The sequence below is a fragment of the Aeromonas sp. R1-1 genome, from assembly GCF_040908495.1.
GTDB lineage: Bacteria > Pseudomonadota > Gammaproteobacteria > Enterobacterales > Aeromonadaceae > Aeromonas > Aeromonas veronii.
The window spans coordinates 1-55,167 of the sequence record NZ_JBFODV010000054.1; the positions used below are offsets into that span (position 1 = coordinate 1).

Here is a 55,167-nt window from a genome sequence, read left to right on the forward strand (position 1 = left end):
GAAATGGTGCGTGAAGCGGTGGATATTTACAACGCGGAGCGGCCGCATCATGCGTTGAAATACAGAACCCCCGATGCGGTACATAGGGGGTTCTGGGTAGAGAAATGCTAGTTGAAAATGTGTAAACCTATTTCAGGACTAGACACGGGCTTCTTTTGCCTATCTCTTTGCTCGCCTTGGCTATCTGCCATCAACCTGCCAAAATGACGCACTTTTCCAAAGTCGTCAGGTAGTTGAACATGATCCGCAAACCAAGCTGGAGAGAGTCCCTCGCCGTCTATCTCGAATTTCGGGTGTTTATTCTCTTTGCCATGGGTTTTTCATCGGGTCTGCCGTTGCTACTGGTGTTCGGTACCCTCTCATTCTGGTTGCGCGAGGCCGATGTCAGCCTGACCGATATCGGCTATATGAGCTGGGTGGCGCTCGCCTATGGCTTTAAATGGCTGTGGTCGCCGCTGGTGGATCGCATGCAGCTGCCGTTGCTCTCCGCGCTGCTGGGGCGTCGCCGTAGCTGGATGTTCTTCTCCCAGCTGCTGATTGCCGCCGCGCTGGTCGGCATGGCGTTCTGTGATCCCAAGACCGAGCTGGCCCAGCTGGCGATGTTTGCCCTGCTGGTGGCCTTTGCCTCGGCCACGCAGGATATCGTCATCGACGCCTATCGCATCGAATCCGCTCCCGAGCGGCTACAGGCGGCGATGGCTGCCTCCTACATGACCGGTTACCGGCTGGCGATGATCATGGCGGGCGCCGGTGCGCTGGCGCTGGCGGCGTGGTTTGGCAGCAACAGCGGCTATGACTATCGTGGCTGGCAGATTACCTATCTGGTGATGGCGGGTCTGATGTCACTCGGGGTTATCACCACGCTGTTTTGCCACGAGCCGGATATCGATCTGGCCGAGCAGGGCAAACAACAGGCCGAACGCAAGGAGCAGCTCCTGGAAAAAGGGTGGCCAGCTCTGCTGGCGAGTGCGGGGGCCTGGGGCTATGAGGCCGTCTGGTGTCCGTTTGCCGACTTCTTTCGTCGCTATGGCAGCTCGGCGCTGCTGATCTTGGCTCTGATCGCCTGCTATCGGGTTGCCGATGTGGTGATGGGGGTGATGTCCAACAGCTTCTATGTGGATATGCAGTTCAGCAAAACTGAGGTTGCCACCATTACCAAGGTGTTTGGCGTCATCATGACGCTGGTGGGGGCTGCGCTGGGGGGCGTGCTGGTGATGCGCTTCGGTACGCTGCGCATCCTGTTCTTGGGGGCGCTGCTCACCGCCAGCACCAACCTGTTGTTTGCCCTGCTCAATCAGGTCGGTCACAACCTGGAACTGCTGACGCTGATCATCTCGCTGGATAACCTCAGCGCCGGTATCGCTACTGCGGCCTTCGTGACCTATCTCTCCAGCCTGACCAATGTGGCATTTTCGGCTACTCAGTACGCCCTGTTCAGCTCGGTAATGTTGCTGCTACCCAAGTTGCTGGCCGGTTTTTCCGGACAGGTTGTGGAGCAGATTGGCTACAGTGCCTTCTTTGTCGGAACCAGTTTATTGGGCTTGCCCGTGTTGTTGTTGATTGTGCTTGTCGCCAGAAAAGGGAGTGAGTTGCTCTCAACGGCTGACAAATAGCAAGCGTTTGCGTAGAATCGGGGGTGATTAGATTCACACTTCCGGATAAAGTTCCCGAGAAGTTGTTTCACCCCCAATTTTATTTGATTAGAATCCCTCTCGCTCCTTGTGGGCAGGCTACGGAAAACCTCAACTAACGCACAAGAGACCAATAAAATGGCCAAATTTACCAAGACTCTGATCGCTGCCGGTCTGCTGGCTGCTGCCGCTACCCCGGCCTTCGCTGCTGACTACAGCGGGGATATCCACAAGAATGACTACAAGTGGTTCCAGTTCAACGTAATGCACACTATCGATCAGATGCCTTATAAAAAATCTGAGGGTGGTTACAACGACACGTATTTTGAGATGGAGTTTGGTGGTCGTTCCGGTATTTTTGACCTGTATGGTTATGTCGATGTTTTCGATATCTTTGATTCAAAACACAGTGATAAACATGACCAAGAGAACCTCTTCATCAAGTTTGCGCCTCGCATGTCCATTGATGCTCTGACTGGTAAAGACCTTTCAGTTGGCCCTATCAAAGAACTGTATGTTGCATCTCTCTTTAACGCAGGCGGGAGCCACGGTTCTTTTGAATCTTTTGTAGGTTTGGGTACTGATGTCGAAGTGCCTTGGTTTGGTAAAATGGGCATGAACCTTTACAAGCGCCATGTCAACGAAAGTGGTAGCATCTACAAGAGCGATAACCATACCGACCCGAAAAATGGTACAAAATTTGATACATCAGGTGAAGGTTGGAATGGCTATCAGTTCTCTATTACTTGGTTTAAGCCTTTCTATACCTTCTCCAATGGTAGTTTCGTAGCGTATCAGGGTTACCTCGATCATTTGTTTGATGCCGAGGGTACCTCCACAGATGGAACTAATACCTTCCATGGTATCTACTGGCACTCCGAGCGTTATGCAGTCGGTTACGGCCTGAAATATTTCAACGATACTTATGGTATTCAGAATGGTGCTTATGGCCTGCAAACAACAGGCTTTGGTCACTATTTCTCCGCGACCTACAAGTTCTAATAAAACTTGGGGTACAAAAAACCGGAGCATCTGCTCCGGTTTTTTTATGGCCGCGATTTAGATAGCGTGGCGCGAGTCATCAAGTGCGCCACGGCTGAGTGGATAAATCAGTCGCGGAAGTTCTGGAACTGCATCGGTTGACCCAGTTCGGCGCCACGGACCAGTGCCATGGTCTCTTGCAGATCGTCACGCTTCTTGCCGGTGACACGTACTTCATCACCCTGGATGGCGACCTGTACCTTGATTTTGGAGTCCTTGATCAGCTTGACCAGCTTCTTGGCGATCTCTTTCTCGATCCCCTGCTTGAATTTGACGGTCAGGTGGAAACGCTTGCCGGAGTGAACCGAGTCACCCACTTCCATGGAGCTGTTTTCGATGTTGCGCTTGAGCAGGGCGCCGCGCAGGATTTCGACCATCTGCTTGAGCTGGAAATCGGCATCGGCTTCCAGTTTTACCTCTTCCTTGTTCAACTCGAAGCTGGCTTCTACCCCACGAAAATCGAAACGGGTGGCCAGTTCACGATTGGCGTTGTCGACAGCGTTCAACACCTCGTTCATTTTGACTTCAGAGACAATATCGAATGACGGCATAGCCGGAGCTCCTCATGTTGCGTTATCGGGGGGCAAATCTACCAGAAAACGGGCAAATTTGCTGATTTTGATGGGGTTGCTCTGCTAGAATCCCCTGCGCACAGGACGGGTGGACCCGTTAGTGTCCACCAGCGACATCTTCACTTATCCCCGGTAACAGGTTGAGAGGATTGCAACCCTTACCCTGACAGAGTCACACCATGCCAAGCGGATTAAAAAATTCCCGACAGCCCGTTATTCCACCCGTTACTCCGAAGTGGTCACTGTTGGGTTGTGGCGCCCTCGGCGGCGTTTTTGCCTCCCTGCTGACCCAGAGTGGTCAATCAACCCGTGTCTTGTTGCGCGAACATCATAAGTCCACGCTCCATCCGGGGATCGATTTCACCTCGCTGGAGGGGCATGTCCAGCTGCTCAATATCGAGCGCGGATTTGTCAGCAAACCCGGCAAGATCCAGCGTCTGCTGGTGATGACCAAGGCCAGTCAGGTGATTGCCGCACTGACGCCGCTGGTGGGTAAGCTGGATGCCGGCGTGCCGATCGTCTTGCTGCACAACGGGATGGGCATTGCCGAGCAGGTGGTCGAGATGTTCCCGCACAATCCGGTGATTGCCGGTGTCACCAGCCATGGCGCCATGCAGTGCGGCCATTTCGTGTTCCGTCATACTGGCAAGGGGGAAACCTGGCTTGGCCCGATCAACGACGCAGCCAAGGCCCACGCCGCGCTCGCGGATGAGCTGGCGCTGGCACTGGGCCAGGCTGGCTGGGATGAGCAGATATTGACGCGCCAGTGGCAAAAGCTGGCTATCAACTGTGCCATCAATCCCCTGACGGCTCTCTACAAGCTGAAAAATGGCGAGCTGGCTGGTCCCCGTTTTGCCGATGCCCTGCAGCAAATCTGCGTGGAAGTGGCGGATGTGATGTGTGCCGAAGGGATTGCAACCACAGCCGAAGAGTTGCAGCGTCGGGTGATGACAGTGGTGGAGCTGACCGCTGACAATTACTCCTCCATGCATCAGGATATGGAGCTGGGACGCGAGACCGAGATTGAGGCCATCACCGGCTTCCTGTTGGCCAAGGCTGCCCGGCATAGCATTGCCGTACCGGTCAATCAGGGTCTCTATCAGGCGATCAAAGAGAAGAGCCAGGCCGTCTGATCTTTTACATGGCAGAGCAAGCCGCAAGGAAGCGAACATGAGTGTACTGGTGCTGGTGGCCCCCGGGTCGGAAGAGATAGAGACGGTTGCGATTGTCGATACCCTGGTGCGCGCCAGCATCGAGGTGGTGCTGGCCTCTTGTTGTCCAACCGGATCTCGGCAGGTGAAGGCATCGCGTGGGGTACAGCTGGTGGCTGATTGTCATATCGACGAGCTGACCCGTCGGGACTTTGAAGCCATCGTGGTACCCGGTGGTCTGCCCGGCAGCGAAGTGATCCGCGATACCCCGCTGGCCATCGATCTGCTCAAAGAGCAGGCCGCTCTTGGTCGCTGGCGTGCTGCCATCTGCGCCGCCCCTGTGGTGGTGTTGCAACATCACGGCCTGCTGGATGGTGCCATCGTCACCTGTCATCCCGGCTTTCAGCCCCGACTACCGACATCACTGCTGTCACATGAGCGGGTAGTCAGAGATGAGGCTCATCGTCTTATCACCAGTCAGGGGCCGGGCAGCGCCATTGAGCTTGCCCTTGAACTGGTTCGGGTGCTGCGCGGGGATGAGGTGGCTACCGCCGTGGCTGGCCCTATGGTGCTGCCTTGAGCGCACTCTGCTGCAGAATCAAGCTGGTCATGCTTTGAAAAATGGGCCCCGGTCATCTTGATCGGGGCCCGTTTGTTATCTGCCGTTGTCGGTCACGCCATCTTGTCCTGCTCAGTAGTCGTACTGTTTGCACTTCTTCTTGCGAAACTCTTCACGCCAGCGTGACAACTCTTGCTCTGTGCCGAGTGTGTCCCCTTTCTTGATGGCCTGTTCCAGTATCTCAATCCGGTCGTACAGCCAGCGGCACTCTGCCGTCGGGTTGTTCTTGCCGATGCCGGTCAACGGCAGCAAACAGAGTCCCAGCCAAAGATATTTCATCCCGAACGCTCCTTGTCATTGTGGTAGTAAAGGTCTCCTTGGAGTCTACTATTTTAGCCGCAACGAGAGAGATAGAGCTGCGGTTATCCTTGGGGTAAGATGATGCCATGTCTGTTTATTTATACAGTGGTATGCGCAAGATCATCCATATCGACATGGACTGCTTTTTTGCCGCGGTGGAGATGCGGGACAATCCGGCGTTGCGGGAGGTGCCGCTCGCCATCGGTGGGGCCTCCGTGCGGCGCGGCGTCATCTCGACCTGCAACTATGTGGCGCGCCGGTTCGGGGTGCGCTCCGCCATGCCGAGCGCGCTGGCGAAAAAACTCTGCCCGCCGTTGGTACTGATCCCTGGGCGAATGGCGGTGTACAAGGATATCTCCCGTCAGCTCAGGGCCATTTTCCTGCGCTATACCGATCAGGTTGAACCGCTGTCGCTGGACGAGGCTTACCTCGACGTGACCCACAGTCGCTGTTGTGGCGGTAGCGCCACCCTGATGGCGCAAGAGATCCGGCAAGCCATCGTCACCGAACTGGGATTGACCGCTTCGGCCGGAGTGGCCCCCAACAAGTTTCTCGCCAAGCTCGCCTCGGAGCAGCGCAAACCCGATGGTCTGTTTGTCATTCGTCCCGACGAAGTGGCCGAATTTGTCTGCCAGTTGCCCCTCGGCAAACTGCCTGGGGTGGGGCGCAAGACCGCCGAGCGGCTGGAGGCTCAGGGGCTCTACACCTGTGAGGATGCGCGGGCCTTGTCGGCACAAGAACTGTGCAGCCGTTTTGGCAAGCTGGGGGAGATGTTGACGACCCGGATCTGGGGGCTGGATGAACAGCCGGTGCAGGCGCACCGGATCCGCAAAACCATCGGGGTGGAGACCACCCTGGCGAGCGATGTTTGTGACGAAGCCGCCTGCCTGACGGTATTGCAGCAACTGCTGCCGGAGCTGGAGCGGCGATTTCAGCTGGCGTGTCCTGCCGAGCAGGTGATGGGGCAGGGGATTAAACTCAAGTTTGCCGATTTCCACCAGACCACCGTCTATCGCAGTCAGGGGGGCTATCAGCCAGCCTTGTTCGTTCCCCTGCTCAAAGAGGGGCTACAGCGGGCGCAAGGGCGTTCGGTTCGCCTGCTGGGCTTGGTGGTGGGTTTGCCAAAAGAGGGTGAAGTTAATCAACTCTCGCTGGATTTGCTGTGAGAGAGTTAAGTTTTTGTTTATAAAGTCGATAATCTATCCATATCTGTATGACGTAGGAATATTGGCATGAGCGCTCTTTCTGTCCAGGGTCGGATTACCCTGATCGCCGGTTGCTGTCTGTTGGTGACAGCCGCCGCTCTGGTTGCCTCTTCGATTTACAACGCGAACAAGATGCAACAGCAGGTGCGGCAAGCCACCATGCACGAGGCGCAGCAGTCTGCCGAGAACTGGATGAAGGCGATGGGCTCGGAGCAGGCGGCCAAGGTGACCAGCTATCTCGATGAGGCCTATTTCCGCGCCAGTTTGCTGGCGGAGAGCGTGTTGTTCCAGCGCAAGAATGCGGCCGAGAACTTTCTCCATTCGGAGGCGCTGCGCAGCGCCGTCAATCAGCAACTGCACGATGCCGTTGCCTCATCGACCAATCTGCTTGGTGTCTATGCGGTGTTCGAGCCTGACCAGCTGGATGGGGAAGACAGCAACTATCAGGGCTCAACGGCGCTGGGTTCCAACGACAAGGGGCGTTTTTCCAGTTACTGGGCCTATGACAACGGCAAGATAGAACCGGAAGTGCAGAATGAGGATGTACTGGCCGATGAAAGCCCGACCGAGGCTGGTGGAATCGAAAACGAGTGGTATCGCTGCAGTATTCGCACCCGTGCCCTCTGCCTGCTGGAGCCCTATCTGGACGATGTGGGCGATAAACAGATATTGATGACCTCGGTGACGGTCCCGCTGCTGGAGCAGGAGACCTTGCTGGGGATGGTCGGGGTCGATATCTCGCTGGCCACTTTGCAGAGTCTGGTCAGTACCATGGACAAGGAGCTCTATGAGGGCAAGGGCAGAATCTTGCTGGTCAGTCACGAGGGGCGCGTGGCGGGAGCCGATGAGTTCGATGTGACCATGGGACGCGGGCTGGATCAGAAGTATCAGGGGCTGGCCAGCGAGCTGAAAGGCTGGCTCAGTCAGGGTCAGGAGCTGACTCGCTGGAGCAGCGATGGCACCCTGTTGCAGACCTTTGTCCCGGTATCCATGCGTGGCACCGACCGTAAATGGGGCATCTACATTGAATTGCCACGGGCAGTAGTACTGGCCTCGGCCCAGGAACTGCAAGATGAGCTGGCCAGTGAGGCCAATCGCAGCGTGGTCTCGCAGCTGTCGATCGGAGTGTTGATCTCGCTGGTTGCCCTGAGTTTTATCTGGTTGATGGCGCGCCAGATTGTGGCACCCATCCGCGCCGTAGTTGCCCGTCTCAAGGATATCGCCAGCGGCGAGGGGGATTTGACCCAGCGTATCGAGATCCTGCGGCAAGACGAGATCGGCGAGCTGGCCAAGTGGTTCAACAGCTTCCTCAACAAGTTGCAATCCACCATCAGTCAGGTGATTGATACCGTCTCCGGTACGCGTAACAGTGCCGAGCGAGCCGCGCAGGTGGCCGAGCGCACCAGCAGCGGCATGCAGGCCCAGTATCAGGAGATCGATCTGGTGGCGACGGCATTTGAGGAGCTGAGCGCCACGGCGTTGCAGGTCTCCGGTAATGCCGGCTCGGCGGTGGCGGCTGCCAACACCACTGACGCTGCAGCGCAAGAGGGCAAATATGTCGTTGCTGACACCCAGGAGGCGATGCGCAAGCTAATGACCATCATCAACGATGCCCAGCCGGTGGTGGAGCGACTCTCCGCCAACAGCGACAACATCAATGACATCCTCATCGTGATCCAGGGGATTGCCGAGCAGACCAACTTGCTGGCGCTGAATGCAGCTATTGAAGCGGCGCGGGCCGGTGAGCAGGGCCGTGGCTTTGCCGTGGTGGCTGATGAGGTGCGCAATCTGGCGGGTCGCACCCAGAATGCCATCGTCGAGATCCAGACCCTGATCAGCCAACTGCAATCCGGTACCGGCGCCGTGGTCAAGGCGATCCGCGATGGTCATGAACAGGCTGACGAGACGCTTGCCAAGGTGGATCTCTCGGTGCAGGTGCTGGAGCAGATTATCCAGTCGGTCTCCACCATCCATCAGATGAACGAGCAGATTGCCCGGGCGGCGCAGGAGCAGAGCCGGGTGGCGGACGAGATCAACCGTAACGTCAGCAACATTCGCGATGTGAGCCACACCATTCGGGCCGAGGCGGCGACCTCCGCCGAAAATGGTCGCGAGCTCTCTGCGCTGGCGGACAAGCAGCAGCAGCTGGTGGGGCAGTTCAAGGTATAGAAGGGATGAAAAAAGGCGCCATCCAGCTGGAGGCGCCAAACACATTCAGATGACAGACTGGGTCAAACCGGTGAGATTTGAGCCCCTCTTCCCGCAGAGGAAGAAACACAACACCACAATCGCAGTCGAAAGACTCACTAAAAACACATGTAAACCAACACGTAGTAGAAAATGTGAGCCATATGACGACTGATTGCTGGGCGAATTATGTTTATTCACTGGTCGACCCGCAACCGACAAATTATAATGCGCCCCATTAGAAAAACTCATCGTCGGCTGGTGTCATGTCTCGTCGTTTACCCCCGCTCAATGCCCTCAAGGCCTTTGAAGCTGCGGCTCGTCACTTAAGCTTTACCCGCGCAGCAGAAGAGTTGTTTGTGACTCAGGCTGCCATCAGTCACCAGATCAAGGCGCTGGAGGAGTATCTTGGCATCAAGCTGTTCCGCCGCAAAAACCGCTCCTTGTTGCTGACCGAAGAGGGGCAGGGCTATTTCCTGGATATCAAAGACATCTTTGCCTCCATCTCTGAGGCGACCGACAAGCTGCTGGCCCGCAGTGCCAAGGGGGCGTTGACTGTCAGTTTGCAGCCGAGTTTCGCCATCCAGTGGCTGGTGCCGCGGTTGGTCAAGTTCAGCGAGCGCCACCCCGATATCGACGTGCGGATCAAGGCGGTCGATCTCGACGAAGGGTCGCTCACCGACGATGTGGATGTGGCCATCTATTACGGCCGCGGCAACTGGCCGGGTCTGCGCTCGGACAAGCTGCATACGGAATACCTGATCCCGGTCTGTTCCCCCTTGCTGCTGACCGGGCCCAAACCGCTGCGTACGCCGCAAGATTTGACTCTTCATACCCTGCTGCACGATACCTCCCGCCGCGACTGGAAGGCCTGGTTCCGCCAGCTCGATATCGATGCCCCCAACGTCAATCAGGGGCCCATCTTCAGCCACTCCACCATGGTGATCCAGGCGGCGATCCACGGCCAGGGGGTGGCGCTTGGCCACAGCGTGCTGGCACAACCCGAGATTGAGGCCGGCCGCCTTATCTGCCCGTTCGAGCAGGTGCTGGTGAGCAAAAATGCTTTCTATCTGGTGTGTCAGGAGCAACAGTCGGATCAGGGCAAGATCGTTGCCTTCCGCGACTGGATGCTGGAGCTGGTGGAGCAGGAAGAGGCGCGTCGCAGGGCAAGGCTCGCCGATGCATGAGGTGATCCGCGAGGGGGCAATTGATGCCCCCGTTCGCATTTTGCTGGCCCACGGGGCAGGCGCGGGGATGGATCATGTTTTTCTTGCCGAGTTGTCACGCCTGCTGGCTGGCCCCGACATCGAAGTGGTGCGCTTCAACTTTCCCTACATGACCAGGCGAGCACAGGATGGCAAGCGCCGTCCGCCGGACAGGGCGCCTGTGCTGCTCGCCCATTGGCGCGACATGATCCGCGAGTTTGCCCATCCACGGCTGTTTCTGGCGGGCAAGTCGATGGGCGGGCTGATGGCGGCGGAACTCTATCGTGAAGGCAAGGGTGAGATGAATGCTGCAGGATTGCTCATTCTCGGGTATCCTTTCCACCCTCCGGCCAAGCCCGACAGCTGGCGAGGCGAGGTACTCAAGCATATTGCAGTGCCAACCCTGCTGTTGCAGGGGGAGCGCGACACCTTCGGTAGTCGCGCCGAACTGGCCGATTTCCCCTTCTCACCCGCCGTATCGGTCCATTGGTTGACCGATGGTGATCATGGTTTCAAACCGCGTAAAGCCAGTGGCGTGAGTGAGCAGGAGAATATGCAGCATGCAGCGGCGGCCATCAGCCATTTTGTGGCCCGACATGGATAGCACGAGAGGGTTGGTTTGATTGCCAGCCGTGATGAGAGAGGGAGTGTGAGGATGCAGATCCATCGACATTGGCTGATACTGGCCGGTCTCTTCGGGTTGACGGCCACCATGCTGGGGGCTTATGGCGCCCATGGATTGGCGGCGACCGGCATTACGCCCGAGCGTCTGGCGGCGTTCAATACCGCCGTGCAATATCAGTTTTTTCACGCATTGGCCCTGCTGGTTCTGGGCTGGTGTGGTGTGCGCAGCAGGGTGATCCACCTGGCTGGCACCGCTTTTGTGCTGGGGATCATCGGATTCTCCGGCAGTATTTACGCCATGGTGCTGCTTGGCAGCAAGGGGCTGGGGTTGATTACTCCGGCCGGTGGCCTCTGTTTTATGTTGGGATGGGCGGCCCTGATCTGGGCTGGCTGTCGTCTTGGAGGAAAAAATGAATAATCTGCTGCTTTATTGCCGCCCCGGTTTTGAGAAAGAGGCGGCTGCAGAGATCACCGAGCGTGCCGGTAACATGCAGTGCTACGGTTTCGCCCGGGTCAAGGACGACAGCGGTTATGTGATCTTCGAACTGTATGACGAGGAGCAGGCGGACCTGCTGGCTCGCAAGCTGCCGTTCCGGGAGCTCATCTTCATCCGCCAGATGCTGGTGGTCACCCATGAGCTGAAGGATCTGGATGTCGCGGACAGGATCTCCCCGATCCTTGAGGCGGTGAGTGACTACACCATTTGTGGCGATCTGCGGGTCGAAACTGCGGATACCAACGAAGCGAAAGAGCTGTCGGCCTTCTGCCGCAAGTTCACCGTGCCGCTGCGTCAGGCGCTGCGCAGCAACGAGATCCTGACCAAGAAGGAGACGCCAAACCGTCCGGTGTTCCACGCCTTCTTTATGGCCAATGATCATGTCTTGCTGGGCTACTCTTATTCGTTCAACAACTCCGGATTCCACATGGGGATCCCGCGCCTGCGCTTCCCGGCCGATGCGCCGAGCCGCTCCAGCCTCAAGCTGGAGGAGGCGTTTTACGTGTTCTTGCCGCGGGAAGAGTGGGATGTGCGTCTCTGCTCAGGCATGAAGGCGGTGGATCTGGGCGCCTGCCCGGGTGGCTGGACCTATCAGCTGGTGCGTCGTGGCATGATGGTGACGGCGGTCGACAACGGCATGATGGCCCAATCCCTGATGGATACCGGTCAGGTCAAGCATATCCGGGATGACGGTTTCGTCTGGCGTCCGAGCAAGAAGAACACCTACTGGCTGGTGTGCGACATGGTCGATAAACCGGCGCGGGTCGTTCACATGATTGCGGACTGGTTCCGTGAGGGTGACTGCCAGGAGGCGATGTTCAACCTCAAGCTGCCGATGAAGAAGCGTTATGCCGAGTCGGTGCACAATATTGAGGTATTGCGCGAGATGCTCAAGGAGATCGACAACGCGTTCGTGATCCAGGCCAAGCAGCTCTATCACGATCGAGAAGAGATCACCGTACATGTTTACAACAAGTACTGGGTCTCCAAACTCGAGCCCAAGGCGTGATGTAGCAGTTCTGCCCGTACGATAAATACCAAGGCCGACAGGGAAACCTGTCGGCCTTTTGCTATTCGGCTGCCGGAAAATATCAGAAACGGTAATCGAGGCGCAGGGAGGATTCGTCGTCGGTCACCTTGATCTCTATCTGCAGCGGGATGGTTTTGTCGACCGGATTGAATTGCATTTTGATGCCATCCCCTCTCAATCTGATTGCCGTATGCAGTCCACCGGCTTTGAATTTGACCTTGGGTCTAAAGCGTTCAATCGATAGACTGATGCTCTTTTCCGGGGTCAGATTGAGCTGCGGGTAGGAGGTGATCGTTTGATTGCCAAAGTTGTCGGTGGAGACTTCAATACCAAACGACAGGGGTTTGGGCGCCTTGAGCAAGTCGTTGGTATCCAGGCTTGAACGCCATACCTCGGTGGCAGTCCGTTTTTCCTGCTGTGGCAGTTTGGCGATTTGGGTTGATTGGGCCTGTTCGAAGGCACTGGCAGTGCCACAAACCAGCATCAGACCCGACACCAGATAGCACCCGTATCCCTTCATGAAAAACACTCCCTGTTCTTCTTCTCTATTGAACATAGTTGCTGTTTGGGGAGTGGCAAAGGATTCGGAAATATAAAAAAGGGAGCCTAGGCTCCCTTTTAAAATCAATTGGTTAGCTTACAGGCGATCGATGATGGCTTGGGTGAATTCGCTGGTGGAAGCTGTACCGCCCAGATCGCGGGTGACCCGATCACCGGATTCGATGGTAGCTCGTACCGCCTCGCGTATCCGCTCTGCTTTATCCTGCATGCCGAGGTACTCCAGCATCTGGATGGAGGCGAGGATCACCGAGGTCGGGTTGGCAATGTTCTTGCCTGCGATGTCGGGGGCAGAGCCGTGGACCGCTTCGAAGATGGCCGCGCCATCGCCGATGTTGGCGCCGGGTGCCATCCCGAGACCGCCAACCAGACCGGCGCAAAGATCCGAGAGGATGTCGCCGAACAGGTTGGTGGTGACCATGACATCGAAACGCTCCGGATACATCACCAGATTCATGCAGGCGGCATCGACGATCATCTCTTCGCTCTGTATATCTGGATAGTGGCTGGCGATTTCACGTGCCACTTCGAGGAACAGGCCGGAGGTCGATTTGAGGATGTTCGCCTTGTGGATGATGGTGACCTTCTTGCGCCCTTCCTGACGAGCCAGCTCGAAGGCAAACTTGACGATGCGCTCGGCCCCTTCGCGGGTGATGATGCTCATCGCCTCGGCACTCTTGTTGTCATCGCTGCGCTTCTGACCTGCACCCGAGTACATCCCTTCGGTGTTTTCACGCACTGTGATGATGTCGATGTTGTCGTAACGGCTTCTGGTGCCCTTGAAGGAGATGACCGGGCGCACGTTGGCGTAGAGGTTGAACTTCTTGCGCAGGGAGACGTTAATGGAGGTAAAACCGCCGCCGACCGGCGTGGTCAATGGCCCTTTCAGGCTCACCTTGTTCTTCTCAATCAGATCCAGGGTAGCCTGGGGCAGCAGCTCGCCATGCTTCTCTAGGGCAACCAGACCCGCATCAGCGTATTCGTACTCAAAGTCACAGCCCGCATGGGTCAGGATCTGGATGGCTGATTCTATGATGCTGGGGCCGATGCCGTCACCGGGGATCACGGTAATTTTTCTTTTGGACATGAGAGGGTTCCACTTCCAGGGTATAGGGGAGGATGGGGCTGCTTTATAGCATTTACTCAGCAAACCAACCACATTCCTTTACATTCTACTCACTTTTATCAACAGCGAGGGTGAGTCTCGTCATGGTTCACGCCCTTGTCTGCATTTTTGTTCGGCCATTTAGTCCGGCTGGGGCGGGTAGCGGATGTCCCGCAGGTTGAATCCCAGCGGAATATCCCGCTGCAAGCGCACCAGCCGCTGGGCCAGCAGGGCCTCATCCTGATGTTGGCGCAGTTTGATCAGTGGCTTGGCGGTATCCTCTTGCTGGCAGGCTTCGAGCATGGCCGCCAGATTGCCATATTGCTGCAACAGCTGGGTGGCGGTCTTGGGGCCGATCCCCGGAACCCCCTTGATATTGGAACCGCTGATACCGGTCAGGGCCCAGAAGTCGACCAGCTGAGCAGGGGCTACCCCATATTGCTGCTGGACGAAGGCGGAATCCAGCCAGCGCTTGTTGAAGTAGTCGCGCACCCGGATCTGCGGGCAGATCAGTTGGCAGAAGCCCTTGTCGGTGGAGATGATGGTCGCCTGATGGCCATGGCTGGCGATGCCGCTGGCGAGGGTGGCGATAAGGTCATCCGCTTCATCGGTCTCGGAGAGCAGGGCATCGACACCGCACTCCCAAAAGGCATCCTGCAGGGTCGCCAACCCCTCACGCAGTTCAGGGGGCATGGGGGTTCGCCCCTCCTTGTAGGCCGGATAGACCTCTTTGCGCCAGCTATGCACCTCGCCATCAAACACGGCAATGACATGGGTCGGCTCGCTATTGGCCAGCAGCTTGCGGCAGGTATTGATAAGGTTGGCGCGGGTTGCAACCAGCGCCTGGGCAGGGGTCAGTGCCTGCTGGGCCTGTACCGCGTGCAGACGGCGAATGAGGTTGAGGGCATCGATGATGAGCAGGTGTGGCCGGATAGTTGACATGGGGCACTCTTGGCGGTCGGGACGCCCCATTGTAACAAACCGCTCGCCTTATGGGGGATTGATGGCGGTCGGGAAGGCATAGCGCCAATAAAGAGGGGCGCCGATGCGCCCCTCTGTCGATGATGTATCTGTACCCTAGCGGACGATTTCGTAGCAGGGCACATACTGGCTGCCCGGCAGCTTCATCCGCTGCTGCTTGACGAAACTCTCCAGCAGCTTGTCCATCAGGTGCATCAGCTCCTTGTCACCGTGCAGCTTGAAGGGGCCTTTCTTCTCGATGGCGCGAATGCCCCCTTCCTTGACGTTGCCGGCGACGATGCCGGAGAAGGCACGACGCAGGTTGGCGGCCAGCAACTGGGGCGGCTGGTTGCGGTGCAGATCCAGACTGGCCATGCTGGCGTGATCCGGTTCGAAGGGAAGCTGGAACTCCGGCTCAATCTTGAGGGACCAGTTGAAAGAGTAGGCATCGCCGACAGATTTGCGGTATTCGCGGATTTTCGGCATAGCCTCTTTCATCACCCGGGCCACTTCCGGTGCATCGCCGACAATGATCCGGTAGAGCTTGGTCGCAGGTTCACCGAGGGTCGCCTTGATGAAGTCGTCGATGGCACGGAAGTAGTCGGCACTCTCTTTCGGGCCGGTCAGGATGATGGGCATCGGCTGCCGCTCGTTGGCCGGATGCATCATGATGCCGAGCAGATAGAGCAGCTCTTCGGCGGTGCCGACCCCACCCGGGAAGATGATGATGCCGTGGCCGAGGCGTACGAAGGCTTCCAGCCGTTTCTCGATATCCGGCAGGATCACCAGCTCGTTGACGATGGGGTTTGGCGGTTCGGCCGCGATGATGGAAGGCTCGGTCAGGCCGATGTAGCGGCCGTTTCTTACCCGCTGTTTGGCATGGCCGACGGCGGCCCCCTTCATCGGGCCCTCCATGGCGCCAGGGCCACAGCCGGTACAGATGTTCAGCTCACGCAAGCCCAGTTCGCTGCCCACGGCGCGGGTGTACTGGTACTCGATCTCGTTGATGGAGTGGCCACCCCAGCAGACGATCAGGTTGGGATCGGCGCCGGGCAGGATCACCTTGGCGTTGCGCAGGATGGCGAACACCACGTTGGAGATATGAGTCGAATTGGTGAGGTTGACCAGCCGGTTCGATTCGATCTGATTGGAGACATAGAGAATGTCGCGCAGCACCGAGAAGAGGTGCTCCTGAATGCCGCGAATGATCTCGCCATCGACAAAGGCGTGCTCGGGGGCATTGAACAGTTCCAGCTTGACCCCGCGCTCGCGCCGGATCACATGAATATCGAACGATTTGAAGCGCTCCAGTATCTCCTTGGAGCTGTCGGTATGGCTACCGGAATTGAGCACTGCCAGCGAGCAGTTGCGAAACAGTTGATAGATATCGCTGGAGGCAGTCTGCTTGAGGCGATCCACCTCGAGCTGTGACAGCAAATCCATGCTGCCAACGGGATTGATGTGCGTAATCATAGGTTCCCCTTTACTCACTTGTTATCGTTGTGTTTTTCCCTGGGGAGAAAAGGGGACGCTATGTTGCATCCCCTGAGATCGATAGTAGTGGTAATAGAGGGAGGAGGGAAATAGGGCGACGACTGTTCGCTGTTTTTTTAGCCGCTTGTCAGGCCAGAGTCACTTGATCCCGACCGGTGTGCTTGGAGTGGTAGAGCGCCTTGTCCGCCCGTTCAAACACATCTGACGGGTTGTCCCCATCCTTGAACAGGGTTGCACCGATGGAAATGGTGATCTCCACCTTGGCATCGCGAAAACGGAACGGGATGCTCTTGATGGTCTGGCGCAGGGTCTCCAGCGGCTTCTGGAACTTGTCCGGATTGATGTTGGGCAGCAACACCACGAACTCTTCTCCACCAAAACGGGCGATGAAATCTGTATCACGCAGCGCGCTTTGCAGCGCCTTGGCGACTACTTTCAGCGCCTTGTCACCCGCCATATGGCCGTAGTTGTCATTGATGTTCTTGAAGTGATCGATGTCGATGATCGCCATGCAGAGCGGAGTGCGGTAACGAAGCCAACGTTTGTACTCCTGCTCCAGCCGTTCATCGAGGGCAGCCCGGTTGTGCACCTGGGTCAGGCTGTCGAGGAACAGCTTGTGTTTTTGAATGGTCAGCCGCTTCTTGTACTCGGCGGTCTCCTCCTTCATCAAGCGCAGCTTGGACTCCATGGTGGAGAGGCGGGTGAGCAGGTGACGCTCCCGCGCCGCCGTGCTGTCACGCTCCTGCAGCAGCAGGTTGATGGCGCCCATATGGCCGGAGATGGCGCGCTTGAGCGCATCGATGGAGTTATGGCTGGCCAGGGAGTGATCGATCGCCTGCAACTCGTTGACCAGCGCCTCGCGGGTCTCTCGGGTTTCGTTTTGCAGCGCACGCCCCTCATCGAGGGATTCGGTAAACCCGACATGTACTGCGGAGAGGCTTTCGTTGAGGGAGCTGAGGAAGGCGCGGGAGGCTTTACGCTCCTCACGGGTGCCTTCGATGATGAGCTCGATCACCTGCAGGCAGGTTTCCGCCAGCAGGGCAGGGTTGATCCCGATCAGCAGTTGGCGGCGAATATCGCTCAGGCTCTCGCCGATGGCGCCGGCAAAGTCGAGTTCGGTGATAAGCCGCTGCAGCTCATCGGCGATGCGAGCGTGATCCTTTAGATCAAATGGGTCGACATCTGGCTGGCCATCATTGCTGGCAGTATCGCTTTCTTGTTGAGTTGCACCTGAAGGTGCCAACAGGGGCTGACTTGGCAGCAGCTGGATCTTGATCGCCTGCTGGTAGAACTCCAGCAGCTTGATCACCTTCTTTTGGTGATCGGCAATGCCGTAACCGGCGGGACTTGCCAGAAATTCCTTTAGGGACTTGCGGGTCTCTTCCGGGAAGCCCTTGATGTTTTTCAGCTGTTTGGAACCAAGTTCGATGGCGGTCTGGGTCAAGGTGATCGACTCTTCCAGCGCATTGCTGTGCTGCTGTAGCAATTTTTCAATGGCCAGCAGGTCGGCGTCCAGCGAGGTAAATGCGGGATTGTTATCCAGTTTCTGCTTGAGCTTGGCGAAGCGATTGTCCAGCTCGCGGTCGAAACCACGGCAGGAGAGCATCAACTTGTTGATAAACTGGATGCCGCGAGCACGCTCTGCATCAGAAAACGACAGTACGCCGTCGAGTTCCAGCTGTTTCTGCTGAAGGGATTCCCTGAGTCTTGCCAATTGTCCTGCTACGGCAGCGATGTCATTCATTATCAGGTCGCCCTGTTGTCATTATTGTTTTTGGTGTTGGATAGCAACAGTGGTCGAACCTGGTTTCGATCCTCGCCTGTTATCTACATTATTTCCTGGTGGTTATCGGCTGCCGGCTTCCTTGCAAGGCTGGGCCAATTAACCCATTGCTTTTCATGAGAAGAATTGACTTTTACCAGTCCCTTGTCAATTGCCATCAGGCCGCATTGCCACACATCTCCATTAAAAAATGCCGCTTGTTGGCAATCGATCGCAGCCAGCTCCAACCAGGCGTTTTGCTGGCATTTTTCACTGAGCTGAATGGCTCCCGACAGGGCGAGATAGCAGAGGTCAAACAGGCCATTGTGATCGAGTGCGGTCGCCGCTTTCGGCAGGAAGGGGTGACTGACAATCCCGAGGCTGATCTGGCGATCCAGTGGATAGTTGCAAGGGAAGGCGGCGATGGCGGTCAGCAGGTCTCCCGCCAGTTGATGCAGGTTGGTGACGTGGCGTTGTGGCACCACATAGAGCATGTGTCCTTCACGCAAGTCATAGATACGGCCATCTTGCGGGGTCAGGGTGTCCATATAGGCACCGAAGGCCTGCTCGATTTCTCTGCTGGCCTGATAGCCGTGGCGCTCCAGCGTATTGACCAGGAAAGGCACCCGGAACAGCAGATAGTGCAGCTTGTCATCGAACTCGCTGGAGGGCTGTTCACTGAGGTACCAGCGATCCGATTTCAGCTGGCGCTTTGCCATCTCCCGGGGCCAGCGGTTCATTAGCCGCTGCCAGTTGGCCAGCCCCGAGCGTGGCTCGATCAGCAGGGCCTCATTGGTCCGTTTCAGTTGCAGGCGGGCAGTACGCAGCTTGAGCCAGAGGGTGAAGAAGAGGTAGATAAAGAGCGCCAGCAGCAGGCTGGTGGTAATGCTCGACCAGAGATAGCGCTCCTGCTGATGCTGGCTGTTGTTAAGTCGCTGCTCCAGCTCTTTGATATGTTGTACCCGCTCGACCTGAACATAGTTGTCGCGGATCGCCGCCTGCTCCATGGCCTGCTCCTGCTGGCGCACCTCCTCGCCAAGACGGTGGAAGCGCTTGTAGCTGTCGAGAGCCTGATGCAGATACCCCTTCTGCTCGTAGGCAAGCGACAACAGGCGGAATACCTCGTACTGACGGCGGGTATCACCGAGCTGATTGGCCAGCGCGCGGGCGTTCTCCAACTGCAGGATGGCGATGGCGGCCTCCTGTTTCTTCAGATAGAGCTCGCCGAGCAGCAACAGGGTATCGATCAGCGGCTCTTTGGCATCGCTCAGTTCGTGGGACTGACGGGCCGCATTGAGGTAGTTGCTGGCCAGCGAGAGGTTGCCGCTTTGCAGGTAGGTTTTGCCGATTTCATATTTGAGCAGGGAGGCTTGCGGTCGGTTGCTCCCTTCATCGAGCAGATCCAGCGCATTAAAGAAGTAGACCAGCGCCATATTGAGGTCGCCCTGCTCGCGGTTGAGTCGCGCCAGCACCATCAGGGAGTCGCACAGCAGGGAGGGGTTGCCGATGGAGTGGAAGTAGTTGGCCGCCTCATTGGCATACTGCAGCGCTTTCTGTGGCTCCTGCTCCTGCTGGTAGAGTTTCACTATCTGGTTCGACAGCAGGCCGAGAAAGAGCGGGTCGTTGAGGCTTTTGGCCTGTTGCTGGGCATCGATATATTCCCCCAGCGCCAGCTGTGGCTGCTGCAGCGCGCGATAAAGATCGCCGCTGATGGCGCTGACCCAGGCACTGGCGAGGGAATTGGGGGTCTTGGCGGCCCAGATCCGCGCATCTGCCAAGTGGGCCTTGGCATCATCGAAGTGCTGGTTCTCGATGTCGTAGCTGGTGCGTTGCAGGCGGCCATAAATCTGCAGCTGGCTCTGCTTGAGCGTGGGGACGGCCAGCTGCTCGTCCAGTTGATCCATCAGGGCGCGGCTGGTGCTCTGGTTATCCGGTTTGAGGGCCTGACTGCGGATCTTGAGATAGAGGCCGTGGGCCTTGAGTTCCGGTTGTCGCTCTTTGTCTGCCAGCTCCATCGCCTTGTCGAGCGCTTGCTGGGTGGCCTGATATTGGCCCAGTTGCAGCAGACACTCCCCTTTGAGCAGATGGGCGCCTATGGTCTGGGCCGCCGTGCTGTAACTCAGGATGGGCTCGCGATAACCGAACTCCTGGCGATTGCTGATGATTTGCTGGGGATTATTGGCTGCGCGCGTCAGGAAGGCGGTGGTGATCTGGACGCATCTGGCAGGATCGGTCAGTACCATCGATTGCGCTTGTTGCAGATCGATAGAGAGTTGCTCCTTGTCCAGATCCAGATTCGGAGCTGACAGGGAGGACATCATCATGGCCAGAAAAAACAGTTGATTCATTGGATTAAGGACGGCGCAGAGGTGTTGGCATGTTATCCAAGCCCCCCCCTGCGAGTCCAGCGTTTACTGTGGTTTGCTGGTGGCCGGCAAGTGGGTTTCGTCTGGATTTTATTATCCAGCCCCCTTATCCCAGCTGCATAAAGCATCGATTGAAACCTTTTTGCCAGTCATGGAGGGCAGTGTACCTGCCCTCTCTGTCGCAACTCGACTTTATTGGCGGATCAGACGCAGGTTGGCGGGCACGGCTTCGAAATCGGAGCGGAACGGGTTGATGTCGAGGCCGCCGCGGCGGGTATAGCGGGCATAGACGGTCAACTGCTCAGGCTGGCAATAGTGCTTGAGGTCGATAAAGATCCGCTCGATGCACTGCTCGTGGAACTCGTTGTGCTGGCGGAACGAGATGAGATAGCGCAGCAGCTTCTCCCGATCGAGTTTCGGCCCCTTGTAGCGGATCACCACTGAGCCCCAGTCGGGCTGGCTGGTGACCAGACAGTTGGATTTGAGCAGGTGGCTGTGCAGGGTCTCCTCGACCAGCTCGCTACCGGCTGCCCCTTGCAGCAGGGAAGCATCAAACTCGTAATTGTCTACCTCGATATCCTGCTCATCAATGCACTCGCCGGGCAGCAGGGCAATCTGGTGCGGCGCCTTGTCGAGGGGGAACAGGGTCACCTTGACGGTCTCACCGGCACAGGCACTCAGATCCTTGGTCAGCATGGCGGCGACTGCCTCGATAGAGTCGCAACGGGTCTGGTTGAAGGAGTTGAGGTAGAGCTTGAAGGATTTGGATTCGATCAGGTTCGCACTGGTGGCCGGAATGGCCACTTCACCCACCGCCACCATCGGCTTGCCCTTGGCATTGAGCCAGGAGAGCTCATAGAGGGTCCAGACATCGCAACCGCTAAAGGGCAGGTCATCGCCCAGCTGGAGATCATCCCGGTTCAGGCTACGTGGAACTGGCTGCAGCAGGGAGGGGGTGTACTGGCTGATGTAATCGGATTGCTGGCCCAGGCTCAGGCCGGTCAGGGCGCTGGCCCCGGCGTATCTATCTTGTTTGCTCACAGGGTTGCTCACGTAATGTGCTCATGATGAGTGGAATGAAACGGGCCATTGCAGGGCCGGATGGTTGCAGCCGTTTGGCTTGGGCGTCAGCCTCTCTGTATCCCAGGTTTTGTTTCCCGGGTCGCAAGGTCGGCTGGCAACCTTGTCTGTTACCGGGTTTGGTGGTGCAATAGCGGACTTTGCCAGCAATTGTGGGGATTTTCGATGTCGGATCAAGTTTTGTCTGCCCTGGAGCACTTTTTTGCCCGCTGGCAACGGGATGGCGAGGCCAGACGAGGCCTGCCCCTGTGCGAGTGGGAGGCGGACTGGCTTTCCCCCTGCCAGCTTGGTGAGCCCGCCGATGGTCGGGTGGCCTGGCGTCCTCACCATCGCTCCGAGCCCGCCGACTTTACAGCCATGGCCGATGCCCTCGAGCTGACGATTCATCCCAGCGCCATTGCCCTGTTCGGGCACTGGTTCAGCCGCCCCATCCCCTGCCTTTTCAAGGGGCTGCGCCTTGAATTGCTCCTGCCGTGGAACGACGTGGATCTCGACCTGCTCAAGGAGAACCTCATCGGCCACTTGCTGATGCTGCGCAAGCTAAAACGAACCCCCTCCATCTTTATTGCCACCACCCGCAACGAGATGACGCTCATCTCGCTGGATAACGAGAGTGGTCAGGTGTGGCTGGAGTGGCTCGATTCCGGCCGCCGTCTGACGCTGGCGCCCTCTTTGCCGGCGTTTCTGGAGCGGCTGGAGACGTTGCCGCAATAGCGCCGCTTCGAGCCAAGGTTACTCATCGGAACGAAAAGAGCCTTGCCATGCGGCAAGGCTCTTTTTTATGGCATCGCGTACAGGGAACGCGCTTAATCCTTGAAATCCCAGGAGAGGTTGGAGATCAGACGGCAGCTGTCGCACTTGAAGTCGAAGATCTCGTGCAGTGGCTCTGCCAGCGCCCACTCACCGCCACAGCTGGGGCAGGGGCGCGCCTTCTCCTCGGCCGCGCTCAACCCGCCCACTCGGTAGAGGTAGTAGTAGGTGGGGATGCCGCTCAGCACTTCCAACCGTTTGGCCAAATCGGTGCCGCGCCGGTAGAGGCGGCTGCCCACTTCGCCGATTTCGTGCAGCGCCGCATGTTCGGCGATGGAGCCGTTCATCTGCAGCTGATCGCATGCCTCCCAATCCTCCTGCCACTTGATGATCTGTTTCTGATCGCCGTTGGCGACCGCGGGCAGCTGGTAGAGCGGAATGGGGGCGAAGTGGTCACCACAGCGCAGCGGCGAGCAGGTATGCAGGAAGCTGGTATAGAGCATCATCCAGCTGGGGCGCTCGCCCTGTGTGCCGCAAGGGTCGGTGCTGTCGGAGAGCAGATCCGCCCCTTGAAGATGGAGCTTTGGCGCCAATAACCCGGACTGATTGAGCTGCTGTTCGGCCAGTTTGACCTGCTCGCTCTGGTTGTCGGGGTGCAGGCTATCCTGCTCCGGGCAGACTACCCGACTGACGAAATAGCCGTCATGCATGCTGGTGGGGAATTCCCGCCCGAGGATCTGGCCCTGATAACGCAGCATGTCGAGGTAGTTGACGATGGCCCGCTCGGCTTCGCCAAGGGAGGTATCGCGGTAACACTCAAAGCAGAGTTCGACGATATACATGGTTCAGCCTTGCCCCTGCTGGAGGAGCAGGTCGGTCAGGCGATCCACCTTCTGTTCGATGCGCGCGAGCTGTTCGGCGAGTTGCTGCAGGGTGAGCTCCGGTGCTGGCTGAGGCACAGCCTCTGGCAGGATCTCGCTCTCGGCGGTCGCAACTGGCTGCTGCTTCCACTGGCTCAGCACTTTCAGCAGCTCGGCCATCGGCACAGGCTGGGTGAGGCGGGCCTTGATCATGGCAGTGGTGGGCGTCAGGCCCTTGGCGGCCAGCTCGTTGGCAATTCGGATGATCTCGTGGGCGGACATAAGCATGCTCTGGGTGAGAAGGGGGGATCGATATCGGGGCGGGATCTTAACCAAAGCCGGCAGGGGAGGAAAGGGGCGGGCGGCTTAGCGGGGCTGGCGCAGCATCACATCGAGCTGGTCGATCGCCTCGCACCAGTCGGAGTCGTTCCACAGGGCATCGCGCAGAAAGCTGGCCTGGGCGGCGTTCCAGAAACCGGCCTCCGGCAGCAGGGTCTCATTGTCGAGGTGATGGTCGTGCACAAAGCGGTGCAGGCTCAGCTCGTCGTTGGCCATCCCGAGCTGGGCAAACAGGGCTGGCAGATCGTGGACAAGGGGTTCCATCTCGTCTCTCCCTTTGTTTAATCCCTGAGATTATAGACAGGCACAGCCATCGGGCGCAGAGACGAGATTGGGGATCAGGCAGAGGGGATGCGATGGGGTGGCAGATCAACGCCCACGACGTGCAGCCCCTGCATCTTGAGGGTGCCCTGATAGTGGCTCTCGCCATCGCTGGAGAATTCAAACTGATAGTGGGTCAGCAGCCGCAGGGGATTATGCGCCAGCTCCCGCCGATGGCGAGCCAGTGACAGCAGTTGCAGATCATGGTGCTGGCAGTAGCGGCGCATATATTGCCAGGCCACTTCTGCCTGTTGGCGTTGCAGCCAGAACAGGCCGGCAACGGCAATCAGCAACAAAATTCCGAGCATCTCTCCCATAGGCGGGCTTCCTTATCGTGATGTCGATAACCGGGAGTCCTGCTCGGCACTCCCGATCTCCTTTTCTATTTCCCGCCGTGTTGCCTCGTGGCGTGAGGGGGAGGCGAGGGATCAGGCCGAGGCAAACAGACGGCCGATGGCCTTGCCCAGCGCATCGCTGCGCTCGGGGTCTCGCAGTCTGGCCAGCATATCATTGCGCAGGGCCGGTAAAGTGACCAACTCGGCAAAAACCTGATTGAAGAACTGGGTCGGTTGCAGTGCCAGCTGTTCCAGATAGTGGCTGAGCAGATTGGCATCTTTCAGATCGGGCCAGAGCCGGCCCGCAATGGCGAGCAGCAGCGCCGGGCTTGGCTGGGTTTGCAGCAGGGTCAGCAGCTTATTGGTGCGCAAGGTGCTGCCGGGGCAGGAGGCCATAGCGCGGCAGAGGTAGGCCAGGGTCTCAGGGTTGGGGGCGGCGCACTCCTGCTCCTTGCCGATCCGCTCAAGCAGGGCGCCTTGTACTGCCGGCGGCAGCGGGGCGTTTTCAAGGCTCTGGCAGAGGGCGTAGAGCGGCTCTTGCGGCAGTTTGGGCAGCGCCTTGCAGATCAGCGCCAGATTGCGTTCATCATGCAGTCGCTCGGCCAGATCGGCAAAGCCCTGTAGTCCCAGCGTCTGCCAACCGGTGTCGTTGGGGGCGGCCAGATAGTGGCAGAGGGCATCGTAATAGGCGGAAGGGGCCTGCTCCAGTTGTCGCGCCAGCTTGGCATGCAGACTGGCCATTTTTGCCTCCGCCGGGCGGAAGGTGTAGGGATTGTCGGCCAAGCGCTGGGCTTTCTCTTCATCCAGATCGCCGGTGAGCTTGTAGCCCAGGGTCTCCACTACCTGATCCATGAACAGCTTGGGGCCATTTGACATCAGCAGGCCGCGCTCATCGAGGGCAAACTTGAGGAACCAGAGGTAGTGGCGAGACTCGCTCGGCTGGAAGAAGTGTACACCCAGCCAAGCGTGCTGTTGCAGCGGCCAGGGATAGGGCTCCTGCTGCTGTTCGATACGCACAAAGGTATCGCTTGCCAGTGGCCGCACCTGGCGGCCCATGTCAAACAGCTGGAACTGGGTGCCAGCCTGAGTCAGAAATTCGGTCAAAGTATTGATGGCAGTAGGCGTCGCAGACATGGTGAGATCCGGCTAATGGTGATGCGGGCCGATTATAAGGCCCTTGCCGAGGATAGCCAGTGGCAGCAGACGCGCGTTGCGGCAGATATCAACATGGCAGCCATGCGGGGGGAGGTGTATAGTATCGCCCTTTTTTAACGGCGGCAGGCCGTGCTGGCTGCCGTGTATGTCGACGAGCCGGCTTAATCGCCGGTGCTGCGCGACCGAATGTACTGGCATCCTGGCTGACCCTGTCGGGTCAGCGGATCAATCTGTGGTTATGAGGAAGAGAGCGAGATGAATCAATATTTGCTGGTAGCTGGCCTGTTGGGGGAACTCACCGCCGAGTTGCAGCGCCTTGAGCGCTGGCAAGCTGACCATCCCGGTGACGAAGCCCTGGCAAGCACCCTGCCTTTTTGTGTCGATACCCTGAGCTTTGATCAGTGGCTGCAGTTCGTGCTGATCCCGCGCATGGAGCAGCTGGTGATGTTGCAGGCTCCGCTGCCCACCAGCGTCTCCCTTTATCCCATGGCCAGCGAAGTCTACAAAGAAGATCTGGCCGAAGCAGAAGCGCTGCTGCGCCTGATCGCCCGCTTCGATCTGCTGCTTTCCGGCAAAGTGATCGAACAATGATGCCAGATCAAACCCGAGAAGAGAGTGACTTGAAGCTGACCCTGCTCTATCAGGATGAGTGGCTGGTGGCGGTCAACAAGCCCTCCGGTCTGCTGGTGCATCGCAGTTGGCTCGACAAGGGCGAGACCCGTTTTGCCATGCAGATGACCCGGGATCTCATCGGCGGTCGCCATGTCTATCCGGTGCATCGCCTTGACCGCCCCACCTCCGGCGTGTTGCTGTTTGCGCTCGATCCGGTGATTGCCCGCGCGCTGACCGAAGCCTTCACCCAACGTCAGGTACACAAGGAGTATCTGGCTCTAGTGCGCGGCTGGGCACCCGAGCAGGGGGTGATCGACTATCCCCTCAAGGAGCAGCTGGACAAGATTGCCGATGCCATGAGCAACCCGGATCGCCCGGCGCAAGATGCCGTCACCACCTTCCGGCGTTTGCATCAGGTCGAGCTGCCCCACGCGGTCTCCAAAAAGCACCCCACCAGTCGCTACAGTCTGGTCAGATTGTTCCCGAAGACCGGCCGCAAGCATCAGCTGCGCCGTCATATGGATCACCTGTTCCACCCCATCGTCGGGGATACCACCCATGGGGATGGTCGTCACAACCGTTTCTTTCGCGAGCACTTTGGCTGCGAACGGCTGCTGCTGGTGGCCCGCACCCTGAGCTTTACCCATCCGGTGCTCAAGGTGCCGATGCGGATCCAGGCTCCGCTCGGTCAGGATGTGTTGCGCCTGTTTGCCGAGCTGGGTTGGCCCGCCAGCGAGAGCGACTACTAAGCGCCTGATCCTCAGTCCTGAACCGGTGGCATCTGACGCCAGCTTGCTGATAGAGTTGCTCAAAAGAGTGACTCAAGCAGGGAGAGGAGAATGGCGCAGATCGATATCGTGGTAGGAACTGTCTACGGCGCAGCCATGCTGGTGGCCGAGACCTTGGCAGATGAACTGGAACGCAAGGGGCATCACTGTACCCTGCACGAAGAAGCACGGCTGGCGGACATCGACCCCGGTCGTTTTTTATTGCTGGTCAGTGCCACCACCGGGCAGGGGGACATTCCTCCCAATCTGCAGCCCTTTGCCAGCGAGCTGGCTGACAAGGCGCCCTGGCTCAAGGGGCTGCGGTATGCCCTGATTGCCATGGGTGACAGCAGCTATGACCATTTTTGTGGCGCGGGCCGTCGGCTGGACGGGTTGCTGCAAGAGCTGGGCGCCACGCGAGTGATGCCCCCGCTGGAGCTGGATGCCACCGTGCACGATGAACCCGAACAGGTGGCACTCAGCTGGCTGAAAAAGTGGGATATTCAGCCCTGAATATTCTTTGAAATAGAGCTATATCAATCCCCTGATCCTTAACCGGCAGGGGATTGTTATTTGTGAACTGTCATTTCTCATATGTTCCCATAAATTATCTCTGTTGTTGTTTTATTTTTCTCTTTTGAGTCCTCTTTCGTATGGAAATATGTACATAGTTCTTTCTAAATAGTTCAATCGCTGAAAGCGATTTCAATCATGTTTTTAAAGAATTGTGGAGCTAATGAGACATTTCTTGATGGCTTATATTTTTGTTGGTATCGCTTTCAAGTAGTTTTTTATTGCTTTAAATCTGCCACTTTGGGTTTTATTTCTGCTTGTTTGTTGTTTCTGAGGGTTTTTTTTGTACTTTTTGTTGTAGTTTGGCAATGGGCGTTCATTTTGTGAGTGTTGTCATATCACCCAGCTGGCATGCTCCATATAATCGCATCTGCTTGTCACTTGGATATATCTACTGGCTAAGCCTTGATTATTAGGACATCACTCATCCTCAGCGGGAAAAGGAAAATGACAATGAATGCAAAATGGCTTCCGATAGCTGCCGCAGTAAGTATGGCGCTCTCTTCCGGTGTTGTTGTTGCTGCTGACGCAGATAATGGTTGGGAAGTACATGGTTATGGTCGTCTGGGTGGTCAATGGAATGGCGATGGCGCCAGCAAAATGAACACCTTGGGGAAACAGGACTACCGTACTGTGACCTCTATGGATGAAAATGCCAACCAGGTCGAGTTGTCTGTAAAAAAGAAATTTGAAGGCAAAAATGGTGTAAAGGGTGAATTTGTCACACGCGCCGAATATGGGAATCAGAATGCAGGTGACACAGGCTATTTTGTTTCCTCAGAAGGCTCACTGCAGACAAATCGTGATGATGCCCAATTTGAAATGAAAGAAGCCTATGTGGAGCTGGCTGGTTTTGATTTCCTTGATAAGGATACCAAAATTTGGGCCGGTCAACGTTATTTGAACCGTGAACAAGGGATCTTGACCAAAGAGTTCTGGAAGCAATCTTCAGGTGTCGGTGCTGGTTTCCAGAATGGTGGTTTTGGTATGGCCGTGGTATCAGCTGATGATGCAGGCCAAGTTCGTTATGGAGACGAAAAAGATTGTGACGGTGACGGTAAGCCTGATGCTAATAACTTCAAGTGCACCAGTTCCGTTCGTACTGCTACTTCTTTGAATATTTTTTATTACGGCTTGGCGGCACTAGGTGGTACCTTTGATTTTGACCTGAAAGGTATGAAGCAAGCTAATACCGATTCAGATGCCATATCAAACAAAGATTCGGTTACCGGAAAATATACTAAAAATGCAGACACCGGTGTTGGTGCCTCTATTGCCTATAACCGCGATTATTATGGTTTTAAAGGTTGGTCCAAAACGGCTATCGCTTATGGTGAAGGTATGGCCTCCAATCGTGGGGTTAACTTCGGTTCCTGGAACGGTGGCTTTGGTAAAGACTCCAGCGCGCTGTTCTTCACCTCTTATGGTGTTGCCGAAGTGGCTCCTCGCTTGCAGCTTGGTAGTGAACTGACTTACTGGGCTCCACAGCATGTAGACTGGGGTGGCGATCTCGACGTTGCTCGTACCATTTTTGCCCTGCAGCCATCCTACAAGATCAATGACAATCTGCGTTTGATCCTGACCGGTTCCTATGCGAACGAGAAAGTTGAAGATCAGAATGGTAAAGCACAGTGGGGTCGCACGGATGTAAATACCCAGTTCTATGCTTTGGAAGTAGCTACAGCGTTCACGGTTGATGCAGATTACTGGGGACGTCCACAGATCAAACCCTTCGTGACCTGGGTGAAATCCAGCGATGAAAATGCCTCTGGTGCGATCAGCATTGACTCCACCAAAGACAACGGCAAGCTGTCTACCTCACAAGTGTTCTTCGGGGTTGAAGCTGAAGTATGGTTCTAAGCTGATTCTCAGCTAACAGTAAAAGAAGCGGCGCATGTTCATGCGTCGCTTCTTGATTTAAAGGAATAGTTATTATGAGACGTAACACGAAAGTGGCAGTGATCGTGGCTGGAGTTCTGCTGTTGGGTGGGTGTGCCAGTCATAGCTCACAGTCAATTCCGGATTCTGGATTCGCTACCTTGATGGCGTCTCCCACATGTTGCATAGATTTCGCTCAGATGCCCCTTGATGCATTGCCAGATGATGACAGCACTCTGGAAGTAGTCTTGGATTCTTCTTCGCCTATATTTGACTTCAATGATGGTAAGTCTTACTTCAAAGCCTTTCAGCTGCCCAAACAGCGTAGCCAAATAGATATCACGCTTAAGTCTTATTTCACTGATAGCATCATGTTGCCAAGTGTGCTTTTTTTAGACAAAACTCTGAGGGTTGTCAAAGAAGTCAATGCTGAGCAATTCCAGCTCGTTTATGGCAGCATCGGTCGTCGCATTTCCCTGGATAGCCATATTACCTTAGACCAAGCGTCATCTGGCCAGCAGGCTGAGTTTATGATTATCAAGGCGGACCCCAAAAGTCGTCAGGGTGAGACTAAGGTAATGTCTGCGGCAAGAAAATGGGCAAAGGAGACTGGCTTGGCCGAGCCGGTAGAAGCTGATCCTGTGTTCTCACACAGCATGTCTGGTAATTTAGCTCTGTCGGTGCGTTCATCTGGCCAGCTCTTGAGTTCAGGGCAGGTAATGTCATTAGGTGCAGTGCAAAACCAGTCCATCACTCCCTCACCTCAGCCTACCGTAGGCAATAGCAAAAGTGCCATCGTGTTACCAGCATCAACTTCAGCACCTGCCATGCTGAGTGAAACTGAAGCCTTCTATCAGAGCCAGATCGAAAAAGCGGTCAAGGCGGGGGATATCGACAAGGCGATGAAGCTGGTGAACGAGGCCGAGCGGGCCGGTTCAACCAAGGCAAAAAGCGTGTTTATTGATGCGGTCAAGCGCTCGCAAAAATAGAGTAATACGACCGTTTGCTGGTCAGATATATTTATTGAGGCCTCCCTTGTTGGAGGCCTTTTTAATCGGTAGACTGTAATAAATAAAAATCACTCCGTTACACTGAGTTACAATAAGTTTCTATTTGATATAAATCGCATTATTAAAATACAAAGTGAAACTGCTATTTATATGTTTTTGTACTAGAGTGATAATGCAGATTATTAACTTATATTAGTGTTGTTTTTTAGCTGCTAAACAAGTTGTGATCTTCCCTCCAAATTCAATATTCCCCCGCCTTCGAAAGCAGCAATTTATGACCCGCTGGGTTATATTCTGATGGTCAAAATAAACAAGCCCGACTCGAAGATATCTGAATGAATCAGTCCTTATTTCATCCAGATAGATCGTTCAGGGACGACAATCCATTCAGGAGCGCACACAATGTTCAAAAATGCTTTCTCTAATCTGCAAAAGGTTGGTAAGGCGCTGATGCTGCCAGTATCAGTCTTGCCAGTCGCAGGTATTCTGCTGGGGGTGGGTGCTGCCCACTTCAGCTGGATGCCGGAAATTGTCTCCCAATTGATGGAGCAAGCCGGTGGTTCTGTATTTGGCCAGATGGCCCTGCTGTTCGCAGTGGGTGTTGCTCTTGGCTTTACCAATAACGACGGTGTATCCGGTCTGTCAGCCATCGTTGGCTACGGCATCATGGTCGCAACCCTGAAGGTCATGGCACCTGTGATGGGTGTTGAAACCATCGAAACCGGCGTGCTGGGCGGTATCCTGGCCGGTGGTATCGCTGCTTGGGCCTTCAACCGTTTCTACAAGATCCAGCTGCCAGAGTACCTGGGCTTCTTCGCGGGCAAACGTGCCGTACCCATCATCACCGGTTTCCTCTCCATCGGTCTGGGTGTGATCCTGTCCGTGATTTGGCCGCCAGTGGGTGGCGCCATCGGTGCCTTCTCTGACTGGGCTGCCAACCAGAACCCGGTACTGGCCTTCGGTATCTACGGCGTGGTTGAGCGCTCCCTGATCCCGTTCGGTCTGCACCACATCTGGAACGTACCGTTCTTCTATCAGGCTGGTACCTGCGTCAACGGTGCCGGTGAAACTGTTCACGGTATCATGACCTGCTTCCTGACTGCTGATGACGCGTCCCGCGCTGCCGGTAACGGCTTTGGTCAGCTGGCTGGTGGCTACCTGTTCAAAATGTTCGGTCTGCCTGCTGCTGCGTTTGCCATTGCTCACGCTGCCAAGCCGGAAAACCGTGCCAAGATCGTTGGTATCATGGCCTCTGCAGCCCTGACCTCTTTCCTGACCGGTATCACCGAGCCGATTGAATTCTCCTTCCTGTTCATCGCTCCGGTTCTGTACGCAATTCACGCGGTACTGGCTGGCCTGGCTTATGTGCTGACCAACTCTCTGGGTATCGTACACGGTCACACCTTCTCCAACGGCTTCATCGACTTCGTGGTGCAATCACCGCGTGCCGACAACATGCTGCTGCTGGTTGGTCTGGGTCTGGTTTACGCGGCTATCTACTACGTGGTATTCAGCTTCGTTATCCGTGCCATGAACCTGAAAACCCCGGGTCGTGAAGACGAGACTGCTGAAGAGGCCGTTGGCCAAGGCAAAGACGAGATGTCTGCTGCTCTGGTTGCCGCCTTCGGTGGTAAAGAGAACATCGCTTCTCTGGATGCCTGCATCACTCGTCTGCGTGTTGGCGTGAAAGATGTTGCCAAGGTTGACCAGGCTGGTCTGAAGAAGCTGGGTGCTGCCGGTGTGGTAGTGGCTGGTTCCGGCGTTCAAGCCATCTTCGGTACCAAGTCCGACAACCTGAAAACCGACATGGACATCTGGATGAAGAGCAACTAATTCTGTTGCCTGAATATCAGCGTGTTTGAAGAGGGAGGCGAAAGCCTCCCTCTTGCTATTTGTGGTTATGGAGCGTGCGAGTCGCTGTAGATCGATCTCGGCAGGAGTCTCGTTGCCCAAGATGCGATATGTAAAGGGATACCTTCTGTCGGCGTTGTGCCTCGCTCGCCTTATCGCACACCATCACCAGATAAACCCATATAAAGTCAGCCAATAAAAAGAGCGCCACCTGGGCGCTCTATTGTCGAGTCGGGGGGATTAGAGTTTCTCCAGATCCCGCTCGATTTCGCTGATCTTGTTCTGCACCACTTTTTCCAGATGGCGCAGGTCGCGCAGGATCTTCTGCTTGATGTCCGGGTCGGCCTGCTGATGAACGCCCTGGGTCAGGTTGTCCAGCTCATCCACTACATACTTGAGGTTGGCGTTGATCTCGGTGACATCCTTGTACTCATGGGTACCGGAGTCGACCAGCATGGTCTTGCGCTGGCGGGGATACTTGAATTTGACACTCTTGGCGAAGAACTCGCCCTTCTGCTTCTTGAAGTAGATCTTGAGGATGTCGTGGTTGGCCTCCTGGCGCAGGGTATAGCTGTCGACGGAGGCGGGATCCTGGATCCCCAGGCTCTTCAGATTCTCGTACATCAGGCTTCCTCGGTTTGAAACGATCCTGTCCCATCCATCTTAACCGATGCCTCATGGCTTGCCTGTGACAGGGGCGCCAAAATCAAAAGGGCGCCATCAGGCGCCCTTTTGGGTCACAGCAATGCTGATTACTCGTCGATGGAGCGTAGCAGGGCGTTGATGCCGACTTTGGCACGGGTTTTGGCATCGACCTTTTTGACGATCACCGCCGCGTAGAGGCTGTACTTGCCGCACTTGGAGGGCAGGGAGCCGGAGACGACCACTGAGCCAGCCGGTACGCGGCCGTAGTGGATCTCGCCGGTTTCGCGGTCATAGATGCGGGTGGACTGGCCGATGAAGACGCCCATGGAGATGACGGAACCTTCCTCGACGATGACCCCTTCAACCACTTCGGAGCGGGCACCGATAAAGCAGTTGTCTTCGATGATGGTCGGGTTGGCCTGCAGCGGTTCCAGTACGCCGCCGATGCCGACGCCGCCGGAGAGGTGGACGTTCTTACCGATCTGGGCGCAAGAGCCGACAGTAGCCCAGGTATCGACCATGGTACCTTCGTCAACGAAGGCGCCGATGTTGACATAGGAGGGCATCAGCACAGTATTGGGGGCGATAAAAGAGCCTTTGCGGGCTGTTGCCGGCGGCACCACGCGCACACCCGCTTCCTTGAACTGCTCGGCGGTGTAGTTGGAGAACTTGAGGGGAACCTTGTCGTAGTACTGGGCATCGTCGCCCTTGATGATGCCGTTGTCGTTGATGCGGAAGTAGAGCAGTACCGCTTTCTTCAACCACTGATGGACAACCCACTCACCGGCGATCTTCTCGGCAACCCGTACCTTGCCAGAGTCCAGCAGGTCGATGGCTTGCAGGATGGCGGACTTGGTGGCGCTATCCACGGAGCCCGGAGTAATGGTGTCGCGGCGCTCGAAGGCCGCTTCAATGATCTGTTGCAACTCGGTCATGACAGGTTTCCTTTAAAAAATTCTGTTTGTTGTATCACACTTTTCCGACTGTTTTTAAGGGGTTGACCGGAATTCTTCCAGCCAGCGACCATTTCTTCATCCGATGTGCGCCAACCAGTTGTTTGGTATGGTAAAAAACGCCCGACAATCAGCCTCTTTCGAATCACTCTTCGCTTAATCCAGTACCGACTGCTGGGGATTGAGCTGGTGTACCAGTCGCTCTTCCAGCTGTTTTTGCTGCTCGGCGGTCAATGGCTCGCCATCGAGGCTGGTCAGGCTGAAAAAGTCCTCGACCCTCTCACCGAAAGTGGCGATTTTGGCGGCGTGCAGCGACAGGCCACATTGCTGGAAAACCGCACCGATCCGCGCCAGCAGGCCGGGGGTATCGAGGGCAGTCAGCTCCATCAGGGTGTGACGGCTCTCCCCTTTATGAGGCAGAAAGACTACCCGGGTCGGCACGCTGAACTGGCGGTGGCGCCGTGACAACGGCTTGTTGCGCAGCACCAGCTTGCCAGGCTCCTGCAGCGCCTTCTCCAGAGCTTTCTTGATGGTGGCGGTGCGGTTGGGGCTGATGGGCTCGCCGCTTGGCTCCAGCACCACGAAGGTATCGAGCACGAAGTTGCTGCGCGAGTTCATGATCTGGGCGTCGTGGATGTTGAGGTTCTTCTGATCCAGCGCCGAGGCGACGGTGGCAAACAGATTTGGGGTATCGCGGCAGTAGATAAATACCTCGCTGCCGCCGCGGGTCGGGTGTTTGCCGATGATCACCAGCGGTGCCGGATTGTCGCCATGCTCGATGATGTGGCGGCAGTGCCAGGCGATCTGCTCCGGGCTGTGGCGCAGGAAGTAGTCGGCCTTGAAATCGGCCCAGAGCTGGTTGATTGCCTCTTCCGATACATCCCGTTGTGCCAGCAGTTGCTTGGCCTGACGCTGGTTCTCGCGAATGCGCAGCCGCATATCGGGCGGGTTCTCCAGCCCCTGGCGCAGCGCCTTCTGGGTGGCGAAGTAGAGCTCCCGCAGCAGGGTGCCCTTCCAGTCGTTCCACAAGGTATCGTTGGTGGCGCAGATATCGGCCACGGTGAGGCAGTAGAGCAGGTCGAGATGCTGCTCGTCGCGCACTTTCTGGGCAAAGTCGGTGACCACGTCGGGATCGTAGATATCGCGGCGCTGGGCGGTGACTGACATCAGCAGATGGTGGCGCACCAGCCAGGCGACCAGCCGACTCTCGTAGCGATCCAGGCCGTGCAGCTGGCAGAACTCCAACGCATCGACGGCGCCAAGTTCCGAGTGATCGCCGCGCCGCCCTTTGGCGATGTCGTGGAACAGGGCGGCGATGCTGAGCAGCTCCGGTTTGCGCAGCCGGGTGAAGACCTCGTGGCAGAGCGGGTGGCTCTGGCGACTGGCCGGATTAGGGAACTGGTGAATGTTCTTGAGCAGCCGGTGGGTGTGCTCATCCACCGTGTAGGCGTGGAACATGTCGAACTGCATCTGGCCGACGATCAGGTTCCATTGAGGCAGATAGGCGGCGAGGATGCCGTACTTGTGCATCAGTGTGAGCGGTAGGCCGATGCCATTGGGGTGGCGCAGCAGCGCCATAAAGAGGCGACGGCAGTCAGGCAAGTCCTGCAGCCAGCAGTTGAGTTTGCGGCGCGCCTCGCGCAGTTGGCGCAGGGTTGCCGAGTGGATGCCGGCAATCTCGGGATGCTGGGCCATCTGATAGAACAGGCGCAAGATGGCGGCCGGTTCACGGCTAAACAGCTCCGCATCCACTGCATCGATGAGGCGGCCACGGAGCTGGAACTCGTCGGAGAGGCGGCGCACATCCATGGCGGTGTTGCCGAGGATCGCTTCGTCAAACAGCTGCAGCAGCATCTCGTTGAGCTCGGAGACCCGCCGCACCGTCTGGTAGAAGCGCTTCATCATCTGCTCGACCGGAGTGTTGCCTTCCCCCTCGAATCCCAGCATCTGGGCTACGGTGCGCTGGCGATCGAACAGCAGGCGGTTATCTCCCTTGTTGATGGCCATGTGCAGGGCAAAGCGCACCTTCCAGAGAAAATTCTGGCAGTCGAGCAGTTCGCGATACTCGGCGCGGTTGAGAAAGCCGTGGCTGGTCATCTCGAACAAGGTAGTGGCGCCAAAGTGGCGGCGGGCGACCCAGGCAAGGGTCTGAATATCCCGCAGACCGCCCGGATTGCTCTTGAGATCGGGCTCCAGCTTGTAGGCGGTGCCGAGAAACTGTTGATGACGCTCCGCCTGCTCCTGGCGCTTGGCGCGAAAGAAGGCTTCGCTTGGCCAGAAGTGCTGGGGGCCGGTGGCCTCTTTCAGTTGCCGGAAACCCTCCTGGCGACCTGTGATGTAGCGGGCCTCAATGAGGTTGGTGGCGACCGTAATATCGGCACGCCCCTGCTCGAGACACTCCGCCACGTTGCGCACCGCCTGACCCACCTCCAGCTTGAGATCCCACAGCAAGGTGATGAACTCGCCGATCCGCAGTCCCAACACCTCGTCCAGTTCGTCGCCGTCATAGAGGATCAGCAGGTCGATGTCGGAGTGGGGGTGCAGCTCGCCACGGCCATAACCGCCTACCGCGATGAGGGTGAGGTCGCTCTTGTCGAAGCCGAACTTCTGCCACAGCCGGCAGAGCAGCTGATCCATGTATTCGGAGCGGGTGGCAACCAGCTCGATGATGTTGTCGCCGGCATCAAAACGGGCGTGCAGCCAGCCGAGAAAGCGGCTCAGGTACTCTTTACAGTTGTCGCGAGTGAGCTGATCATCGGGTAACAAATGGGGGGAAAGCAGGCTGGCGTCCATGGCATCTCACACACAGTGGCAGGCAAATGGCTGAAACAGAAGTAAAAACCCCGGCGCTTTGGAAGTTCAGGGCCGGGGTTCGATGTTAGCTGTGTTTGATGAAGCGGTCGATAGTGTCATCGGGGCGCAGGGTGAGCACCTCGCAGCCATCCTCGGTCACCAGCAGGGTGTGCTCCCACTGGGCGGAGTCGCCGCCATCCTTGGTGGTCACGGTCCAGCCATCCTTCGGATTGACCTTGCAGTGATACTTCTTGCTGTTGACCATGGGCTCGATGGTGAAGCACATGCCCGCTTTCAGCTCCAGCTTGCCGCTGTTGCGGTAGTGCAGGATCTGCGGTTCTTCGTGGAACTCGGCACCGATGCCGTGGCCACAGTAGTCACGCACCACGGAGAAACCGGCTTTCTCAACGATGGGCTGAATGACGGTGCCAATCTCGGTAATGCAGGCACCCGGACGCACCTTCTTGATGGCGGCGTAGAGGCTCTCTTGCGCAACTTTGCAGAGCTGGCGGCGCAGCGGGGTGGTTTCACCCACGATGAACATGGCCGAGGTATCGCCGTGGTAACCATCCTTGATAACGGTGATATCCAGGTTGATGATGTCGCCATCGCGCAGCTTCTTGTGATTCGGGATACCGTGGCAGATCACATCGTTCACCGAGGTGCAGATGGATTTGGGGAAGCCGTGGTAGTTGAGCGGAGCTGGAACCGCCTGTTGTACGTCGACAATATAGTCGTGGCAGAGGGTGTTCAGTTCGTCAGTGGTGACGCCAGCTTTGACATGGGGCGCAATCATGACCAGCACATCGGCGGCCAATTGGCCGGCAACGCGCATCTTTTCAATCTCTTCCGGTGTCTTGATTTTAATGGACATGGGATCTCTCTTGCGGCCTGCCGCTGGGCCTGCGAGGGCAGACAGGACAGGTAATGAAAAATAGATGCGTTTGCAATCAGGGCAAAATTTTATCCGCAACCCCCGCGTACTTCCAGTGTGATTGTCATCACAACGTCAAATCAGCGTCGCAGCATCCTCTGGCGGGATCCATATTTACACCTGTTTAGGGTGTCGGCCGGTGGTGTCCTGAACAAAGTTATGGTATAAAGCGCGCCGGAATGGGGAACTTGCGTCCCGATTTCATCACCCTTACTTAAACAACACACACACATCGACACATATGCCGGGGTGCCTTAACGGGTCGGTTATATGGGATGTGTGGAGGCCTAACCCCAATACAGAGGTATAAAATGGCTAAAGTTTCTATGCGCGACATGCTGCAAGCCGGCGTTCACTTCGGTCACCAGACTCGTTACTGGAACCCGAAAATGAAATCCTACATCTTCGGTGCACGCAGCAAAGTTCACATCATCAACCTGGAAAAAACCGTTCCGATGTTTGACGATGCCATGAACTTCATCAGCTCCGTAGCTGCCAAGAAAGGCAAGGTACTGTTCGTTGGTACCAAGCGTGCCGCGTCTGAAGCCGTAAAAGAAGCCGCTGAGCGTTGCGACCAGTTCTATGTAAACCACCGCTGGCTGGGCGGTATGCTGACCAACTGGAAAACCGTTCGTCAGTCTATCAAGCGCCTGAAAGATCTGGAAACCCAGAGCCAAGACGGTACCTTCGACAAGCTGACCAAGAAAGAGGCGCTGATGCGTACTCGCGAAATGGAAAAGCTGGAGAAGAGCCTGGGTGGTATCAAGAACATGGGCGGCCTGCCTGACGTTCTGTTCGTTGTCGATGCCGACCACGAGCATATCGCTATCAAAGAAGCCAATAACCTGGGTATCCCGGTAGTTTCCATCGTTGATACCAACTCCAACCCGGACGGCGTTGACTATGTCATCCCGGGTAACGACGACGCTATCCGTGCCGTACAGCTGTACCTGAATGCTGCTGCTGACACCGTACTGGAAGCTCGCGCTCAGGACATCGTTGTTCAAGCCGAACAAGATGGCTTCGTTGAAGCTGAGTAATTGATAAGGACTGTAAAGCCCTTATTAACCAAGCTGATGTAATTGGTTAGCAGGGGCCCTTGTGGCCCCTGTTTCTTGTCAATTCAAGACCGAGGATACTGGACATGGCTAACGTTACTGCCGCCCTGGTAAAAGAACTGCGCGAGCGCACTGCCGCTGGCATGATGGATTGCAAAAAAGCACTGGAAGAAGCTGCTGGTGATATCGAGCTGGCAATTGAGAACATGCGCAAATCCGGTCAGGCCAAAGCCGCCAAGAAAGCTGGCCGTATCGCCGCTGAAGGCGTTATCTTTGCTCGCACCGAAGGCAACGTTGCCGTCATGATCGAGCTGAACAGCGAAACCGACTTCGTCGCCAAAGATGCCAGCTTCATGGCAATGGGCCAGAAGATCGCTGACATCGCTGCGACCCAGAAAATTGCTGACGTTGACGCGCTGAAAGCCGCTGACTTCGGTAACGGCGAATCCGTCGAGCTGACCATCACCAACCTGATCGCCAAGATCGGTGAGAACATGAACCTGCGTCGCGTGATGCTGGTTGAAGGTGACAACCTGGGTACCTACGTTCACGGTTCCCGCATTGGTGTTATCACCAAGCTGACCGGTGGTTCTGCCGAGCTGGCCAAAGATCTGGCCATGCACGTTGCTGCCAACAGCCCGCAATTCGTCAAGCCTGAAGACGTGTCTGCTGAAGTCGTTGCCAAAGAGCGCGAAATCCAGATCGACATCGCCATCAACTCCGGCAAGCCGAAAGAGATCGCCGAGAAGATGGTTGAAGGCCGCATGAAGAAGTTCACCGGTGAGGTTTCCCTGACTGGTCAACCGTTCGTGAAAGATCCTTCCATGACCGTTGCCGAGCTGCTGAAGAAAGAAGGCGCTGACGTTGTCTCCTTCACCCGTTTCGAAGTGGGCGAAGGCATCGAGAAGCAAGAGACCGATTTCGCTGCTGAAGTTGCAGCCCAAATCGCGGCCGCTCAAAAGGCCTAATCGAACCGGTTTTTTCCGTTTCCCCAGACCGCGACTTATGTCGCGGTCTTTATATGACCAGGAATCAGTGACATGAGTACCAATCCCAAACCTGCATACAGACGTGTTCTTCTGAAGTTGAGTGGTGAAGCCCTGCAAGGATCCGAGGGTTTCGGCATTGATCCGGCGGTGCTGGAGCGGATGGCCCAAGAGATCAAAGAACTGGTTGAGTTGGGTGTTCAGGTCGGTCTGGTCATCGGTGGTGGCAACCTGTTCCGTGGTGCCGGTCTTGCCAAAGCGGGCATGAACCGCGTGGTGGGCGACCACATGGGTATGCTGGCAACCGTGATGAACGGTCTGGCCATGCGTGATGCCCTGCATCGTGCTTATGTGAATGCCCGTCTGATGTCTGCCATCTCCCTGCAAGGCGTCTGCGACTCCTACAGCTGGGCCGAGGCAATCAGCCAGCTGCGTGCTGGCAAAGTCGTTATCTTCTCTGCCGGTACCGGCAACCCCTTCTTCACTACCGATTCTGCGGCTTGCCTGCGCGGGATCGAGATCGAAGCTGACGTGGTGCTCAAAGCCACCAAAGTTGATGGTGTATACAACGAAGATCCGGTCAAGAATCCGGATGCCGTGCTGTATCATGAACTGAGTTATGATGAAGTTCTTGAAAAAGAGCTCAAGGTGATGGATCTTGCTGCCTTTACCCTGGCACGTGACCATGATCTGCCGATCCGCGTGTTCAACATGAACAAACCGGGTGCCCTGCGCCGGGTTGTCATGGGTGAACCGGAAGGCACTCTGATCCACCACGTTGGTAAATAAGATAAAAGTGAGCCACCTGGCGCTCTTATCCTATCCATCACGTCAGTAAATAAGATAGACACGGGCCGTGTAGCGGCTCGTTCGCCAAAAGGAAAACCACTGTGATCAACGAGATTAAAAACGACGCCAAGGAGCGCATGGGCAAGAGCGTAGAAGCGCTCAAGACTCAAATGTCCAAGATCCGTACCGGCCGCGCTCACCCGAGCCTGCTCGACGGCATCCAGGTTGAGTATTACGGTGCTGCCACTCCGCTGAAACAGTTGGCCAACGTCGTGGCAGAAGATGCTCGCACCCTCTCCATCTCCATTTTTGACCGCTCCATGATCCAGGCGGTAGAGAAGGCGATCCTGACCTCCGATCTGGGCCTGAACCCGTCCAGCAATGGCCAGACCCTGCGCGTGCCGCTGCCGCCGCTGACCGAAGAGCGTCGTCGTGACCTGACCAAGATCGTCCGTGCCGAAGCGGAAAACGCTCGTGTTGCCGTGCGCAACATCCGTCGTGACGCCAACGCTGATCTGAAAGCGCTGCTGAAGGACAAAGAGATCTCCGAAGACGACGACCGTCGCGCCCAGGAAGAGATCCAGAAACTGACCGACTCCTACATCAAGCTGGTCGATGAGGCCCTTGCCGTAAAGGAGAAGGAGCTAATGGAAATCTAACCGTCTGAAAGGTATATTACGAGCGCCGTGTAGTGCCCCTGCACGGCGCTTTTGTCTTTGTGGGAGAATTACATGTCGCTTTTGGCTGCGTTGGGTGATTGTGCCAACTCGTCTTTACCCCGTCACGTCGCCATCATCATGGATGGTAACGGTCGCTGGGCCCAGAACCGAGGCAAGATGCGGGTTTATGGCCACAAGGCGGGCGTCAAGTCAGTGCGCGAGGCCGTTACCTTTGCTGCGCGTGCCAAGATCGAGGCATTGACCCTGTTTGCATTCTCCAGCGAGAACTGGCGCCGCCCGGAAGGGGAGGTCAGTGCCTTGATGGAACTGTTCATCACAGTGCTGGGTCGTGAGGTGCAGAAACTGCACAACAACGGGATCCGGCTCAAGGTGATTGGCGATACTGCTCGCTTTAGTGAGCGGTTGCAGGCCAAAATCGCCAAGGCGGAAGCCTTGACCGCCAATAACAAGGGGTTGACCCTGAACATTGCGGCCAACTATGGCGGCCAGTGGGATATCGCCCAGGCGGCCCGCAAGCTGGCTAAAGCAGTGGCGGCCGGTGAACTGGCCGCTGACGACATTGATGAATCCATGTTGACCCGTGAGGTTTGCATGGCCGATCTGCCACCCGTGGACCTGTTGATCCGCACCGGTGGCGATCATCGCATCAGCAACTTTGTGTTATGGCAGCTCGCCTATGCCGAGCTCTATTTTACCCCGGTATTGTGGCCCGATTTCAACGAGGCCGAGTTCAGTGAGGCTGTAGCCTCTTTCGTTGCCCGCGAGCGTCGCTTCGGTTGCACGGGTGAACAGATACGGGAATTGATCGCCGAGCAGCAGACCGGCTAAACCCCGCTCCCAAGAGAGAGGTTTCTTTTGCTAAAACAACGAATTATTACTGCTTTGATGTTGATCCCCCTGGTGTTGGGGGCGCTCTTCTTTCTGCCATTGAAATTTTTTGCCCTGTTGGCTGCGCTGGTGTTTTTGTTGGCCAGTCGCGAATGGAGTGGGTTTGTCTCTGCTGCTCCGCAGCAATGGTTGCCCATCGTATTTTGTCTGTTGCTCGGTGCCAGCCTCTTTTGGCTGCCGGTGGAGCAACTCTGGACGCCCCACCTGCACCCCCTCGTGATGGGCGTGCTCTGGACCGCGGTAAGCTGGTGGTTGCTGGGTCTGCTGCTGGTGCTGCGCTATCCCCAAAGCGCCAAGCTGTGGAAAGAGTCTATCTGGCTCAAATCGCTGTTTGGTCTGGTGACCCTGGTTCCCTTCTTCTGGTCGCTGGTCGCCATCCGTGGTTACAACTTTTACCATGACCCCATGATGGGGGCCTGGATCCTGTTGTTCGTGATGGGACTGGTCTGGGCGGCAGATTCTGGCGCGTATTTTTTCGGCAAGGCGTTCGGTAAGCACAAGCTGGCACCGGCTGTGAGTCCGGGCAAAACCATCGAAGGGATGTGCGGCGGCCTCTTTACCGCCAGCCTGCTGGCCATCGGTGTCACCTGGTCGATGGGATTTGTTCCTGCCAAGATGATCACCGTGCTGTTTTGCTCTCTGCTGGCGGTGCTGGCCTCCGTACTCGGCGATCTGACCGAAAGCATGTTCAAGCGCGAAGCGGGCATCAAGGATTCCGGCACCCTGCTGCCGGGTCATGGCGGTATTCTCGACCGGATCGACAGCCTGACCGCCGCTCTGCCGGTGTTTCTGCTCAGTTATCTGCTACTCAGTCAGGAGTTTTGATGCACAAGTCACTGGTTATTCTGGGGGCCTCCGGCTCCATCGGTCAGAGTACCTTGAAAGTGCTGCGCCATAACCCGGGCAGTTGGCAAGTGTTGGCGTTGACCGCCGCCCGCAACGTGGATGCCATGTTGCGGGACTGCCTCGAATTCTCCCCCCGTTTTGCCGTGATGGTCGATGAGGATGCCGCCCGTGAACTGGCTGCCCGTCTGAAAGCGCACGGCAGTGCGACCAGGGTCATGTCTGGTGCAGCAGCCCTTTGTGAGGTTGCCGCTCACCCCGACGCCCATAGCGTGATGGCCGCCATTGTGGGGGCGGCCGGACTGGCCCCGACCATGGCCGCGGTACGTGCCGGCAAGCGTATTTTGCTGGCCAACAAGGAGGCGCTGGTGGTGTCCGGTGCTTTCTTCATGGAAGCCGTGCGCGAACATGGCGCCGAGCTGCTGCCCATCGACAGCGAACACAATGCTATCTTCCAGTGTCTGCCGACCGCCGTGCAGCGCCAGCCCGGTTTTTGCGATCTGGCGGTGGCGGGGATCAGCAAGATTTTGCTGACTGGTTCCGGCGGCCCGTTCCGTTACACCGAGATCAGCGAGCTGGCCAAGGTGACGCCGGCACAGGCCATCGCCCATCCCAACTGGTCGATGGGGGCCAAGATTTCGGTCGACTCCGCCACCATGATCAACAAGGGACTGGAGTACATCGAGGCGCGCTGGCTGTTCAATGCGGCGCCCGAGCAGATCCAGGTGGTGATCCACCCGCAGTCGGTGATCCACTCCATGGTGCAGTACAAGGATGGCTCCGTGCTGGCCCAGCTTGGCAATCCGGATATGTGTACCCCCATCGCCCATGCGCTGGCTTATCCCAATCGCATCCCCTCCAGTGTGGAACCTTTGGATTTCTTCAGTGTCGGAGAGTTCAGCTTTATCCGGCCTGATTACGATCGCTACCCCTGTCTGGCGTTGGCCATCAATGCCTGCCAGAAGGGACAAGCGGCGACCACTGCGCTGAATGCAGCCAACGAGGAGGCGGTTGCTGCCTTTCTGGCCGGGCGCATCGGCTTTATGGATATTGCCCGGATCAACGAGGCAGTGATGCTGGCGCTGGAGAGCAGCGCAGTCGGCTCGCTCGATGATCTGTTTGCCCTGGACGGTGCGGCAAGAGCCCGTGCTCACACTTTGATTGAGGAGCTTGGCTGATGGGCGGTGTGTTGTGGAATATCGGTGCCTTTGTTGTTGCGCTGGGCCTGCTGGTCGCGGTGCACGAGTTTGGTCACTTCTGGGTGGCCCGTCGTTGTGGCGTCAAGGTTGAGCGCTTCTCCATCGGTTTTGGCAAGGCGATCTGGCGCCGGATGGGTAAAGATGGCACCGAATATGTGCTGGCGCTGATCCCGCTGGGTGGCTACGTCAAGATGCTGGATGGCCGGGTCGATGAACTCAAGCCCGGTGACGAGCAGTATGCCTTCAACCACAAGAGTGTCTGGGCGCGGATGGCGATTGTCGCCGCGGGTCCTATGGCCAACTTCGTCTTTGCCCTGTTTGCCCTCTGGCTGATGTTTATCATCGGGGTGCCGAGCGTCAAGCCGGTGATCGGTGAAGTGCGTCCGGCATCCATCGTGGCCGAGGCGGGTGTGCTGCCGGGGATGGAGATTGTCGGGGTCGGTGATGAGCAGACCGGTGACTGGGAGAGCGTCACTTACGCCCTTATCAGCCATCTGGGTGATGATGCAGTCACCCTGAAAGTGCAGGCACCCAATACCAGCTATGCCACCGATAAAACCTTGTCGCTGACCGGCTGGACCTTCGATCCGGATAAAGAGTCGCCCATCGGCAGCTTGGGGATCGTCCCCCTGAGTGGCAAAGTGCTGCCTGTCGTGGCTGCCGTGGTGCCCAAGAGTGCCAGTGAAAAGGCGGGGCTGCAGGTCGGTGACCGTATCAAACAGGTCGGCGATCAGCCTATTACCGCGTGGGCCCAGTTTGTCGAACTGGTGCAGCAGGCACCGGGTGAACCCCTGCAAGTGGTGGTTGAGCGCAACAACAGTGATCTCAACGTGACCCTGACCCCGGACAGCCGCAAGGTGCAGGGCAAGCTGGTAGGATTCGTCGGTCTCTCGCCGCAACTGGTTCCATTACCGGATGAATATCGAATTCTGTTACAGTATGGGCCTTTGCAGGCGCTGTGGCATGGCGCGGACAAGACCTGGAGCCTGATCACGCTCACCTTTGACATGATTGGCAAGTTGATCGGTGGCATCGTGTCGCTGGACAACCTGAGCGGCCCCATCTCCATTGCCAAGGGCGCCGGCAGCAGTGCCGACTATGGTCTGGTCTATTTCTTGAGTTTTCTGGCGCTGATCAGCGTCAACCTGGGGATTATCAATCTATTCCCCCTGCCGGTGCTCGATGGTGGCCATCTGGTCTATTTCCTTATCGAAGCGGTCACCGGCAAGCCGGTATCAGAGAAAATACAGGAAGTGGGTTTCAGGATCGGCGCCGCCATTCTGATGTTATTGATGGGCATTGCGCTGTTTAACGATTTCGCTCGCCTCTGAGGCCAGAGCATCAACAAGGACACATAAGAACAAAATGGCTGTTAAAAAAGCATTGGTGTTGAGTTGCCTGCTGGGTGCCAGTTTCCTGGCCCAGGCGGCCCCTGCCTCTTTTGTGGTGCAAGATATCCAGGTCGAAGGTCTGCAACGGGTGACCCTGGGTGCCGCACTGTTGAACCTGCCGATCCGGGTCGGTGATACCGTCGACTCCGTGGCTCTGGCCAGCGCCATCAAAAAGCTCTATGCCTCGGGTAACTTCGAGGATGTGAAGGTTTACCGTGACGGCCAGGTGCTGCAGGTGATGGTCAAGGAGCGTCCGACCATCTCCAGCATCGAGTTTGCTGGCAACAAGGATATCAAAGAGGAGCAACTGACCCAGAGTCTGGAGTCCTCCGGTATCCGTGTGGGCGATCCGCTGGATCGCACCGTGCTCACTTCCCTCGAGAAGGGACTGGAAGATTTCTACTATGGCGTGGGTAAATACTCCGCCAAGGTCAAGGCGATCGTCACCCCGTTGCCGCGCAACCGGGTCGACCTCAAGTTCACCTTCGTGGAAGGTGAAGCGGCCAAGATCCAGCAGATCAACATCGTCGGCAACAGCGTCTTCCCTGAAGAAAAGCTGATTGCCCAACTCTCCCTGCGCGACGAAGTGCCCTGGTGGAATTTTACCGCCGACCAGCGCTATCAGAAGCAAAAACTGGCCGGTGATATCGAGACCCTACGCTCCTACTACATGGATCGCGGCTATATCCGCTTCCAGCAGGAGTCTACCCAGGTCTCCATGACCCCCGACAAGAAGGGCGTCTATGTCACCCTCAACATCAAGGAAGGGGATCAGTACAAGGTCTCCGGTGTCCAGCTCAAGGGTGACCTGATCGATCGCGGTGGCGAGATGAAGGGATTGATCCCGATTGCTGCCGGCAGCACCTACTCTGCCAGTCAGGTGACTCATACCGAAGAGGTGCTCTCCAAGTTCCTCGGCCGTTACGGCTACGCCTATCCGAAAGTGGTCACCTTCCCGCAGATCAATGACAAAACCAAGGAAGTGGAGCTGATCGTCAACGTTGAGCCGGGCCCCCGTGTCTATGTGCGCAATATCAACTTCAGCGGTAACGCCACCACCGAAGATCAGGTGCTGCGTCGCGAGATGCGCCAAATGGAGGGCACCTGGCTCTCCTCCGACAACATCGAGCAGTCCAAGAGCCGTCTCAACCGTCTTGGCTACTTCGAGAGCGTCGAAGTGGACACCAAGCGGGTGCCGGGCAATGATGACCTGGTTGACCTCGACTTCAAGGTCAAGGAGCAGCCAGCAGGCTCCATCAACGCCGGTATCGGTTACGGCACCGAATCGGGTCTGAGCCTGCAGGCGGGGATCTCCCAGGACAACTTTATGGGTACCGGTAAAAAGGTCTCCATCAACGCCAGCACCAACGACTACTCCAAGAACGTCGATCTGAGCTACAACGACCCCTACTTTACCGTGGATGGTGTCAGCCTAGGTGGTCGGGTCTACTACAACCAGTTCCGCGCCGATGATGCCGATATCGTTGATTACGAGAACGAAACCATCGGTTTCCGTCTCTCCAGCGGCTTCCCGGTCAACGAGTTCAACCGTCTCGACTTCAGTACCGGTATTGAAAGCTCCAAGTTGAGTCGGCCGACCTTTAGTAACGACAAATTCCAAGAGTGCATCAGGGACAATCCACCAACGTCCAGTAATACTTATTGCTACGACCAGTGGAATGATAATCGTCAGTCAGTACAGATGGATCAGTTCTGGGATCTCTATGCCAAGGGTGAGGATAGTGTTGATTTCGTGACTGTTGATCTCACCGCTGGTTGGACCCGTTCCACTCTGAACAAGGGGATGTTCCCGACCGCTGGTGACCGTCAGCGTGTCAACGGCAAAATCACTATTCCTGGCATGGATCTGCAGTATTACAAACTCTCTGCCGAAGATGCCCACTACTTCCCGCTCGATGCGGATCATAGCTGGGTGATGATCGGCAAGGGGCGCGTCTCCTACGGTAACGGCTATGGCGATAGCAGCATGCTGCCGTTCTTTGAAAACTACTATGCCGGTGGTTTCGATACGGTACGTGGCTTCAAGAGCAATACCATTGGTCCCAAGGCTATTTACGCGACCTATAAGCCGCCGGTTTGTGTTGGAACCTCTTGTCAAGCACCAGAACCTACTGGCAATTACGAAGGCTCGGATACTTCAGTCGGTGGTAATGCCTTGGCGGTTGCCTCCTTCGAGCTGGTCTTCCCGACCCCGTTCGTTTCCGAGACCTACCGTCCGCAGATCCGTACCACCGCATTTATTGATGCAGGTACCGTCTGGAGCACTGATTTTGCTAACAGTGCTTATACCTGCGATCCCAGCGGTAATGCCAACTGTAGCTATGTGAGTCAAGACTACTCCAGCCCGGGCAATATCCGGGTCTCTGCTGGTGTCTCCCTGCAGTGGCTCTCGCCGATGGGCCCGCTGGTGTTCGCCCTGGCCAAGCCGATCAAGAAATACGAAGGGGATCGTACCGAGTTCTTCTCCTTCAACATCGGTCGTACTTTCTAAGCAGAGTTTCACCCCCACCCATGCGGTGGGGGTCTTCAATGATGGGACGCGCGGTATGCGTGCCTCACCAGGTAACAAGACGGTCTTAACGCCGCTTGCATAATCGGGTAAATCAGGTAGCCCTCGCCATGAGGGAACAAGGAGTAAGTGTGAATAAAGCGTTGAAAGTAGCTAGTTTGAGCTTTGCACTGATGGCTGCCGGCATGGGTTCTGCCTTCGCTGAGACCAAGATCGCCGTGGTTGATATGGGCGAAGTCTTCCAAAAGCTGCCCCAGCGTGAAGCCGTTGCAGCCAAGCTGAAAGGTGAATTCGAGCCGCGCATGCGTGAGCTGCAGAAGCTGGAACAGGAAGGCCAGAAGCTGGTCGAGAAGTTCCGCAAGGATGAAGCCTTCATGAGCGCCGAGCAGAAGAAGCAGAACCAGGAGAAGCTGGCCAAGCTGCAGATGGAGTTCAACCAGAAGCGTCAAGCCTTTGAGCAGGACAACGGCCGCCGTCAGTCCGAAGAGCGCAACAAGATCCTGACCAAGGTACAGGCTGCCATCGATTCCATCGCCAAGAGCAATGGTTACGATCTGGTGCTGGAGCGCAATGCCGCCCCGTATGCCGCCAGCAAGCTGGACATCTCCGGCCAGGTTATTTCTCAGGTAAGCAAGAGCAACTAATTGATGGCATTCACTCTCGCACAGCTGGCCCAGCAACTGGGGGCCCAGGTCCATGGCGACGGAACCCTGGAAATCCGCAAGGTAGCGACACTGGAAAAGGCCGGGGAGGGGGATATCACCTTCCTGTCCAACAAAAAGTACCGGCACTATCTGGAGCAGAGCAAGGCGACCGCCGTGCTCATTACAGAAGCGGATCTGCCATTTTGTCCCACCAATGCCCTGGTGCTCAAAGACCCCTATGTGGGCTTTGCCCGGGTAGCCCAACTGCTGGACACCACCCCGCAGCCGGCCACGGATATCCATCCGAGCGCCGTTATCGCGGCTGACGTGCAACTGGGCGAGAGAGTGGCCATCGGCGCCAATGCAGTGATCGAATCCGGCGTCGTGCTGGGTGACGATGTACGCATTGGCCCGGGCTGTTTTATTGGCAAAAATACCCGGCTGGGAGCACGCTCCCGGCTGTGGGCCAACGTCACCCTCTATCACAATGTGACCATGGGTACCGACTGTCTGGTTCAATCCGGCACAGTGATCGGCGCCGATGGTTTCGGTTATGCCAACGAGCGTGGCGAGTGGATCAAGATCCCCCAGCTCGGCGGTGTGACCATTGGCAACCGGGTCGAGATCGGTGCCTGTACCACCATTGACCGCGGTGCGCTGGAAGATACCCGCATCGCTGACAACGTCATCATCGACAACCAGTGCCAGATCGCCCACAACGTAGAGATCGGTTACGGCACCGCCGTGGCGGGCTCTACCGTGATGGCTGGTAGTCTCAAGGTCGGCAAATACTGTATCATTGGCGGCGCTTCCGTCTTTAACGGGCATATGGAGATCTGCGACCAGGCCACCGTTACCGGTATGGCCATGGTGATGCGACCCATTACCGAGCCCGGTGTCTACTCTTCCGGCATCCCTCTGCAAACCAATAAAGAGTGGCGCAAGACCGCCGCCCGGGTAATGCGCATCGAAGAGATGCACAAGCGGTTAAGCAAGCTTGAGAAGAAGCTGGATCAAGAATAATCACGATTGGTATAGGGTACTGTTTTGACTACTGAAAAGAAGAGCCTGGGTATCCAGGAAATCATGGATCTGCTGCCCCACCGTTATCCGTTTCTGATGGTGGATCGTGTAGACGACTACGAGATCAGCGATGAGCGCAAAACTCTGCGTGCCATCAAGAACGTCTCGTTCAACGAGCCGATCTTCCAGGGGCACTTCCCGGCCAAGCCGGTGTTCCCGGGCGTACTGATCCTGGAAGCGATGGCACAGGCCACCGGTATCCTGGCCTTTACCATGGTGGGCAAGCCGTCTCCCAACGAACTCTATTATTTTGCCTCAATCGACAACGCTCGCTTCAAGCGCCCGGTCGGCCCCGGTGACCAACTGGTGCTGGACGTGGAGTTCCTGAAAGAGCGTCGCGGTATTGCCAAGTTCACCGGTGTCGCCACCGTCGACGGTGAAGTGGTCTGTACCGCCGAGCTGATGTGCGCCAAACGCGAGGTTTAACACACGTGATCGACCAGACTGCCATCATTCACGATACTGCCATCGTCCATGAGTCTGCCGTGATCGGTAAAGGGGTTGAAATCGGCCCCTTTTCTGTCATCGGCGCCGAGGTGGAAATCGGTGACAACACCTGGGTAGGTTCCCATGTGGTGATCAAGGGCCCGACCAAGATTGGTCGCGGCAACAAGATCTTCCAGCACACCTCCATCGGTGAGGATTGCCAGGACAAGAAGTACGCCGGTGAGCGCACCTTCCTCGAGATTGGCGACAACAACGTCATTCGCGAGAACTGCACCTTCCACCGTGGCACCATTCAGGATCAGAGCCTGACCAAGGTGGGCAGCGGCAACCTGTTCATGGTCAACGTTCACGTTGCCCACGACTGCATCATCGGTAACAACTGCATCTTCGCCAACAACGCGACCCTGGCGGGCCACGTGGTGATCGGTGATTTCGTGATCTTTGGTGGTCTCTCCGCCATTCACCAGTTCGGCCGCGTCGGCTCCCACGCCTTCGTCGGTGGCTGCGCCGCCCTGAACAAGGACGTGCCTCCTTACGTGATGGCCGCCGGCAACTACGCCAAGCCCTTCGGGGTCAACTCTGAAGGTCTGCGTCGCCGCGGTTTCAGCGCCGAGGCCATCTCTGCCGTCAAGCGTGCCTACAAAGAGATCTTCCGCTCCGGCAAGACCATCGAAGAGGTGCTGCCGGTGCTGATCGAGATGGCGCAAGCCGAACCGGCCGTCCAGCTCTATGTGGACTTCCTCAAAGATAACGAGCGCGGGATCATCCGTGCCTGATCCGGTTCGTATCGGTATCGTCGCCGGAGAGGTCTCCGGCGACATTCTGGCTGCCGGTCTGGTGCGCGAGCTGCAGGCCCGCTACCCGGATGCGCAGTTCGAAGGGATCGCCGGGCCGCGGATGCAGGCCCTCGGCGTCAAGGCGCTGTTCGAGATGGAAGAGCTCTCCGTCATGGGGATCACCGAGGTGCTTGGCCGTCTGCCGCGCATCCTCAAGGTTCGTCGCGAACTGCTGCGCCACTTTATTGCCAATCCGCCCGATATCTTCATCGGCGTGGATGCACCGGATTTCAATATCGGAGTGGAGCTGAAACTGCGCCGCGCCGGTATCAAGACGGTTCACTATGTCAGCCCCTCTGTGTGGGCCTGGCGCCAGAACCGCATTCACAAGATCAAGGCCGCTACCGACATGGTGCTCGCCTTCCTGCCGTTCGAGAAAGCCTTTTACGACCGTTTCGATGCCCCTTGCCGTTTTGTCGGTCACACTATGGCGGATGATATTCCGCTGGTGCCGGATCAGGCTGCTGTGCGTCGCAATCTCGGTATCGATGCCAATCGCCGCTGGCTGGCAGTGCTGCCGGGCAGCCGCACCGCAGAAGTGGGCTTTATGTCCCCCCTGTTTCTCGAGGCGTGCAAACACCTGACGGTGCGCTATCCGGATCTCGGCTTTATCGTGCCGCTGGTCAACCAGAAACGGCGCGAGCAGTTTATGGCCATCAAGGCCGAGGTAGCACCGGGTCTCGACATGGTGCTGCTGGAAGGGCAGGGCCGCGAGGCGATGATTGCCGCCGACGTGGTGATGCTGGCCTCCGGCACCGCAGCGCTCGAAGCCATGCTGGTGAAAAAGCCGATGGTGGTGGGCTACAAGCTCAAGCCCTTCAGCTACTGGCTGGCCCAGCGACTGGTGAAGACCGAATTTGTCTCTCTGCCCAACCTGCTGGCCGGTCGCATGCTGGTACCGGAACTCATCCAGCACGAGTGCACCCCGGAGAATCTGGTGGAAGAGGTGAGCAAGTACTTCGAGCACGACAACAGTGCGCTGGTCAACACCTTCACCGAGCTGCACCAGCTGATCCGCTGCAATGCCGACTCGCAGGCCGCCGATGCGGTGGCGGATCTGCTCGGCAGATAACGCTATTTCGGACCGTCGATTGCGCCGCGCAGCCCGTTAATCCGTTTTCCGAGCGGTGATGCCGCGCCAGTCGACCCCTGTCAGGCCCCACGGGGCCTGTTTTGATTCAAGGCTACAAGATGATGATCGATATTCCTGACGACAAGCTGGTTGCCGGTGTGGACGAAGTGGGCCGTGGCCCCCTGGTGGGTGACGTGGTCACCGCTGCGGTCATTCTCGATCCCGCCAATCCGATCGCGGGGCTCAACGACTCCAAGAAGCTCTCTGAGAAGAAGCGCCTCGCTCTGTTTGACGAGATCAAGGAGAAGGCGCTGGCCTTCGCCATCGGCCGTGCGACTCCGGAGGAGATCGACGAGCTCAACATCCTGCATGCGACCATGCTGGCGATGCAGCGCGCCGTAGCGGGGTTGAAGGTCACCCCCGAGCTGGTCTTCATCGATGGCAACCGCTGCCCAAGTTTGCCGATGGAGGCGCGTGCCGTGGTCAAGGGCGATAGCCTGGTGGCCGCCATCAGCGCCGCCTCGATCCTCGCCAAGGTGACCCGCGATGCGGAGATGACCGAGCTGGACAGCCGTCATCCCGAATATGGTTTTGCCCGCCACAAGGGTTACCCTACGCCTGAGCACCTCGCCATTCTGGCCGAGCGTGGCCCGTTGCCCGAATATCGCAAGAGCTTCAAACCGGTGCGCCGCGCACTGGGGATCGAGTAGACCATGCCATTTAGTTTGAGCAGTGAGAGGAGATGACGATGGCTGAACCCCGTTTTATCCACCTGCGAGTCCACTCCGACTTCTCCATGGTCGATGGCCTGCAGAAGATCAACCCCATCGTTGGGGCTGCGGCGGCCAACAACATGCCGGCGCTGGCGCTGACCGATCAGATGAACATGTGTGGTCTGGTGCGCTTCTATGGCGCAGCCCACGGCAAGGGGATCAAACCCATCGTCGGTGCCGACTTCTGGGTGCAGAGCGATGAGCTCGGCGACGAGCAGTTCCGTCTCACCCTGCTAGCCATGGATAACGACGGCTACCAGAACATCACCCTGCTTATTTCCCGCGGTTACCAGCGCGGCCACGTGCAGGGTCGTCCGGTTATCGACAAGAGCTGGCTCGCCGAGCATGCCAAGGGGGTGATCGTCCTCTCCGGTGGCCGCGAGGGGGATGTGGGCAAGTTCCTGCTCAAGGGCAACCGGCAGATTACCGAGCAGTGTGTCGCCTTCTATCAGACCCACTTCCCCGATGCCTACTACCTCGAGCTGCTGCGCACCGGTCGACCCGACGAAGAGGTCTACCTGCACATGGCGGTGGCCATCGCCACCGAGTTCGAGCTGCCTGTGGTCGCCACCAACGAGGTGGTGTTCCTCAACGCCGATGACTTCGACGCCCACGAGATCCGGGTCGCCATCCACGATGGCTATACCCTGATGGACAAACGCCGCCCCCGTCGCTACAGCCCCCAGCAGTACCTGCGCAGTCAGGAGGAGATGGCCGAGCTGTTTGCCGACATCCCCGAGGCGCTGGAGAACACGGTGGAGATCGCCAAGCGCTGCAACGTGACGGTGCGTCTTGGCGAGTACTTCCTGCCCAACTTCCCGACTGGCGACATGACTACCGAAGATTTTCTGGTGGCCAAGTCGAAAGAGGGTCTGGAGGAGCGTCTCGAGTTTCTGTTCCCGGATCCGGCGGTGCGGGCCGAGCGCCGTCCCGAGTATGACGAGCGTCTCGATGTCGAGCTGAAAGTGATCAACCAGATGGGCTTCCCGGGTTACTTCCTCATCGTGATGGAGTTTATCCAGTGGTCCAAGGACAACGGCATCCCCGTTGGTCCGGGCCGGGGGTCGGGGGCAGGCTCTCTGGTGGCCTACGCCCTCAAGATCACCGATCTGGACCCGCTGGAATTTGACCTGCTGTTCGAACGTTTCCTGAACCCCGAGCGGGTATCCATGCCCGACTTCGACGTCGACTTCTGCATGGACCGACGCGATGAGGTGATCGAGCACGTCTCCGACATGTATGGCCGGGATGCGGTCTCCCAGATCATCACCTTCGGTAGCATGGCGGCCAAGGCAGTAGTGCGGGACGTGGGCCGGGTGCTGGGCCACGCTTACGGCTTTGTGGATCGCATCTCCAAGCTAATCCCGCCGGATCCAGGGATGACGCTGGCCAAGGCATTCGAGGCCGAGCCCAAGCTGCCCGAACTCTACGAGCAGGATGAGGAGGTCAAAGACCTCATCGACATGGCTCGTCGCCTCGAAGGGGTGGTGCGCAACGCCGGTAAACACGCCGGTGGCGTGGTGATCGCACCCACCAAGATCACCGACTTTGCGCCGCTCTACTGCGATGACGAAGGCCATCACCCGGTCACCCAGTTCGACAAGAACGACGTGGAGTACGCCGGTCTGGTGAAGTTCGACTTCCTGGGTCTGCGAACGCTCACCATCATCGACTGGGCGCTCGGCATGATAAACCCGCGTCTTGCCAAAGAGGGCAAGCCGCCGGTGGACATTGCCGCCATCCCCATCGATGACAAGAAGTCGTTTGACCTGCTGCAGCGCTACGAGACCACAGCGGTATTCCAGCTCGAATCCCGCGGCATGAAGGATCTCATCAAGCGGCTGCGCCCCGACTGCTTCGAAGATATGATCGCACTGGTGGCCCTGTTCCGACCGGGCCCGCTCCAGTCAGGCATGGTGGATAATTTCATCGACCGCAAACACGGCAATGAAGCGATCTCCTATCCGGACGAGAAGTGGCAGCACGAGAGCCTGAAACCGATTCTGGAACCGACCTACGGCATCATCCTCTATCAGGAGCAGGTGATGCAGATCGCCCAGACCCTGGCGGGTTATACCCTGGGTGGCGCGGATATGCTGCGCCGGGCGATGGGTAAGAAAAAGCCCGAGGAGATGGCCAAGCAGCGAGCCGGTTTCGAGGAGGGTGCCGTCAAGAATGGCGTCGACGGCGAACTGGCGATGAAGATCTTCGATCTGGTGGAGAAGTTTGCGGGCTACGGCTTCAACAAATCCCACTCTGCCGCCTATGCGCTGGTCTCCTACCAGACCCTCTGGCTCAAGACCCACTTCCCGGCCGAGTTTATGGCGGCGGTGATGACCGCCGATATGGACAACACCGACAAGATCGTGACCCTGGTGGACGAGTGCCAGCGGATGGGGCTCACCGTGATCCCGCCGGATGTGAACACCGGCCGCTATCGCTTCAGCGTCAACGAAGACGGTCATATCGTCTACGGCATAGGGGCGGTGAAAGGGGTGGGTGAAGGCCCCATCGATGCGATCTTGAGCGCCCGGGATCAGGACGGCCCGTTCCGCGATCTGTTCGACTTCTGCAACCGGGTCGATATCAAGAAGCTCAACAAGCGGGTGATGGAGAAGCTGATCCTCTCCGGCGCCATGGATCGGCTCGGCCCCCACCGCGCCGCCCTGATGGCGACGCTGGAGGAGGCGATGCGGGCCGCCGAGCAGCACGCCAAGGCGCAGGCGGTGGGGCAGGTCGACATGTTCGGCGTGCTTACCGAAGAGATTGACGACGTCAAGAAGGCG

The 55,167-nt window shown here is 57.2% G+C and carries 52 protein-coding genes; 34 read left to right on the forward strand and 18 right to left on the reverse strand.

What is annotated here, in order from left to right; genetic code table 11:
- The 3 genes from AB5Y92_RS02880 to AB5Y92_RS02890 all read left to right on the forward strand — a co-directional run.
- Positions 1 to 111, forward strand: a 111-nt coding sequence (locus AB5Y92_RS02880; RefSeq protein ID WP_368225522.1) for an integrase core domain-containing protein, incomplete at its 5' end; no start/stop codon positions are given.
- 122 nt (positions 112 to 233) lie between these two features.
- Entirely contained in the window at positions 234 to 1,613 is a 1,380-nt protein-coding gene (locus AB5Y92_RS02885) for an MFS transporter (RefSeq protein WP_164537539.1), read from the forward strand.
- A gap of 156 nt (positions 1,614 to 1,769) precedes the next feature.
- The gene (locus AB5Y92_RS02890) at positions 1,770 to 2,633 is read left to right on the forward strand and encodes an outer membrane protein OmpK (protein WP_128836339.1); all 864 of its coding nucleotides are present in this window, start codon (positions 1,770 to 1,772) and stop codon (positions 2,631 to 2,633) included.
- 107 nt (positions 2,634 to 2,740) lie between these two features.
- Here the strand turns inward: AB5Y92_RS02890 and AB5Y92_RS02895 are convergent, their stop codons facing one another.
- A complete protein-coding gene (locus AB5Y92_RS02895) occupies positions 2,741 to 3,223 on the reverse strand; it encodes a YajQ family cyclic di-GMP-binding protein (RefSeq protein ID WP_005338634.1) in 483 nt (160 codons plus the stop codon).
- Between the two features lie 200 nt (positions 3,224 to 3,423).
- Between AB5Y92_RS02895 and AB5Y92_RS02900 the strand changes: the two genes are divergently transcribed.
- Both AB5Y92_RS02900 and AB5Y92_RS02905 read left to right on the forward strand, forming a co-directional pair.
- Positions 3,424 to 4,377, forward strand: coding sequence for a ketopantoate reductase family protein (locus tag AB5Y92_RS02900; RefSeq protein ID WP_164537538.1), 954 nt, complete (start codon positions 3,424 to 3,426; stop codon positions 4,375 to 4,377).
- Between the two features lie 37 nt (positions 4,378 to 4,414).
- Positions 4,415 to 4,975, forward strand: a complete 561-nt coding sequence (locus AB5Y92_RS02905) for a DJ-1 family glyoxalase III (RefSeq protein ID WP_164537537.1) — start codon at positions 4,415 to 4,417, stop codon at positions 4,973 to 4,975.
- A gap of 111 nt (positions 4,976 to 5,086) precedes the next feature.
- On the opposite strand, the gene AB5Y92_RS02910 is transcribed toward AB5Y92_RS02905, so the two are convergent.
- A complete protein-coding gene (locus tag AB5Y92_RS02910; RefSeq protein WP_019445898.1) occupies positions 5,087 to 5,293 on the reverse strand; it encodes a hypothetical protein in 207 nt (68 codons plus the stop codon).
- Positions 5,294 to 5,424: 131 nt separating this feature from the next.
- Between AB5Y92_RS02910 and dinB the strand changes: the two genes are divergently transcribed.
- The 6 genes from dinB to rlmM all read left to right on the forward strand — a co-directional run bounded on the left by dinB (position 5,425) and on the right by rlmM (position 12,040).
- Entirely contained in the window at positions 5,425 to 6,480 is a 1,056-nt protein-coding gene (gene dinB / locus AB5Y92_RS02915) for a DNA polymerase IV (protein WP_368225524.1), read from the forward strand.
- A gap of 66 nt (positions 6,481 to 6,546) precedes the next feature.
- Complete coding sequence (locus AB5Y92_RS02920; RefSeq protein WP_368225499.1) at positions 6,547 to 8,688, forward strand: methyl-accepting chemotaxis protein; 2,142 nt, start codon at positions 6,547 to 6,549, stop codon at positions 8,686 to 8,688.
- 284 nt (positions 8,689 to 8,972) lie between these two features.
- Positions 8,973 to 9,893: a transcriptional regulator GcvA gene (locus tag AB5Y92_RS02925; RefSeq protein ID WP_005338622.1), complete on the forward strand. Its 921-nt coding sequence runs from the start codon at positions 8,973 to 8,975 to the stop codon at positions 9,891 to 9,893.
- Positions 9,886 to 10,515 carry an alpha/beta family hydrolase gene (locus AB5Y92_RS02930; protein WP_368225501.1) on the forward strand — a complete coding sequence of 210 codons (630 nt, stop codon included), beginning with the start codon at positions 9,886 to 9,888 and terminating at the stop codon, positions 10,513 to 10,515. The genes AB5Y92_RS02925 and AB5Y92_RS02930 overlap by 8 nt, the downstream gene beginning before the upstream one ends.
- Positions 10,516 to 10,566: 51 nt before the next feature.
- Entirely contained in the window at positions 10,567 to 10,953 is a 387-nt protein-coding gene (locus AB5Y92_RS02935; protein ID WP_005358623.1) for a DUF423 domain-containing protein, read from the forward strand.
- A complete protein-coding gene (rlmM, locus tag AB5Y92_RS02940) occupies positions 10,946 to 12,040 on the forward strand; it encodes a 23S rRNA (cytidine(2498)-2'-O)-methyltransferase RlmM (protein WP_338774038.1) in 1,095 nt (364 codons plus the stop codon). The genes AB5Y92_RS02935 and rlmM overlap by 8 nt, the downstream gene beginning before the upstream one ends.
- 82 nt (positions 12,041 to 12,122) lie before the next feature.
- Here rlmM and AB5Y92_RS02945 read toward each other — a convergent pair whose 3' ends face one another.
- The 7 genes from AB5Y92_RS02945 to queF all read right to left on the reverse strand — a co-directional run bounded on the left by AB5Y92_RS02945 (position 12,123) and on the right by queF (position 21,347).
- Positions 12,123 to 12,581, reverse strand: coding sequence for a hypothetical protein (locus tag AB5Y92_RS02945; RefSeq protein ID WP_368225503.1), 459 nt, complete (start codon positions 12,579 to 12,581; stop codon positions 12,123 to 12,125).
- 117 nt (positions 12,582 to 12,698) lie between these two features.
- On the reverse strand, positions 12,699 to 13,706 hold the full coding sequence (locus tag AB5Y92_RS02950) for an isocitrate dehydrogenase (protein ID WP_005349723.1): 1,008 nt from the start codon (positions 13,704 to 13,706) through the stop codon (positions 12,699 to 12,701).
- A gap of 159 nt (positions 13,707 to 13,865) precedes the next feature.
- A complete protein-coding gene (xni, locus tag AB5Y92_RS02955) occupies positions 13,866 to 14,666 on the reverse strand; it encodes a flap endonuclease Xni (protein ID WP_368225505.1) in 801 nt (266 codons plus the stop codon).
- 135 nt (positions 14,667 to 14,801) lie between these two features.
- Positions 14,802 to 16,157, reverse strand: coding sequence for a nucleotide 5'-monophosphate nucleosidase PpnN (ppnN, locus tag AB5Y92_RS02960; RefSeq protein WP_368225507.1), 1,356 nt, complete (start codon positions 16,155 to 16,157; stop codon positions 14,802 to 14,804).
- 148 nt (positions 16,158 to 16,305) lie between these two features.
- Positions 16,306 to 17,922: a diguanylate cyclase gene (locus AB5Y92_RS02965; protein WP_139405784.1), complete on the reverse strand. Its 1,617-nt coding sequence runs from the start codon at positions 17,920 to 17,922 to the stop codon at positions 16,306 to 16,308.
- Positions 17,923 to 18,005: 83 nt separating this feature from the next.
- Positions 18,006 to 20,288: a hypothetical protein gene (locus AB5Y92_RS02970; protein WP_164537531.1), complete on the reverse strand. Its 2,283-nt coding sequence runs from the start codon at positions 20,286 to 20,288 to the stop codon at positions 18,006 to 18,008.
- Positions 20,289 to 20,498: 210 nt separating this feature from the next.
- Positions 20,499 to 21,347: an NADPH-dependent 7-cyano-7-deazaguanine reductase QueF gene (queF, locus tag AB5Y92_RS02975; RefSeq protein ID WP_252656019.1), complete on the reverse strand. Its 849-nt coding sequence runs from the start codon at positions 21,345 to 21,347 to the stop codon at positions 20,499 to 20,501.
- Between the two features lie 204 nt (positions 21,348 to 21,551).
- Here queF and syd point away from each other — a divergent pair, with 204 nt between their 5' ends.
- A complete protein-coding gene (gene syd / locus AB5Y92_RS02980; RefSeq protein ID WP_368225509.1) occupies positions 21,552 to 22,100 on the forward strand; it encodes a SecY-interacting protein in 549 nt (182 codons plus the stop codon).
- A gap of 92 nt (positions 22,101 to 22,192) precedes the next feature.
- On the opposite strand, the gene AB5Y92_RS02985 is transcribed toward syd, so the two are convergent.
- From AB5Y92_RS02985 to AB5Y92_RS03005, 5 genes are all read right to left on the reverse strand, one after another.
- Positions 22,193 to 22,978, reverse strand: coding sequence for a Zn-ribbon-containing protein (locus AB5Y92_RS02985; RefSeq protein ID WP_368225511.1), 786 nt, complete (start codon positions 22,976 to 22,978; stop codon positions 22,193 to 22,195).
- 3 nt (positions 22,979 to 22,981) lie between these two features.
- Positions 22,982 to 23,278: a DNA-binding protein gene (locus AB5Y92_RS02990; RefSeq protein WP_005343755.1), complete on the reverse strand. Its 297-nt coding sequence runs from the start codon at positions 23,276 to 23,278 to the stop codon at positions 22,982 to 22,984.
- Between the two features lie 84 nt (positions 23,279 to 23,362).
- Positions 23,363 to 23,599 (reverse strand): DUF2789 family protein, encoded by a 237-nt coding sequence (locus tag AB5Y92_RS02995; protein ID WP_005338602.1) that lies wholly within the window; start codon positions 23,597 to 23,599, stop codon positions 23,363 to 23,365.
- A 74-nt stretch (positions 23,600 to 23,673) separates the two neighbouring features.
- A complete protein-coding gene (locus AB5Y92_RS03000; RefSeq protein WP_005338600.1) occupies positions 23,674 to 23,973 on the reverse strand; it encodes a DUF3301 domain-containing protein in 300 nt (99 codons plus the stop codon).
- Positions 23,974 to 24,084: 111 nt separating this feature from the next.
- Positions 24,085 to 25,125 carry a DUF3549 family protein gene (locus AB5Y92_RS03005; RefSeq protein ID WP_040067970.1) on the reverse strand — a complete coding sequence of 347 codons (1,041 nt, stop codon included), beginning with the start codon at positions 25,123 to 25,125 and terminating at the stop codon, positions 24,085 to 24,087.
- Between the two features lie 276 nt (positions 25,126 to 25,401).
- Here AB5Y92_RS03005 and AB5Y92_RS03010 point away from each other — a divergent pair, with 276 nt between their 5' ends.
- From AB5Y92_RS03010 to ptsG, 6 genes are all read left to right on the forward strand, one after another.
- Positions 25,402 to 25,737 (forward strand): YqcC family protein, encoded by a 336-nt coding sequence (locus AB5Y92_RS03010; RefSeq protein ID WP_005338596.1) that lies wholly within the window; start codon positions 25,402 to 25,404, stop codon positions 25,735 to 25,737.
- Complete coding sequence (gene truC / locus AB5Y92_RS03015) at positions 25,734 to 26,507, forward strand: tRNA pseudouridine(65) synthase TruC (protein WP_041202291.1); 774 nt, start codon at positions 25,734 to 25,736, stop codon at positions 26,505 to 26,507. The genes AB5Y92_RS03010 and truC overlap by 4 nt, the downstream gene beginning before the upstream one ends.
- 90 nt (positions 26,508 to 26,597) lie before the next feature.
- Positions 26,598 to 27,038 carry a flavodoxin gene (locus tag AB5Y92_RS03020; RefSeq protein ID WP_164537528.1) on the forward strand — a complete coding sequence of 147 codons (441 nt, stop codon included), beginning with the start codon at positions 26,598 to 26,600 and terminating at the stop codon, positions 27,036 to 27,038.
- Between the two features lie 513 nt (positions 27,039 to 27,551).
- Positions 27,552 to 28,958 (forward strand): carbohydrate porin, encoded by a 1,407-nt coding sequence (locus AB5Y92_RS03025; protein ID WP_331379013.1) that lies wholly within the window; start codon positions 27,552 to 27,554, stop codon positions 28,956 to 28,958.
- A gap of 74 nt (positions 28,959 to 29,032) precedes the next feature.
- Positions 29,033 to 29,965 (forward strand): MalM family protein, encoded by a 933-nt coding sequence (locus AB5Y92_RS03030; RefSeq protein WP_331379012.1) that lies wholly within the window; start codon positions 29,033 to 29,035, stop codon positions 29,963 to 29,965.
- A gap of 423 nt (positions 29,966 to 30,388) precedes the next feature.
- Complete coding sequence (gene ptsG, locus AB5Y92_RS03035) at positions 30,389 to 31,819, forward strand: PTS glucose transporter subunit IIBC (protein ID WP_005338586.1); 1,431 nt, start codon at positions 30,389 to 30,391, stop codon at positions 31,817 to 31,819.
- 258 nt (positions 31,820 to 32,077) lie between these two features.
- Here the strand turns inward: ptsG and AB5Y92_RS03040 are convergent, their stop codons facing one another.
- The 4 genes from AB5Y92_RS03040 to map all read right to left on the reverse strand — a co-directional run bounded on the left by AB5Y92_RS03040 (position 32,078) and on the right by map (position 37,102).
- Positions 32,078 to 32,461: a DUF3461 family protein gene (locus tag AB5Y92_RS03040; protein WP_005338583.1), complete on the reverse strand. Its 384-nt coding sequence runs from the start codon at positions 32,459 to 32,461 to the stop codon at positions 32,078 to 32,080.
- 128 nt (positions 32,462 to 32,589) lie between these two features.
- Positions 32,590 to 33,417, reverse strand: a complete 828-nt coding sequence (dapD, locus tag AB5Y92_RS03045; RefSeq protein WP_064338550.1) for a 2,3,4,5-tetrahydropyridine-2,6-dicarboxylate N-succinyltransferase — start codon at positions 33,415 to 33,417, stop codon at positions 32,590 to 32,592.
- Positions 33,418 to 33,591: 174 nt separating this feature from the next.
- Positions 33,592 to 36,228: a bifunctional uridylyltransferase/uridylyl-removing protein GlnD gene (gene glnD, locus AB5Y92_RS03050; protein WP_127006393.1), complete on the reverse strand. Its 2,637-nt coding sequence runs from the start codon at positions 36,226 to 36,228 to the stop codon at positions 33,592 to 33,594.
- Between the two features lie 85 nt (positions 36,229 to 36,313).
- Positions 36,314 to 37,102 carry a type I methionyl aminopeptidase gene (gene map / locus AB5Y92_RS03055; protein WP_043818982.1) on the reverse strand — a complete coding sequence of 263 codons (789 nt, stop codon included), beginning with the start codon at positions 37,100 to 37,102 and terminating at the stop codon, positions 36,314 to 36,316.
- Positions 37,103 to 37,473: 371 nt separating this feature from the next.
- Here map and rpsB point away from each other — a divergent pair, with 371 nt between their 5' ends.
- From rpsB to dnaE, 16 genes are all read left to right on the forward strand, one after another.
- Positions 37,474 to 38,202 (forward strand): 30S ribosomal protein S2, encoded by a 729-nt coding sequence (gene rpsB / locus AB5Y92_RS03060; RefSeq protein WP_005303470.1) that lies wholly within the window; start codon positions 37,474 to 37,476, stop codon positions 38,200 to 38,202.
- A gap of 104 nt (positions 38,203 to 38,306) precedes the next feature.
- Positions 38,307 to 39,188: a translation elongation factor Ts gene (gene tsf, locus AB5Y92_RS03065; RefSeq protein ID WP_005338578.1), complete on the forward strand. Its 882-nt coding sequence runs from the start codon at positions 38,307 to 38,309 to the stop codon at positions 39,186 to 39,188.
- A gap of 72 nt (positions 39,189 to 39,260) precedes the next feature.
- A complete protein-coding gene (gene pyrH / locus AB5Y92_RS03070; protein WP_005338577.1) occupies positions 39,261 to 39,995 on the forward strand; it encodes a UMP kinase in 735 nt (244 codons plus the stop codon).
- Between the two features lie 101 nt (positions 39,996 to 40,096).
- Positions 40,097 to 40,654 (forward strand): ribosome recycling factor, encoded by a 558-nt coding sequence (gene frr, locus AB5Y92_RS03075; protein ID WP_042055110.1) that lies wholly within the window; start codon positions 40,097 to 40,099, stop codon positions 40,652 to 40,654.
- A 72-nt stretch (positions 40,655 to 40,726) separates the two neighbouring features.
- Positions 40,727 to 41,503: a polyprenyl diphosphate synthase gene (gene uppS / locus AB5Y92_RS03080; RefSeq protein WP_005338574.1), complete on the forward strand. Its 777-nt coding sequence runs from the start codon at positions 40,727 to 40,729 to the stop codon at positions 41,501 to 41,503.
- Positions 41,504 to 41,530: 27 nt separating this feature from the next.
- The gene (locus AB5Y92_RS03085; protein WP_026034918.1) at positions 41,531 to 42,388 is read left to right on the forward strand and encodes a phosphatidate cytidylyltransferase; all 858 of its coding nucleotides are present in this window, start codon (positions 41,531 to 41,533) and stop codon (positions 42,386 to 42,388) included.
- The gene (ispC, locus tag AB5Y92_RS03090) at positions 42,388 to 43,584 is read left to right on the forward strand and encodes a 1-deoxy-D-xylulose-5-phosphate reductoisomerase (RefSeq protein ID WP_368225515.1); all 1,197 of its coding nucleotides are present in this window, start codon (positions 42,388 to 42,390) and stop codon (positions 43,582 to 43,584) included. The genes AB5Y92_RS03085 and ispC overlap by 1 nt, the downstream gene beginning before the upstream one ends.
- Complete coding sequence (gene rseP, locus AB5Y92_RS03095) at positions 43,584 to 44,936, forward strand: sigma E protease regulator RseP (protein ID WP_058058902.1); 1,353 nt, start codon at positions 43,584 to 43,586, stop codon at positions 44,934 to 44,936. Before ispC ends, rseP begins: the two co-directional genes overlap by 1 nt.
- A gap of 34 nt (positions 44,937 to 44,970) precedes the next feature.
- Positions 44,971 to 47,508, forward strand: a complete 2,538-nt coding sequence (gene bamA, locus AB5Y92_RS03100) for an outer membrane protein assembly factor BamA (protein WP_368166498.1) — start codon at positions 44,971 to 44,973, stop codon at positions 47,506 to 47,508.
- A 149-nt stretch (positions 47,509 to 47,657) separates the two neighbouring features.
- Positions 47,658 to 48,170: an OmpH family outer membrane protein gene (locus AB5Y92_RS03105; protein ID WP_368225517.1), complete on the forward strand. Its 513-nt coding sequence runs from the start codon at positions 47,658 to 47,660 to the stop codon at positions 48,168 to 48,170.
- A gap of 3 nt (positions 48,171 to 48,173) precedes the next feature.
- Complete coding sequence (lpxD, locus tag AB5Y92_RS03110; protein WP_088869967.1) at positions 48,174 to 49,193, forward strand: UDP-3-O-(3-hydroxymyristoyl)glucosamine N-acyltransferase; 1,020 nt, start codon at positions 48,174 to 48,176, stop codon at positions 49,191 to 49,193.
- Between the two features lie 24 nt (positions 49,194 to 49,217).
- Complete coding sequence (fabZ, locus tag AB5Y92_RS03115) at positions 49,218 to 49,679, forward strand: 3-hydroxyacyl-ACP dehydratase FabZ (protein ID WP_005338559.1); 462 nt, start codon at positions 49,218 to 49,220, stop codon at positions 49,677 to 49,679.
- A gap of 5 nt (positions 49,680 to 49,684) precedes the next feature.
- Positions 49,685 to 50,476 carry an acyl-ACP--UDP-N-acetylglucosamine O-acyltransferase gene (gene lpxA, locus AB5Y92_RS03120; protein WP_204380785.1) on the forward strand — a complete coding sequence of 264 codons (792 nt, stop codon included), beginning with the start codon at positions 49,685 to 49,687 and terminating at the stop codon, positions 50,474 to 50,476.
- A complete protein-coding gene (lpxB, locus tag AB5Y92_RS03125; protein WP_040098041.1) occupies positions 50,469 to 51,608 on the forward strand; it encodes a lipid-A-disaccharide synthase in 1,140 nt (379 codons plus the stop codon). The genes lpxA and lpxB overlap by 8 nt, the downstream gene beginning before the upstream one ends.
- Positions 51,609 to 51,727: 119 nt before the next feature.
- Positions 51,728 to 52,318 (forward strand): ribonuclease HII, encoded by a 591-nt coding sequence (gene rnhB, locus AB5Y92_RS03130; RefSeq protein WP_164537522.1) that lies wholly within the window; start codon positions 51,728 to 51,730, stop codon positions 52,316 to 52,318.
- Positions 52,319 to 52,356: 38 nt separating this feature from the next.
- On the forward strand, positions 52,357 to 55,167 hold a 2,811-nt coding region (dnaE, locus tag AB5Y92_RS03135), incomplete at its 3' end, for a DNA polymerase III subunit alpha (protein WP_368225520.1).

Bases quoted from the DNA above. Each gene is read 5' to 3' on its own strand.
- syd (WP_368225509.1), top strand. From the start codon at position 21,552: ATGTCGGATCAAGTTTTGTCTGCCCTGGAGCACTTTTTTGCCCGCTGG.
- AB5Y92_RS02930 (WP_368225501.1), top strand. From the start codon at position 9,886: ATGCATGAGGTGATCCGCGAGGGGGCAATTGATGCCCCCGTTCGCATT.
- AB5Y92_RS03005 (WP_040067970.1), bottom strand. From the start codon at position 25,125: ATGTCTGCGACGCCTACTGCCATCAATACTTTGACCGAATTTCTGACT.
- uppS (WP_005338574.1), top strand. From the start codon at position 40,727: ATGTCGCTTTTGGCTGCGTTGGGTGATTGTGCCAACTCGTCTTTACCC.
- dinB (WP_368225524.1), top strand. From the start codon at position 5,425: ATGCGCAAGATCATCCATATCGACATGGACTGCTTTTTTGCCGCGGTG.
- AB5Y92_RS02890 (WP_128836339.1), top strand. From the start codon at position 1,770: ATGGCCAAATTTACCAAGACTCTGATCGCTGCCGGTCTGCTGGCTGCT.
- ispC (WP_368225515.1), top strand. From the start codon at position 42,388: ATGCACAAGTCACTGGTTATTCTGGGGGCCTCCGGCTCCATCGGTCAG.
- AB5Y92_RS02965 (WP_139405784.1), bottom strand. From the start codon at position 17,922: ATGAATGACATCGCTGCCGTAGCAGGACAATTGGCAAGACTCAGGGAA.
- AB5Y92_RS03020 (WP_164537528.1), top strand. From the start codon at position 26,598: ATGGCGCAGATCGATATCGTGGTAGGAACTGTCTACGGCGCAGCCATG.
- rnhB (WP_164537522.1), top strand. From the start codon at position 51,728: ATGATGATCGATATTCCTGACGACAAGCTGGTTGCCGGTGTGGACGAA.
- AB5Y92_RS02900 (WP_164537538.1), top strand. From the start codon at position 3,424: ATGCCAAGCGGATTAAAAAATTCCCGACAGCCCGTTATTCCACCCGTT.
- AB5Y92_RS03010 (WP_005338596.1), top strand. From the start codon at position 25,402: ATGAATCAATATTTGCTGGTAGCTGGCCTGTTGGGGGAACTCACCGCC.
- AB5Y92_RS02985 (WP_368225511.1), bottom strand. From the start codon at position 22,978: ATGTATATCGTCGAACTCTGCTTTGAGTGTTACCGCGATACCTCCCTT.
- dapD (WP_064338550.1), bottom strand. From the start codon at position 33,417: ATGACCGAGTTGCAACAGATCATTGAAGCGGCCTTCGAGCGCCGCGAC.
- rlmM (WP_338774038.1), top strand. From the start codon at position 10,946: ATGAATAATCTGCTGCTTTATTGCCGCCCCGGTTTTGAGAAAGAGGCG.
- glnD (WP_127006393.1), bottom strand. From the start codon at position 36,228: ATGGACGCCAGCCTGCTTTCCCCCCATTTGTTACCCGATGATCAGCTC.
- AB5Y92_RS02995 (WP_005338602.1), bottom strand. From the start codon at position 23,599: ATGGAACCCCTTGTCCACGATCTGCCAGCCCTGTTTGCCCAGCTCGGG.
- bamA (WP_368166498.1), top strand. From the start codon at position 44,971: ATGGCTGTTAAAAAAGCATTGGTGTTGAGTTGCCTGCTGGGTGCCAGT.
- rseP (WP_058058902.1), top strand. From the start codon at position 43,584: ATGGGCGGTGTGTTGTGGAATATCGGTGCCTTTGTTGTTGCGCTGGGC.
- AB5Y92_RS02970 (WP_164537531.1), bottom strand. From the start codon at position 20,288: ATGAATCAACTGTTTTTTCTGGCCATGATGATGTCCTCCCTGTCAGCT.
- xni (WP_368225505.1), bottom strand. From the start codon at position 14,666: ATGTCAACTATCCGGCCACACCTGCTCATCATCGATGCCCTCAACCTC.
- AB5Y92_RS03000 (WP_005338600.1), bottom strand. From the start codon at position 23,973: ATGGGAGAGATGCTCGGAATTTTGTTGCTGATTGCCGTTGCCGGCCTG.
- tsf (WP_005338578.1), top strand. From the start codon at position 38,307: ATGGCTAACGTTACTGCCGCCCTGGTAAAAGAACTGCGCGAGCGCACT.
- AB5Y92_RS02895 (WP_005338634.1), bottom strand. From the start codon at position 3,223: ATGCCGTCATTCGATATTGTCTCTGAAGTCAAAATGAACGAGGTGTTG.
- ptsG (WP_005338586.1), top strand. From the start codon at position 30,389: ATGTTCAAAAATGCTTTCTCTAATCTGCAAAAGGTTGGTAAGGCGCTG.
- AB5Y92_RS03040 (WP_005338583.1), bottom strand. From the start codon at position 32,461: ATGTACGAGAATCTGAAGAGCCTGGGGATCCAGGATCCCGCCTCCGTC.
- AB5Y92_RS02950 (WP_005349723.1), bottom strand. From the start codon at position 13,706: ATGTCCAAAAGAAAAATTACCGTGATCCCCGGTGACGGCATCGGCCCC.
- AB5Y92_RS02945 (WP_368225503.1), bottom strand. From the start codon at position 12,581: ATGAAGGGATACGGGTGCTATCTGGTGTCGGGTCTGATGCTGGTTTGT.
- ppnN (WP_368225507.1), bottom strand. From the start codon at position 16,157: ATGATTACGCACATCAATCCCGTTGGCAGCATGGATTTGCTGTCACAG.
- AB5Y92_RS02905 (WP_164537537.1), top strand. From the start codon at position 4,415: ATGAGTGTACTGGTGCTGGTGGCCCCCGGGTCGGAAGAGATAGAGACG.
- truC (WP_041202291.1), top strand. From the start codon at position 25,734: ATGATGCCAGATCAAACCCGAGAAGAGAGTGACTTGAAGCTGACCCTG.
- lpxD (WP_088869967.1), top strand. From the start codon at position 48,174: ATGGCATTCACTCTCGCACAGCTGGCCCAGCAACTGGGGGCCCAGGTC.
- AB5Y92_RS02910 (WP_019445898.1), bottom strand. From the start codon at position 5,293: ATGAAATATCTTTGGCTGGGACTCTGTTTGCTGCCGTTGACCGGCATC.
- AB5Y92_RS02920 (WP_368225499.1), top strand. From the start codon at position 6,547: ATGAGCGCTCTTTCTGTCCAGGGTCGGATTACCCTGATCGCCGGTTGC.
- pyrH (WP_005338577.1), top strand. From the start codon at position 39,261: ATGAGTACCAATCCCAAACCTGCATACAGACGTGTTCTTCTGAAGTTG.
- AB5Y92_RS02935 (WP_005358623.1), top strand. From the start codon at position 10,567: ATGCAGATCCATCGACATTGGCTGATACTGGCCGGTCTCTTCGGGTTG.
- map (WP_043818982.1), bottom strand. From the start codon at position 37,102: ATGTCCATTAAAATCAAGACACCGGAAGAGATTGAAAAGATGCGCGTT.
- AB5Y92_RS03025 (WP_331379013.1), top strand. From the start codon at position 27,552: ATGAATGCAAAATGGCTTCCGATAGCTGCCGCAGTAAGTATGGCGCTC.
- AB5Y92_RS03030 (WP_331379012.1), top strand. From the start codon at position 29,033: ATGAGACGTAACACGAAAGTGGCAGTGATCGTGGCTGGAGTTCTGCTG.
- AB5Y92_RS02990 (WP_005343755.1), bottom strand. From the start codon at position 23,278: ATGTCCGCCCACGAGATCATCCGAATTGCCAACGAGCTGGCCGCCAAG.
- rpsB (WP_005303470.1), top strand. From the start codon at position 37,474: ATGGCTAAAGTTTCTATGCGCGACATGCTGCAAGCCGGCGTTCACTTC.
- AB5Y92_RS02925 (WP_005338622.1), top strand. From the start codon at position 8,973: ATGTCTCGTCGTTTACCCCCGCTCAATGCCCTCAAGGCCTTTGAAGCT.